This is a genomic window from Undibacterium umbellatum, from assembly GCF_014284125.1.
Taxonomy (GTDB): domain Bacteria; phylum Pseudomonadota; class Gammaproteobacteria; order Burkholderiales; family Burkholderiaceae_D; genus Undibacterium; species Undibacterium umbellatum.
Map to the genome: position 1 here is coordinate 1 of NZ_JACOFX010000011.1, position 57,671 is coordinate 57,671.

Annotated in this window: 55 protein-coding genes and 1 pseudogene (1 of these 56 running past the window's edge); 30 read left to right on the forward strand and 26 right to left on the reverse strand. The window is 51.9% G+C overall.

Annotated features, from left to right (window positions below; genetic code table 11):
* The 5 genes and pseudogenes from H8L47_RS18545 to H8L47_RS18565 form a co-directional block, all read right to left on the reverse strand.
* Positions 1-319, reverse strand: a pseudogene (locus tag H8L47_RS18545) (transposase); the annotation flags it as partial.
* 47 nt (positions 320-366) lie between these two features.
* Positions 367-504, reverse strand: a complete 138-nt coding sequence (locus tag H8L47_RS18550; RefSeq protein WP_186955094.1) for a hypothetical protein — start codon at positions 502-504, stop codon at positions 367-369.
* Positions 505-507: 3 nt separating this feature from the next.
* Positions 508-3,240: a sensor domain-containing diguanylate cyclase gene (locus H8L47_RS18555; RefSeq protein ID WP_186955095.1), complete on the reverse strand. Its 2,733-nt coding sequence runs from the start codon at positions 3,238-3,240 to the stop codon at positions 508-510.
* A gap of 141 nt (positions 3,241-3,381) precedes the next feature.
* The gene (locus tag H8L47_RS18560) at positions 3,382-4,230 is read right to left on the reverse strand and encodes a hypothetical protein (protein ID WP_186955096.1); all 849 of its coding nucleotides are present in this window, start codon (positions 4,228-4,230) and stop codon (positions 3,382-3,384) included.
* Positions 4,223-5,164 (reverse strand): glycosyltransferase, encoded by a 942-nt coding sequence (locus H8L47_RS18565; protein WP_186955097.1) that lies wholly within the window; start codon positions 5,162-5,164, stop codon positions 4,223-4,225. Before H8L47_RS18565 ends, H8L47_RS18560 begins: the two co-directional genes overlap by 8 nt.
* Before the next feature lie 127 nt (positions 5,165-5,291).
* On the opposite strand from H8L47_RS18565, the gene H8L47_RS18570 reads away from it, so the two are divergent.
* From H8L47_RS18570 to H8L47_RS18580, 3 genes are all read left to right on the forward strand, one after another.
* On the forward strand, positions 5,292-6,155 hold the full coding sequence (locus tag H8L47_RS18570) for an arginase family protein (RefSeq protein ID WP_186955098.1): 864 nt from the start codon (positions 5,292-5,294) through the stop codon (positions 6,153-6,155).
* Positions 6,156-6,227: 72 nt separating this feature from the next.
* Positions 6,228-7,007 (forward strand): metallophosphoesterase, encoded by a 780-nt coding sequence (locus H8L47_RS18575; protein ID WP_186955099.1) that lies wholly within the window; start codon positions 6,228-6,230, stop codon positions 7,005-7,007.
* 31 nt (positions 7,008-7,038) lie between these two features.
* Positions 7,039-7,311 carry a hypothetical protein gene (locus tag H8L47_RS18580; protein WP_186955100.1) on the forward strand — a complete coding sequence of 91 codons (273 nt, stop codon included), beginning with the start codon at positions 7,039-7,041 and terminating at the stop codon, positions 7,309-7,311.
* A 117-nt stretch (positions 7,312-7,428) separates the two neighbouring features.
* Here H8L47_RS18580 and H8L47_RS18585 read toward each other — a convergent pair whose 3' ends face one another.
* Positions 7,429-8,928 carry a DUF4214 domain-containing protein gene (locus H8L47_RS18585; RefSeq protein WP_186955101.1) on the reverse strand — a complete coding sequence of 500 codons (1,500 nt, stop codon included), beginning with the start codon at positions 8,926-8,928 and terminating at the stop codon, positions 7,429-7,431.
* 335 nt (positions 8,929-9,263) lie between these two features.
* Here H8L47_RS18585 and H8L47_RS18590 point away from each other — a divergent pair, with 335 nt between their 5' ends.
* Entirely contained in the window at positions 9,264-9,572 is a 309-nt protein-coding gene (locus H8L47_RS18590) for a hypothetical protein (protein ID WP_186955102.1), read from the forward strand.
* 97 nt (positions 9,573-9,669) lie between these two features.
* Positions 9,670-10,176: an HAD family hydrolase gene (locus tag H8L47_RS18595; protein WP_186955103.1), complete on the forward strand. Its 507-nt coding sequence runs from the start codon at positions 9,670-9,672 to the stop codon at positions 10,174-10,176.
* Between the two features lie 48 nt (positions 10,177-10,224).
* On the opposite strand, the gene H8L47_RS18600 is transcribed toward H8L47_RS18595, so the two are convergent.
* Together H8L47_RS18600 and H8L47_RS18605 are read right to left on the reverse strand one after the other, a co-directional pair.
* Positions 10,225-11,013 carry a substrate-binding periplasmic protein gene (locus H8L47_RS18600; RefSeq protein ID WP_186955104.1) on the reverse strand — a complete coding sequence of 263 codons (789 nt, stop codon included), beginning with the start codon at positions 11,011-11,013 and terminating at the stop codon, positions 10,225-10,227.
* Positions 11,014-11,021: 8 nt separating this feature from the next.
* Positions 11,022-12,644 (reverse strand): methyl-accepting chemotaxis protein, encoded by a 1,623-nt coding sequence (locus H8L47_RS18605; protein WP_186955105.1) that lies wholly within the window; start codon positions 12,642-12,644, stop codon positions 11,022-11,024.
* A 297-nt stretch (positions 12,645-12,941) separates the two neighbouring features.
* Between H8L47_RS18605 and H8L47_RS18610 the strand changes: the two genes are divergently transcribed.
* The 3 genes from H8L47_RS18610 (at position 12,942) to H8L47_RS18620 (ending at position 14,749) form a co-directional block, all read left to right on the forward strand.
* Complete coding sequence (locus tag H8L47_RS18610; protein ID WP_186955106.1) at positions 12,942-13,457, forward strand: O-acetyl-ADP-ribose deacetylase; 516 nt, start codon at positions 12,942-12,944, stop codon at positions 13,455-13,457.
* 425 nt (positions 13,458-13,882) lie between these two features.
* On the forward strand, positions 13,883-14,266 hold the full coding sequence (locus H8L47_RS18615; RefSeq protein ID WP_186955107.1) for a lysozyme inhibitor LprI family protein: 384 nt from the start codon (positions 13,883-13,885) through the stop codon (positions 14,264-14,266).
* A 12-nt stretch (positions 14,267-14,278) separates the two neighbouring features.
* Positions 14,279-14,749 (forward strand): hypothetical protein, encoded by a 471-nt coding sequence (locus H8L47_RS18620; protein ID WP_186955108.1) that lies wholly within the window; start codon positions 14,279-14,281, stop codon positions 14,747-14,749.
* Here H8L47_RS18620 and H8L47_RS18625 read toward each other — a convergent pair.
* The 3 genes from H8L47_RS18625 to H8L47_RS18635 all read right to left on the reverse strand — a co-directional run bounded on the left by H8L47_RS18625 (position 14,679) and on the right by H8L47_RS18635 (position 20,413).
* Positions 14,679-17,123, reverse strand: a complete 2,445-nt coding sequence (locus H8L47_RS18625; protein ID WP_186955109.1) for an ATP-binding protein — start codon at positions 17,121-17,123, stop codon at positions 14,679-14,681. The genes H8L47_RS18620 and H8L47_RS18625 overlap by 71 nt on opposite strands.
* 12 nt (positions 17,124-17,135) lie before the next feature.
* Positions 17,136-18,131 carry a substrate-binding domain-containing protein gene (locus H8L47_RS18630; RefSeq protein WP_222616593.1) on the reverse strand — a complete coding sequence of 332 codons (996 nt, stop codon included), beginning with the start codon at positions 18,129-18,131 and terminating at the stop codon, positions 17,136-17,138.
* A gap of 311 nt (positions 18,132-18,442) precedes the next feature.
* The gene (locus tag H8L47_RS18635; RefSeq protein WP_186955110.1) at positions 18,443-20,413 is read right to left on the reverse strand and encodes a methyl-accepting chemotaxis protein; all 1,971 of its coding nucleotides are present in this window, start codon (positions 20,411-20,413) and stop codon (positions 18,443-18,445) included.
* 575 nt (positions 20,414-20,988) lie between these two features.
* Between H8L47_RS18635 and H8L47_RS18640 the strand changes: the two genes are divergently transcribed.
* On the forward strand, positions 20,989-21,609 hold the full coding sequence (locus tag H8L47_RS18640; protein WP_222616594.1) for an RDD family protein: 621 nt from the start codon (positions 20,989-20,991) through the stop codon (positions 21,607-21,609).
* 746 nt (positions 21,610-22,355) lie between these two features.
* On the opposite strand, the gene H8L47_RS18645 is transcribed toward H8L47_RS18640, so the two are convergent.
* Positions 22,356-24,104 (reverse strand): DUF4214 domain-containing protein, encoded by a 1,749-nt coding sequence (locus tag H8L47_RS18645; RefSeq protein WP_186955112.1) that lies wholly within the window; start codon positions 24,102-24,104, stop codon positions 22,356-22,358.
* On the opposite strand from H8L47_RS18645, the gene H8L47_RS18650 reads away from it, so the two are divergent.
* The 4 genes from H8L47_RS18650 to H8L47_RS18665 are packed head-to-tail and all read left to right on the forward strand — an operon-like array spanning position 24,076 to position 26,041.
* On the forward strand, positions 24,076-24,405 hold the full coding sequence (locus tag H8L47_RS18650) for a hypothetical protein (protein ID WP_222616595.1): 330 nt from the start codon (positions 24,076-24,078) through the stop codon (positions 24,403-24,405). The genes H8L47_RS18645 and H8L47_RS18650 overlap by 29 nt on opposite strands.
* Before the next feature lie 20 nt (positions 24,406-24,425).
* The gene (locus H8L47_RS18655) at positions 24,426-25,019 is read left to right on the forward strand and encodes a phosphorylase family protein (protein WP_186955114.1); all 594 of its coding nucleotides are present in this window, start codon (positions 24,426-24,428) and stop codon (positions 25,017-25,019) included.
* Positions 25,020-25,028: 9 nt separating this feature from the next.
* Positions 25,029-25,670, forward strand: a complete 642-nt coding sequence (locus H8L47_RS18660; protein WP_186955115.1) for a Vat family streptogramin A O-acetyltransferase — start codon at positions 25,029-25,031, stop codon at positions 25,668-25,670.
* A 41-nt stretch (positions 25,671-25,711) separates the two neighbouring features.
* Positions 25,712-26,041, forward strand: coding sequence for a DHCW motif cupin fold protein (locus tag H8L47_RS18665; protein WP_186955116.1), 330 nt, complete (start codon positions 25,712-25,714; stop codon positions 26,039-26,041).
* Between the two features lie 12 nt (positions 26,042-26,053).
* Here H8L47_RS18665 and H8L47_RS18670 read toward each other — a convergent pair whose 3' ends face one another.
* The gene (locus H8L47_RS18670; protein WP_186955117.1) at positions 26,054-27,436 is read right to left on the reverse strand and encodes a NarK family nitrate/nitrite MFS transporter; all 1,383 of its coding nucleotides are present in this window, start codon (positions 27,434-27,436) and stop codon (positions 26,054-26,056) included.
* Between the two features lie 59 nt (positions 27,437-27,495).
* Entirely contained in the window at positions 27,496-28,740 is a 1,245-nt protein-coding gene (locus tag H8L47_RS18675; protein WP_186955118.1) for an MFS transporter, read from the reverse strand.
* A 311-nt stretch (positions 28,741-29,051) separates the two neighbouring features.
* Here H8L47_RS18675 and H8L47_RS18680 point away from each other — a divergent pair, with 311 nt between their 5' ends.
* The 5 genes from H8L47_RS18680 to H8L47_RS18700 all read left to right on the forward strand — a co-directional run bounded on the left by H8L47_RS18680 (position 29,052) and on the right by H8L47_RS18700 (position 35,088).
* Complete coding sequence (locus H8L47_RS18680) at positions 29,052-30,287, forward strand: TolB-like translocation protein (RefSeq protein WP_186955119.1); 1,236 nt, start codon at positions 29,052-29,054, stop codon at positions 30,285-30,287.
* Positions 30,284-31,906, forward strand: a complete 1,623-nt coding sequence (locus H8L47_RS18685) for a hypothetical protein (protein ID WP_186955120.1) — start codon at positions 30,284-30,286, stop codon at positions 31,904-31,906. Before H8L47_RS18680 ends, H8L47_RS18685 begins: the two co-directional genes overlap by 4 nt.
* Positions 31,907-32,147: 241 nt before the next feature.
* Positions 32,148-33,455: a Xaa-Pro dipeptidase gene (locus H8L47_RS18690; RefSeq protein ID WP_186955121.1), complete on the forward strand. Its 1,308-nt coding sequence runs from the start codon at positions 32,148-32,150 to the stop codon at positions 33,453-33,455.
* Positions 33,456-33,574: 119 nt separating this feature from the next.
* A complete protein-coding gene (locus H8L47_RS18695) occupies positions 33,575-33,952 on the forward strand; it encodes a hypothetical protein (protein WP_186955122.1) in 378 nt (125 codons plus the stop codon).
* A gap of 194 nt (positions 33,953-34,146) precedes the next feature.
* Complete coding sequence (locus H8L47_RS18700; protein ID WP_186955123.1) at positions 34,147-35,088, forward strand: immunity 49 family protein; 942 nt, start codon at positions 34,147-34,149, stop codon at positions 35,086-35,088.
* Here H8L47_RS18700 and H8L47_RS18705 read toward each other — a convergent pair.
* The 5 genes from H8L47_RS18705 to H8L47_RS18725 form a co-directional block, all read right to left on the reverse strand.
* Positions 35,047-35,796 carry an alpha/beta hydrolase gene (locus tag H8L47_RS18705; RefSeq protein WP_186955124.1) on the reverse strand — a complete coding sequence of 250 codons (750 nt, stop codon included), beginning with the start codon at positions 35,794-35,796 and terminating at the stop codon, positions 35,047-35,049. The two genes, H8L47_RS18700 and H8L47_RS18705, sit on opposite strands and share 42 nt — an antisense overlap.
* A complete protein-coding gene (gene lnt, locus H8L47_RS18710; protein WP_230413816.1) occupies positions 35,793-37,343 on the reverse strand; it encodes an apolipoprotein N-acyltransferase in 1,551 nt (516 codons plus the stop codon). The genes H8L47_RS18705 and lnt overlap by 4 nt, the downstream gene beginning before the upstream one ends.
* Positions 37,344-37,356: 13 nt before the next feature.
* The gene (locus H8L47_RS18715; RefSeq protein WP_186955126.1) at positions 37,357-38,235 is read right to left on the reverse strand and encodes an HlyC/CorC family transporter; all 879 of its coding nucleotides are present in this window, start codon (positions 38,233-38,235) and stop codon (positions 37,357-37,359) included.
* Positions 38,236-38,488: 253 nt separating this feature from the next.
* Entirely contained in the window at positions 38,489-38,971 is a 483-nt protein-coding gene (locus H8L47_RS18720) for a cache domain-containing protein (RefSeq protein WP_186955127.1), read from the reverse strand.
* A gap of 170 nt (positions 38,972-39,141) precedes the next feature.
* Positions 39,142-39,972 carry a helix-turn-helix domain-containing protein gene (locus H8L47_RS18725; RefSeq protein WP_186955128.1) on the reverse strand — a complete coding sequence of 277 codons (831 nt, stop codon included), beginning with the start codon at positions 39,970-39,972 and terminating at the stop codon, positions 39,142-39,144.
* A gap of 164 nt (positions 39,973-40,136) precedes the next feature.
* Between H8L47_RS18725 and H8L47_RS18730 the strand changes: the two genes are divergently transcribed.
* The 5 genes from H8L47_RS18730 (at position 40,137) to H8L47_RS18750 (ending at position 45,825) form a co-directional block, all read left to right on the forward strand.
* Positions 40,137-41,189 carry a sensor histidine kinase gene (locus H8L47_RS18730; RefSeq protein ID WP_186955129.1) on the forward strand — a complete coding sequence of 351 codons (1,053 nt, stop codon included), beginning with the start codon at positions 40,137-40,139 and terminating at the stop codon, positions 41,187-41,189.
* Positions 41,186-41,827 (forward strand): response regulator, encoded by a 642-nt coding sequence (locus tag H8L47_RS18735; protein WP_186955130.1) that lies wholly within the window; start codon positions 41,186-41,188, stop codon positions 41,825-41,827. The genes H8L47_RS18730 and H8L47_RS18735 overlap by 4 nt, the downstream gene beginning before the upstream one ends.
* An 85-nt stretch (positions 41,828-41,912) precedes the next feature.
* Positions 41,913-43,763, forward strand: a complete 1,851-nt coding sequence (locus tag H8L47_RS18740; RefSeq protein WP_186955131.1) for an ATP-binding protein — start codon at positions 41,913-41,915, stop codon at positions 43,761-43,763.
* A gap of 25 nt (positions 43,764-43,788) precedes the next feature.
* Positions 43,789-45,360 (forward strand): MFS transporter, encoded by a 1,572-nt coding sequence (locus tag H8L47_RS18745; RefSeq protein WP_186955132.1) that lies wholly within the window; start codon positions 43,789-43,791, stop codon positions 45,358-45,360.
* 117 nt (positions 45,361-45,477) lie between these two features.
* Positions 45,478-45,825 carry a DUF1304 domain-containing protein gene (locus H8L47_RS18750; RefSeq protein WP_370868571.1) on the forward strand — a complete coding sequence of 116 codons (348 nt, stop codon included), beginning with the start codon at positions 45,478-45,480 and terminating at the stop codon, positions 45,823-45,825.
* Position 45,826: 1 nt separating this feature from the next.
* Here the strand turns inward: H8L47_RS18750 and H8L47_RS18755 are convergent, their stop codons facing one another.
* From H8L47_RS18755 to H8L47_RS18775, 5 genes are all read right to left on the reverse strand, one after another.
* Entirely contained in the window at positions 45,827-46,723 is an 897-nt protein-coding gene (locus H8L47_RS18755; RefSeq protein WP_186955134.1) for an ion channel, read from the reverse strand.
* Positions 46,724-46,787: 64 nt separating this feature from the next.
* Positions 46,788-47,282, reverse strand: coding sequence for an rRNA maturation RNase YbeY (gene ybeY / locus H8L47_RS18760; RefSeq protein WP_186955135.1), 495 nt, complete (start codon positions 47,280-47,282; stop codon positions 46,788-46,790).
* On the reverse strand, positions 47,266-48,372 hold the full coding sequence (locus H8L47_RS18765; RefSeq protein ID WP_408057720.1) for a PhoH family protein: 1,107 nt from the start codon (positions 48,370-48,372) through the stop codon (positions 47,266-47,268). Before H8L47_RS18765 ends, ybeY begins: the two co-directional genes overlap by 17 nt.
* On the reverse strand, positions 48,369-49,709 hold the full coding sequence (gene miaB, locus H8L47_RS18770; RefSeq protein WP_186955137.1) for a tRNA (N6-isopentenyl adenosine(37)-C2)-methylthiotransferase MiaB: 1,341 nt from the start codon (positions 49,707-49,709) through the stop codon (positions 48,369-48,371). The genes H8L47_RS18765 and miaB overlap by 4 nt, the downstream gene beginning before the upstream one ends.
* Before the next feature lie 62 nt (positions 49,710-49,771).
* A complete protein-coding gene (locus tag H8L47_RS18775) occupies positions 49,772-50,161 on the reverse strand; it encodes a hypothetical protein (RefSeq protein WP_186955138.1) in 390 nt (129 codons plus the stop codon).
* 194 nt (positions 50,162-50,355) lie between these two features.
* Here H8L47_RS18775 and H8L47_RS18780 point away from each other — a divergent pair, with 194 nt between their 5' ends.
* From H8L47_RS18780 to H8L47_RS18805, 6 genes are all read left to right on the forward strand, one after another.
* Positions 50,356-50,871, forward strand: coding sequence for a flavin reductase family protein (locus tag H8L47_RS18780; protein ID WP_186955139.1), 516 nt, complete (start codon positions 50,356-50,358; stop codon positions 50,869-50,871).
* Between the two features lie 351 nt (positions 50,872-51,222).
* Positions 51,223-51,420: a SemiSWEET transporter gene (locus H8L47_RS18785; RefSeq protein ID WP_329605472.1), complete on the forward strand. Its 198-nt coding sequence runs from the start codon at positions 51,223-51,225 to the stop codon at positions 51,418-51,420.
* A 54-nt stretch (positions 51,421-51,474) separates the two neighbouring features.
* Positions 51,475-51,858 carry a nuclear transport factor 2 family protein gene (locus tag H8L47_RS18790; protein WP_186955140.1) on the forward strand — a complete coding sequence of 128 codons (384 nt, stop codon included), beginning with the start codon at positions 51,475-51,477 and terminating at the stop codon, positions 51,856-51,858.
* A 101-nt stretch (positions 51,859-51,959) separates the two neighbouring features.
* The gene (locus H8L47_RS18795; protein ID WP_222616596.1) at positions 51,960-52,361 is read left to right on the forward strand and encodes a DUF4124 domain-containing protein; all 402 of its coding nucleotides are present in this window, start codon (positions 51,960-51,962) and stop codon (positions 52,359-52,361) included.
* Positions 52,362-52,364: 3 nt separating this feature from the next.
* Positions 52,365-52,694: a DUF1493 family protein gene (locus H8L47_RS18800; RefSeq protein WP_186955142.1), complete on the forward strand. Its 330-nt coding sequence runs from the start codon at positions 52,365-52,367 to the stop codon at positions 52,692-52,694.
* Positions 52,695-52,866: 172 nt separating this feature from the next.
* Positions 52,867-56,139: a tetratricopeptide repeat protein gene (locus H8L47_RS18805; RefSeq protein ID WP_186955143.1), complete on the forward strand. Its 3,273-nt coding sequence runs from the start codon at positions 52,867-52,869 to the stop codon at positions 56,137-56,139.
* On the opposite strand, the gene H8L47_RS18810 is transcribed toward H8L47_RS18805, so the two are convergent.
* The gene (locus H8L47_RS18810; RefSeq protein WP_329605469.1) at positions 56,136-56,402 is read right to left on the reverse strand and encodes a hypothetical protein; all 267 of its coding nucleotides are present in this window, start codon (positions 56,400-56,402) and stop codon (positions 56,136-56,138) included. The two genes, H8L47_RS18805 and H8L47_RS18810, sit on opposite strands and share 4 nt — an antisense overlap.
* Positions 56,392-57,012, reverse strand: coding sequence for a hypothetical protein (locus H8L47_RS18815; RefSeq protein WP_186955144.1), 621 nt, complete (start codon positions 57,010-57,012; stop codon positions 56,392-56,394). The genes H8L47_RS18810 and H8L47_RS18815 overlap by 11 nt, the downstream gene beginning before the upstream one ends.
* Positions 57,013-57,206: 194 nt before the next feature.
* Between H8L47_RS18815 and H8L47_RS18820 the strand changes: the two genes are divergently transcribed.
* A protein-coding gene (locus H8L47_RS18820; RefSeq protein ID WP_186955145.1) for an AraC family transcriptional regulator crosses the window boundary here: on the forward strand, positions 57,207-57,671 show its 5' portion. The gene runs 345 nt beyond the window's last position; only the first 465 of its 810 coding nucleotides appear in the window; its start codon is at positions 57,207-57,209; the stop codon falls past the right edge of the window.

Consider the following 57,671-nt stretch of genomic DNA (forward strand, 5'->3'; position numbering starts at 1 on the left):
ATGGTCTTCATGAACGCGTATTTGGCAGCGACTCCTGCGCAAAGTACGCTGCCGCCTTTTTTACGATATCGCGCTCCATCTTTGCCTGGGCCAGCTCCTTGCGCAGTTTGGCGACTTCCGCTTCGAGTTCCGGCACCGTGCGACTTCCTGGGGCTGTCTTCTGTGTCTGTCCACTCTTGGCCGCATTCACCCAACCAACCAAAGTCCCTTTCGGAATGGCGATACGAGATGCCGCTTCCTCTAGTGTCAATCCTTGTGCCAACACAAGTTTCACTGCTTCTTCCCGCAATTCCGGTGTATATCTCTTTTTCTGTTTCATTATTTCTCCTGATCGTTTATTTTAACAAACAGGAATGTCCTAAAAAATCAGGATACCTCAACCATCAATGCGGCGGAGCGGGTGGTGTCGCTGGCGGACGGGGCTGTGGTAGAGGTGCGGGCTGCTGTTGCGAAGGAAGAGGTGGGGTTAAAGCTGGCTTGAGCAAGCACATTGATTGATAGCAATATCTAGTCCAGCTGCAGCACCTTGAAATTATTGCGCCCTGCGTTCTTGGCCATGTACAGGGCTTCATCTGCCTTCTTCAGCAGTTCATTGGCGCCAGCGTTTTTTTCTGACGAAATTGCCACGCCTATGCTGGCGGTGACCATGAGAGAATTTGTTTCTATATTGAAAGGCGTAGTCATGGCCTGCACGATTTTGCCTGCCACCATGTCGGCTTCGCTATGCATATTGAGACCTTCCAGCACAATGACGAATTCATCCCCTGCCAGGCGGCCTGCCAGGTCGGTCTGGCGTATGCAATGCCTGAGGCGATTGGCAAATTCTTGCAAAACCAGATCACCGGCATGATGACCCAGGCTGTCATTGATGCGCTTGAACTTGTCCACATCCAAAAACATGACAGCCATCAGCCTGCCGTTGCGCTGTGAGCGGGCACTGGCCTGTTCCATTCTTTCATTGATCTGGTTGCGGTTGGGCAGGCCGGTCAACGTATCGAACCTGGCCAGTGCCAGCAATTGTTTTTCTACTGCCTTGGCGTCACTGATGTCGTTGATCAGCGTATTAACCCCCACCACTTTACCGCTTTCATCATATTGCGGTACATAGGTGGCGTGATAATAGCCAGTCTGGCCAGCGATACTGATCTCGGTTTCAAATTCTGTTTTTTCACCTGCCATGGCCAGTTTGTAATGGGTTTGATGCTCTTGCAGCATGGTGCCACTGAGCAATGAAGAAACGGGCTGGCAGCGTATCTGTGGCAACGGCAAATCAAACCAGGTCTCATAGGGCCGGTTGATGAATTGATAGCGATTTTCTGTATCGATCAGGCTGACAAAGGCCGGGATATTGTCGGCAATGGTGCGCAGCAAGCCTTCGCTGGCAGCCAGCTTCAACTCAGCTTCCTTGCGGGCGGTGATGTCGATGACCATAGAGTAATAACCCAGGGTTTCACCCTTTTCATTGATATCTGGCACATACTCGTATTGCAGGAAGCGTTTGATATTGCGCTCAGGTGCATAGCGTTCAAAGGACACTTTTTCGCCGTGGAGGGCTTGTTGTATTTTGCTTTTTAACTCAATGTAGGTTTGTTCGCCAAATACTTCTGCAATTGTTTTTCCTAGCAAATTGCCAGGTTCCAGACCAGGTATCTGACCGTAGTTACGGTTGCAGAACTGGTAGCGTTCATTGGCATCAATATAGGCGATCATGGCGGGTACATTATCAGTGATGGTGCGCACCCGTTCTTCACTGCGCATCAGTTCATCCTGCACCCGCTTGAATTCGGTGATGTCTTCCACCAGCACAAAGAAACCATCGACGTGGCCAGACTTATTGAAATCGGGCGCATACGTAACCCTGTCCCATTCCCAGTGGCCATAACGCTGTATGCGGCGTTCATAGCGTGTCCATTCGCCATTAAGTACCTTGACAACATGCGGCCTGACTATCCTGTCATAGATTTCGGGTGTCGCCACCTCGCGCATGCTTTTGCCGATGACTTCGGCAGGTTCCATGTGCGACAAATGGGATATGCGTTTATTGGCAAAGGTGTATTTCTCTTCATGATCGATATAGCCGATGAAGGCCGACATATTATCGGCAATCAGGCGCAACTTGTTTTCACTGGCGCTCAAGGCTGCCTCTGCAGCACGGCGCTTGGCCATGGCATCATCGAATGCCTTGGCGAGGTCACCTATTTCATCTTTGGGATAGATCTTTTCCTGCAGTGTATCCATCCAGTCAGGCACGGCGTTATTGACCTTGTTACGCAGATGCTGCAGTGGTTTCAATTGCCAGTACATGAACCACCATCCCAGCAGTAACAAGATCATTAGCAAGCCGGAACTGGCAAGGGTGATTTTTTTCCTGACGTCGGCGATGATCACAAAGGCTTCATTGGAAGGATAGGCAGCAGCGATTATCCAGTCCACCGACTTGAGCCTGCGATAAGATAAAATTGCTTCATCATTTTTGCTGTCGCGCGAAATCAGGCTGCCCTCCAGCGCGACATAAGCAGCCTTTGGCAATGGATGTTTATCTGGCCGCACGTGACTATCGGCTAGTATGCGGCTGCTTTCTGGATGGGCCACAAAAATACCCTGTTGCGTGGTCACATAAAAATAGCCATTACCACCAATTTTTGTGCTCGTCAGATCGGCCAGGAAACTGTCCTGCTCCAGCTCGATAATACCCGCCAGCACGTAGCGCAACTGGCTATTGCCATCAAAAACAGGAACACACATGACGATCAGCGGGCGGCTGGAACTTGTGCCTTTTTGTGGTGGGGAGATAAACAGTTTTTTGTGCTTGAGCACTTCCTGGAAATAATCCCTGCCAGCCAGGTTGATTTTGCCGCGATCATCTGCACCATGCAATACTGCCGCCAGTTCCCCCTGCAAGTCTATCACCGCCAGATTATCAAACAAACCGCCAAGGCTTTTTTGGTGTGACATGAATTCTTGCAATTGCTCCTTGCCAGCGTCGTCAGTTGGCAGGTCTGTCGCCAGCAGTATCAGGGCATTTTTCCTGAGCTCGACCTTTTGGTCAACTTCGTTGGCCATAGCCAGAATCACGCTGTTCTGCCTGGCCACGATGAGTTTTTCCAGGGCTTGCTCGGAAACCGAGGTTGCCAGCCAGGACAGCAAGGCCAGGGAAATGACAAAGAACACCGCCACCGCCATGGTCAGGCGGGTTTTCAAACTGATGTCGCGAAATCGAGAAAACCGGCTGGACGACATGGCATTCTGAATTGAGAATTGGTCTTGAACCCGATATTAGCATTCGTGACCATGGTGACAATCAAAATTTCATTTTATGCCTGGCAATTCCAGGGCAACGTGGTAAATCCACCCTCACTTTTGCAAAATTTGCACGGCAGTCTATGAATAGGCACCCAGCCTGTCATCAGCATGGCAAGCCAGTGTGTCCCTGGCATCGTGGTGCTGCCCCTGCTCTGGCGGGCAAAGATCTGAAGCAGCGTGCTCCTCCGTCTTGTGCTGTGATGCTGGCACAGCAGCAGTAGGGGCTGCCGCATGGCTGAAATTAAGCCCTATATCATGACTGTAGTAGAGCCAGGGATATGCCGCATTATCATAGCCTTGCTGGTGTGTGCTGATGTTATCCTGGCGTGTGTCGTTTGCTGGCACGCCAGCTTGCTGTGCAGCGATCTGGCGCGCCCGCTCTGCCATTTGGCGGATATAGGCTTGCACATCGGCTGGGATGGGGTGCCCGCTAGATTGATAGCTTGCCAGCATTTGTATGGCGGCCTGGGTTTCATAGTGCAGCTTTTCCAGCTTTTGCTTTTCTTCAGTAGCGCTGGATATCTTCTCATCAGCACTGTGTATCTCTGCCCCCTTTTGCTGATCCAGAAAAAAAGCCAGGCGCACCTGCAAACTTGTCAGCGCAACGGCTGCGCCTGGCTGTGCAAACAGGCCAAGTAGCTTGCGGTTCTCCCTGAACACCGCCCGCACCACATCATCCACAAAACCGGGGCAGGCCAGCACCAGGGCGTCCAGCACTGATGCGGAAAACCCAGGTAGCAGGCCCGCCACCTGGGTTTCCAGCCATTGCCGCTTTTGCTGCTGCAAGTGCTCCAGAAACCTGCTCTGCCTGGCAATTTCATCCTGCATGACGAGCAAGGCATGTTGCATGCCTTGGATCGCCAATTGCATGTCCGGCAAGCTTGTATCCAGTGCAGGTGGGGTAGTGCTGGCATGTGCGTCAAGCATGAGTGGCCTTTTCCTGAATTTCGCCATCTTCACGGCGGGATAGAAAATAATCGACAAAATACTGCCGCAAAGCGGGTTTGTGCATATCAGCATGCCACTCCAGCGCCTGGCCAGCACGTATGCTCAAATCTGTCCACGGATTGAAGCCCAAGTCAGTGATCTCATGCATACGTAGAAAATAACGCCTGTGCCGGGCCTCACCATGCCACAGATGACGGATTTCTCCCTCCACCAGGCCAAGCCTGCCCTGCACCTGCTGATAAAACCGCTGGCCCCAGGCTTGCAAATGGGCAATCTGGGCATGATCATGCTTCAGGGCATTTTGTATGCAAAAATTATAGTCGCCATAAATGGCGTGCGCCATGAAATGATCGGCACTACCTGATATTGCCGCCTCATACAGCCCAATGCTGTCAAACAGGCTGCGCCGCATGGCCCAGCCATAGCCAGTATGCCCATGCGTATCATAGCGCCCTGCATGCAGGCTGCCGGGCTGCTCTTGCATCATGGCGGCAAATGAAGTGACACGGTCAGGTTGCGCGCCCTCTTGACCATCTTGTTGCAGGCGCAGGCAACTCTGCCATACCTGTGCCACAGGATATTGCTGCAAGACAGCGACCAGTTCCCTGACCCAGTTTTTGTTATCAAACAAAATATCGCAATCCAGCCATGCCACATAACGACAACTGGCAGGCAGCCATGAGGTGGCCAGGTTCAGCAAGCGCTCTTTTTGCCAAAGCAAAGTCGCTGAGCGCAACTGCAAAACATCGACAGCCGCAGGCAATTCAAAAGCTGCATCACCAAATGCACACTCCACCGTAATACAAGTCACCCCTACCGAGCGCATGCCCTGCATGAACACATCATAATTCTGCCTGCGCGAGACATACCGGCAGGGGTTGAAATAAGTGGTGAGGACGACGAGTTCAGACATTGTAGACGTGCCGTTCTTTGTACATGCTGGATAATAGCAAGTATTCATCTCTAGTACACTGATGCTACACTCCAGGACCCGAATACTGATTTCACCACTAACCTGGTGCCAACAATGAGCACGCTCTATGAAGCAGATCCCTGTATTTTATAATCCTGCCATGGTTGTGGAGATCGATCTTGAATCACCATCACCAAAGAAACCAAGGGAGGTCGTCGCTGAATGGCAGCAACGCTATCCGGTAGAAGTCATTGATTTTGCACCTCTGTGCAAGGAAGACTTCTGCCTCGCTCATAGAGCGGAACATGTGGATGGCATCATCAGCCTGCAAATTGCCAATGGCATGGATACCCGGCATCAGGAAGTTGTCGATTCTCTGTACTGGACGACTGCGTCTTTTTACGCGGCAGCAGAGCATGCCTTACACCATCGCGTTGCCGTATCCCCGACGTCAGGTTTTCATCATGCTGGCCATGATTTTTCATGGGGCTTCTGCACCTTTAATGGCTTGCTGATTGCCGCCCTCAAGCTGCTCAATAATGGCGCGGTCACGCTGATAGGCATCCTGGATTTTGATTACCATCAGGGTGATGGATCGCAAGATATCATCGATAAACTGGTGCTGAGCGACCGCGTTTTGCACCGCACGGGAAAGATTCATTACACCCGCAAAAAGCAGGCTTTCTTTCAAGAGCTACCTGGCTTGCTGGAATCATTGAAGGGCGTAGATATTCTGTTTTACCAGGCCGGCGCTGACCAGCATGAGAATGACCCGCTAGGTGGCTTCCTCAACAATTCAGAAATGCGGGAGCGTGACCTGCAAGTATTTCGCTTTGCCAAAGCGCATGATATTCCCATCGTCTGGAATCTGGCTGGTGGCTACCAGGAGGAACGCACTGAGCAAGGCCGCTGCATACAAAAAGTGCTGGATATCCACAATTCCACGATGGAATCCTGCATGGATGTGTACCTGGATGCGCAGCCAGCTTAAGCCCCCCTGCCATGCAATTTTTTTACGCCAGCTTTGTTGCTAAAATCAAGCACCTCTTCAGACTCCGTACTCATGCGCATACAAATCCTGTCCGACCTGCATCTTGAAGCCTGGGGTGATACTGCGCCCTTTGGCAACCCTGCCATCAGCCAGCCTGATGTCGTGGTGCTTGCCGGTGATATTCATGCGGGCAACCAGGCAGTGAGCTGGGCGGCGCAGCACTTTGCCGGCATCCCGGTCTTGTATGTACACGGCAATCATGAAGCCTACGGCAAGAACCTGGAAGACATGCAAGTTGATATTGCCCGGGCTTGCGAAGCCACGGAGAACGTGCATTTTCTTAATGCCAGTGAATATCAGATGGGAGATATACGCTTTTTGGGTGCGACGCTATGGACGGATTTTTGTCTGTTTGGAGAAGAGCAACGTTACTTCGCCATGACAGAAGCGACAGACTTGATGCCAGACTATCAGCGCATCACTCTGGCTGCACAAGGCTATCGCAAACTCGTCGCTGATGACACTGCGCTTATCCACGCCAGGCACAAATCCTGGCTCAAAAAAAGACTCGATGCCTCTTTTGATGGTCGCACCGTCGTTGTCAGCCACATGGCCCCTTCATCGCAATCCGTCTCACCCCACTATGCCGACGATTTGCTCTCCGCCGCCTTTGCTTCGCAACTTGATGATCTGCTCCAAAAGGCAGATTTATGGATACACGGCCACATGCATGAAAGCTTTGATTACCAGTTGGGAAAATGCCGTGTCATCTGCAACCCATGTGGCTATCCGCTGCACAGTGGCAGGATGGAGAATGCAGATTTTGATCCGGATTTGATCGTGAATCTATAGAACTCATTTCAGAAATAGGATGAGTGCGAACATGAAAAAACTGAAGATCCCTATTGCAGCCTTACTGCTTTATATGCTTGCCACATGCTGCTTCGTGCTACCCCTGATCTTCACCTCATTGCAATTTGATGGTGGCGCAGGATACGCTATCACAATGTACTGGGCAGGTGGTTTCATTTCTGTCCTGATGGGCATGCTCTTTCATTTATGGGACAGGTCGCGTCATGCGCCAGGACAAAAGATCTTTGCAGCAGGCGTGGACAAGGATGTCGTTCCGCACAGGCTGGGAGAAACTGAAGAATGAGAAGGGGGAAGCGTTACTCCCAATTCTGGTAGCGTCCCCACATAAGACAAACTCAGCCTGCCTTGCTCTCATTAGAATTGCGAAGCAGGCCGAGAATGATTGGCTACTCTGGCAAACTCACCCCAGCCACAATTTAAATTCAATACCATTCTGGATGCTGCCTATCACCTGCGCCTGGTTTTCTGCGCTTTCGCAGAAGCTGGCGAGTGCACCCGCCGCCGTGATCTGGCCTTTGCTGAGTTGATTATTCCAATAATCAAAACCCGCCTGGTCTGGCGCACGGTGCAAGACGTTTTGATAGAAGTTGGTGATCAGGGTGGTCGTGGATGGATTGGCACCATAGAGCTTCTGGAATTCTGCTGACTGGAAGAAACCAGCAGCCACCGTTGTCAGGCTGGAGCCCTTGTCCATGTCCTTGATCCAGTAGCCCAGGCCTTCAAGGTCAGGTTTGCGGTCAAATGCTGCCTGGTAGATGCGATAAGCCTGGCCTGCATTGCCATTGATATCCAGCGCAAGACTCTTGTCGCCAAATTGCAGTCGCTCGACATTAACCAGATTATCCACATCACCATTGGATTTGACACGCATCTGGTAACCTGCGCCCACCGTGGTGACAGTATAATTGCTGGCAAATCCGGCCATGATGACTGTATCCATGCCAGTGCCACCATCGATATTGTGATTACCCGTTAAAACATTGATGGCATCATTGCCGCTACCGGCATTCACATGCAGGCGTCCGCCACCGCCATTGATGGTGATCAGGTCGCCACCCGCGCCAGAGGCAATCAGGTAGTCGGAATAAACTGTTGCTGGCAAATCCACACTGATAGTGTCGGCACCGCTGAACAGCGACTCATCTGCCAGCATTTTTTCATCAATTTGCTGGTTGGCAGCGACATTCACGGCAACACCCGTGACGCGGTTATAGCTGCCGTCGCGGTACTCAGTGACGGAAGATGTCATCACTCCACTCACGCTGGACTTGCTCAAGCCCTGTGCCACGCTGATGGAATTGGATGACAGATTAAAATTGCCATCTATATTGGCCGACACAATGAATTTGTCGGCAGTTGCTGTCACCCGGCTGATGGTACCAACGTTATTGCCGCTCATATCACCCTTGATCGAACCCTTGACCGTGATGCTGACATTGCCTGTTACCGCATCATAGTTCGGACTATAGCTGGGAAGTAACGTGGCAAATGTCAGATCTGTCAGCACTACGCTGGTCGGCGTAATGGATACAGAATTCGCACCATTGACCGTGGTATTGGCGTAGTCGAAATTAAACTTGCCGTTTTGAACAATCGACATCAGGCCACTGCTATACAAGCTCAACTTGGTAGCCGAAGCCTTGCCCTGCAAGGCATAAGGGTCTTCCAGCACCACTCCTGTATAGGTAGTACTAGCGCCGTCAGGAAAACCTATGCGTACCTGGCTGCCACTGAAATCGAATGAGGAATAATAAGCATGATCCCTGGCCCAGAGCGCGCCCAATTTGGGAAAAATATCAAACAAAGTTCCAAGACTACCGTTGGTTGGTGGAGCTTTGATGAGTTGCTGATAATTTGCGGTAACGACTGTTTGTGACAGTTTGATGTTGATATTTGCCATGAATAGCTATTAAGAATCTTAAAAAATGAGGAAGCGGATAATTCCGCCAAACTTGCTCGAATAGCGTTTTAAACGAGCATTAAGCCCGGCGAATGCTACAGAATTATTTTTCACGCCGCAATGAAAATGGCATTTTTTATTGAAAAATTATTAATATGAAAAGCAGGTTTTAATTTCCCAAAGACATTCTTGATGCTCATCAAAGGTTAAATTATTTAACAAATCTAATTGCCAATTGAATAATATTGGTTTATATTTTCATAATTATAAATTCATTCACTTGTCAGCAGGCATAGATCACTATCACCCAAGACATCATGACCCAGGGAGTACGCATGAAGCACATTCGCCTCTTGATTGCCAGTACGCTATTTTTTGCCTTGTCAGCTTGCGACGGCGGTTGGTCAGGCTCTCGTTACCAGCTTGTGACTTCATCCGATGGCAAGGTCTACAGACTGGATTCACAGAGCGGCACCGTGCATTATGTCACCCCAGAAAAAATGCTGGCGCTGAATGATGAACTGCCCACCTTGCACATAGGTGAGTATTATCAGATGGCCGATGCCTCAGGCAATGTCAAGTATCTCAAGTATGTAGGTAATGCCCAGTTTGAAAAGAGCCCGGCGTCTAGCCAGGTGAAGTGATCCGATACAACTTACAATCTCAAGCGGATATGAACTGCCTGCTTGGCAGTTCAAACCAGCCACATGCAGTGCTGGTCGATTGAGTCACGGATATATGATGGCAGTAAAGAAAAGAAAATTAATCGTTTTCGATCTTGATGAAACGTTGGTTCATGCAAGCAAGACAGAGTTGGGCCATCCCGCCGCTTTTGCATTTCCACCCTACTTTGTCTATCAGCGTCCCTTTCTGGCAGAAATGCTGACAACAATCGCAGCAGAATATGATTTGGCAGTGTGGTCATCTTCATCAAGGGAATATGTAGATGCGGTAGTTACGCACGTCTTTGGCGCGCGTTACCCGCTGCAGTTTGCCTGGTCGGTAGAGCGCTGTGTACAGAAAGTGGATGTCAGGAGTAACGGCTACGTATACATCAAGGACCTCAGAAAAATCCAGGGACAAGGCTATAAGCTTGAACAGATAATGATGGTGGATGATTCACCTGAGAAAATTGCCAGGCAGCCCAAAAACCATGTGGCAATTGCAGCCTACACAGGCCATCAGGATGATCGGGCATTACTGGATTTGCTGCAACGCTTGAAATCCAAAAATACAGCGGCAGCGTAAATCCCAGCCATGGAGCGTGTGACCCTATGATGGCTCTTCGGGCCGGGCTCACTCCTGATAGCGTTCAAATATGCGCCTCAATTCCCCATTTTCCTCAAGCAAAACCAAAACGGCAGCTATCTTCCTGACCAGTTCAGGAGACATGGTCTTTGCCATGCCCAAGTAGAATTTTTCTGTCAGTTGTGGCTTGCTCAATAAGCGTATCTTGTCTTCCAGGCCGGCCTGCCTGATTGCCAGGCCTATGCCGGGCTTGCGGTGGCAATAGAAACGGCCGCGTCCTGCCAGCAACTTTTTCAAGTTAGAGATGGAGGAGGTTGCCGTGTCATCTATCTTCAGGCCACCCATCTGCGTAAGAATATCAACAATACCAAAGCCGCGCAGGGCCAGGATGATGCCTTCATTACCGAGCTTGCGTATGTCATCCCAATCTCCGACTGAGACAGTATCATCTGCCCGCACGGCCAGCAGGTAATTGACAGTAAACAGTGGCGTTGGCGCGAACTGGTATTGTGAGGTATTGCGGGCTATGCGTTGCACGCCGCAGATGACATCAATATTTCCAGCATTGAGTGCAGCATCGATACGGGCGCGCGGTTGCCAGATCTGATCACCAACAAATCGCAGCTCAGAATCAGCTCTTTCCATCGCACGCATGATATCCACACACATGCCGCCTACGGCAAGCTTGCCTTGCGGATTAAGGATCGCAATATACTTTGGTTCGGATGCTTCCTGAGCGGCAGTGCGTATTTCAGCAACAGCACAAGCGGGCAGCATGAGCGTCAGGAGCAACAATTTCAATAGGCCTTGCAATGCCCATAAAGGACGAAATTGCATGAACCTCATTACCTATATGCCAGCCACTTGTCTGATTTCACAGCCTGACCTGATGTAGGCGCATAACTGCCAGAACTTGCATGCGTGAACTGCTGCAACTTGAAAATACTGACCACATTCGACAAATTGCCCGCCTGATCCTGCAAGCTCTTGGCCGCCGCAGCAGCTTCTTCAACCAGGGCGGCGTTTTGCTGGGTCACGCCATCCATTTGGATGATGGCAGTGTTGATCTGGTCTATGCCGGCAGACTGTTCTTTGCTGGCATCATTGATCTCATTCATGATACTCGTTACTTTTGCCACACTATCGACGATCTCGGACATGGTCGCCCCGGCCTGATCGACCAGGCGAGACCCCTCACCCACTTTATCGACCGAATCAGAAATAAGAGACTTGATTTCTTTCGCAGCGCTGGCTGATCTTTGCGCCAGATTGCGTACTTCAGAAGCCACTACGGCAAAGCCCCTGCCCTGCTCACCGGCACGGGCGGCCTCAACTGCGGCATTCAGCGCCAGGATATTGGTTTGAAATGCAATGCCATCAATAACAGCAATAATATCGACGATTTTTTTCGATGAATCACTGATCGCACCCATGGTCGCAACGACTTGCGATACCACGGTGCCTCCCTTGACAGCAGCGTCAGACGCCGCATGCGCCAGTTGATTGGCATCGCGTGCATTTTGTGAGTTCTGCTTCATGGTGCTGGTCAACTCCTCCATAGACGAAGCCGTTTCTTCCAGCGAACCAGCCTGGCTCTCGGTGCGGGCTGAGAGATCCATATTGCCATTGGCAATATCGGTCGATGCGCCAACGATGGTATCGGTACTGGTGCGCACCTCACTGACAATATTCACCAATCCATTATTCATGTCCTTCAAGGCCTGCATGAGCTGGCCGGTTTCATCGCTGGATTTCACTTCGATATTTGTCGTCAGGTCACCGTCTGCCACACTGCGAGCCATTTTCAATGCATGATGCATGGGCCTGGTAATGCCTACGGTCAAAAACCAGGCGCAGGCACTACCAAAAATAATAAAAACGATGATCATTGCGCTGATCAGCATGAAGCTGTTTTTGGCGATGGCATCGACTTCCTTGCTAAGATCATCCACATCTTTTTTTTGAAACTCAAGGAAATCAAGTTCGCTCTTTTGGTATGCATCCGACACCGGCATAAATTGATCAAACAACTTTGCGGCGGCTTCCGCCTGACCGTCTTTTTTTAACTTACTAAGCTGGTCACGCATTGCAATGTATTGCTTGCGCACAGCAATGATGTTGTCGAGCAGTTTTTTCTCTTCTGGAGAGCTGATATGCTCTTCCATGTATTTTTGTATTTCATTATTCCGTGCAGTAGATGCCTTGGCATCACTGGCAAAATATTCTGCCAGCGACTCATCACTACTCTTCACTATCGCCAAAGTACGTTTGAGCCCGGCTACAGTAATCCGGTACCATTCCTCGGTCATGCGCTCTTTTTTGAGCGGTTCCTGCATCATGGAACGAGTACTGTCAGCAACCTCATTCAAGCGCCACAAACCTATCCCGGAAGAAATCGTCGCCAACAACATGACGAGGCCAAAGCCCAGGGCGAGACGTATCCCTATGTTCAGATTTTGAATTTTCATTGCCTGTCTCCTGGACATTTTTGTAGCAAGGCACTGCAGAGCTGGAGTTGCCCCCGGGATATCCTCATGGGCCAAACCCGATCTTGCCTTTCACCTTTCTTTACTAGCTCTGGCGAGGCAAGAGTTCATTGTTTTATTTCTTTCAAGCATATCGGGCTATTGCTAATCTGCAAGTCAACGATTGCAAAATGCCGTTAAAACAATATAATACAAGCCTCTCACTTAAGGGAAAACAGTTGAGACTAGCGAAATTTTTCCATGCTTTCTTGAAGCTTATTTATTTCTTCTGTCTCAACCATGCCACAACTCCATGCTATCCGCGCCGACATCACCAAACTCCAGGTCGATGCCATCGTCAATGCTGCCAACTCTTCCCTCCTGGGCGGTGGCGGCGTTGATGGCGCCATCCACCGCGCAGCCGGGCCAGACCTGGTCCACGAATGCCGTCTGCTTGGTGGTTGCAAGACAGGACAAGCCAAAATCACCAAGGGCTATCGCTTGCCCGCTTCTTGCATAATCCATACCGTAGGCCCGGTCTGGCGTGGTGGCTTGCAAGGCGAACCTGACTTGCTGGCTTCTTGCTATCGCAACAGCCTGGAACTGGCGGCCTCAAAACAATTGCACAGCCTCGCCTTCCCCAGCATCAGCACGGGTATTTATGGCTATCCGGTAGAACTGGCAGCGCGTGTTGCGGTCAATACCGTCAGGGCTGTAGCGGCAGAACATCCCGTCGTAGAAGAAGTCATCTTTTGCTGCTTTTCAAATGCTGATCTTGCGGTCTATGAGACGGTGATACGAGAACTCCACCCGTGAAGAATTGATTCTGGATCACGCAAGGTGTGTAGCTTGCGCTTTACTGCGGTTTTGAATTTGGGGTTACTGTTGGGTTTGACGTTGGGGTTGCAGTTGTTTTTGAGGTTGGCAGTTCCCATGTGTAGGCTTCTTTTGCTTCCTTTTCTTGGCGAGACAAGAAAAGGGCGTAGCTGCCGGTCTACCACCTGCCTGCGCTCACAAATGACGCATGGCCCCATCTAATTTCGCAGCATCGAAAACATGACGAATCTGACATAAATTCACCAAATAGCTTACCACTAAGGCCTCTAGATTCCAGCTAAGCCCACGCAGGAATGACACTTAAGAGAGTTTCGGTGATTAGACATTACTTAGCCTGGTGATATATATTTTCAGACTATAATCCAGACATTGAAGCACCTAACTTCAAACTTGACGAGCCCATCATGCGCCATCTCATTCTCCTTTTCACTCTCGCCTGCACCACCAGCTTCGCACATGCCATCGACTGCAATAAAGCCTCCAACACTATGGAAATCAATGAATGCGCTTCCATCGAACAACAAAAGGTCGAAGCCAAACTGAACCAGGTGTATCAGCGCGTGCTGAAAGGCTTGGAAAAAGACCATGCCTCTGACCGAAAATTCGCTGAAATGAAAAAGGCTTTCGTCGATGCCCAGCTTGCCTGGATCAAGTTTCGTAAAGCAGAATGCGATGCCGTCTATCACAACAATATAGGCGGCACCACACGCAATGTCATGTACATCAGTTGCATGCAGGTGCGAGCAAAACAACGTATCGCAGAGCTGGAAGAATTTGAGAAAAATTAAACTGCTTCAGCAATGAAGAACGTCTATACAGTTAATGACATAGCGCGCCTGAAAAAGAAAAGCCAGCTGAATGTCCAGGAGCAAAATGCCTTAACTGAACACGCGCAAAGAAGTGAAACCTACTACTGGCGCGTCCATGCCATCCCCAGTGCTTTGCGCAATGTGGGACTAGCTCGCGGGATAGATTGGGATCGCAGTATCATCGTCGATCTCCATATTGATTATCCAGGTGTGTCAAATTTGTATGGCATGCTGCTATCTCAAGATGAGAGATTCATCCGCTTTGACATTGATGCAGATGAAAAACATGAAACCATACTGACTGTTTATGAATGGTCGGACTGTACTGCTGAACAAAACCTGAATGCCCATAATCGAGGAACAGGTATGGGCAAAGGTGCATTGGCCTTGCTCATACGTCATGAGATTCTTGGGCCCCCTCCCCCTGCAACACCGGCGCACACAAAGGCAGGATCAGGATAAAACTGCTGCCCTCGCCCACCCTGGACTGCAAACTGATGGCCCCACCCAGTATGCTGGTGACGATATTGTAGGCAATGCTCATCCCCAGACCAGAGCCACCCTTGCCAAGCTTGGTGGTAAAGAAGGGATCAAACACACGGGAATGATGTTCATCGGATATGCCTGTGCCATTGTCGCTGAAAATAATTTCCACCTGTTCTGGATTAAGCATTCTCGCTTTCAGTGTCATCATGCCATTGCTGCGGCCTTCAAACGCATGTGACAAGGCGTTGGTGACAAAATTGGTGATGACCTGCCCCAAGGGGCCGGGATAACTGTCCATCATGACACCACTGACCAGTTCACAATGCATGTTGTGTCCGGATTTTTTGTACATAGGTACAAGGGTGGCAACGATTTCTTCCAGTGTTTCCTTGAGCATGAAGGGACGGCGCTGGTTACTGGACTGATCTACGGTCACTTGCTTGAAGCTGCTGATCAGTTCATGTGCATTGCCAAGATTGCGCATCAACAACTCTGCCCCTGTGGTGATGGTGGCCAAATAATTGTCGATGGAGCTTCGGCGCAGCTTGCCGGATTCGAGAGTGGCCCTGAGTATGGCAGACTCGTCCTGCAAGGTACTGGCGACGGTCACGCTATTGCCTATCGGGGTATTGAGTTCGTGGGCGATGCCAGCCACCAGAGAACCCAGTGCGGCCAGCTTTTCTGAGCGCACAAGTTCATCCTTGGTACGATTCAGGGTGTTCATCGCTGCGGCAAGTTCCCGGTTGGTTTGTTCCAGTACCATGGTGCGCGAATGAACTCTGGATTCAAGCTGCTGGTTGATTTCCAGTATTTGCTGCTCCGCTTCGCGCTGGCGGGTAATGTCGACACAGCAAAAAATGTACAGCTTTTCATGCTGAAATTCTATCGGGCGACCAAATAATTCGCAAATCAGGATACGCCCATCCTTACGCCTTTGTTGCACTTCAAAGCGATCCAGGTTATTCGCTGTTTGCAAGGTAGTCACCATGTTTTCGCGCTGCTTCAAATCAACCCAGAGCCCAAAGTCACGCGAGCGTTTGCCAACCACATCTTCACGCTGGAAACCAAATTGCATCAACCAGAAATTATTCACGTCGACAAACTCGCCATTTTCTATGCGTATCAGTGCTAGCGCCATGGGCGATAGCTGGAAGATAGCAGAAAATTTATATTCACTCTGTGTCAGTTCCTGCTCATGACGCTGGCGCATTTGCAAGGTTTCGAGAAAGGCATTGAACCAGGCCACCAGCTCGGTAATTTCATCCTGACCTGTGGGGAGCGGCAAGGGTCTGCTGATATCGAATTTATTCTCTTGCAGTAGTCGAAAGCCATCAGAAATCGCCTTCACGGGTTCCACCATCTTGCGTTTGAAATGACGTCCGGCCAGGGCAATGACGCCGAAACACATGAGCATGACAATCGTCGCCAGCAAGGCGATGCGGTTCATTGGTGCAAGCAGGGTCTGTTTCGGGATGACACCAAACACGCACCATAAACCATCTGCCGTGCAGGAATAATTCACCAGCGCCTTATGCGGGCCGAGCTGGCGCTCGGTGCTACTAGCTTGTCCAACAGGGACACTCCTCCGCAATGCTTCAATCTCGCCAGGTGCAGCCTGGCCGATATTGCCGGGCTCTGGTGCATACACCAATCGTCCCTGAGCATCTGTGACCAACAGATAGGCTTCCCGGCCCAGGTCCAGCCGGGAAAAATTCTCGGCCAGATACTCCGTGGAATAATTGATGAGCAACATGCCCACCGCCTCTGAGTCGCGCTTTTCTTCCGAGTAGCGGCGTATCACTTTGACGGCGGTCAAGACCTTCCGGGCTGGTGACGCGGTGTTCAAATTGTCTTCCACCCCTAACCAGATCAGAGATTGTGATGACTTGACGGCGGCCTCATAAATTCGCTGACGCTGAGCATCGTTGACGGCGGGCACGGCCAATGTATCCCCCACATAGAAGCGATTGCCTTTCGCAGTGAACAAGTCTATGGACACCAGTCCTTTCAGATTGCTATAAGCATTAAGGCTTTGCCGTATGCCGACCTGGGTGGACAACTCATCAAAAGAATTGCGCTCCTTGCTGCTGGAGGCATCGGTATTGGCAATTGCCAGGCCTATCTCTTCTATGCTGGCAATACGCGCGGCCAGACTTTCTATCTGAGCAGTTTGCAAGAGGAGGTAATCACGCTGGTTACTGATCAATTGTGCGCTGTAACTGTCAGCCAGATCAATCACGGTGCGTTTGACCATGTCAAACGAAACGATGGCATAAGCCAGCAAGGGCAACACGCTGACGACAAGCAGATAAGCGATCAGCCTGATTGTGATATTCGTCTTGAAGTTCAAGGGCTCGTCCGCTTATTTTAAATTGTTTGCAGTGACCAGTCGGGTGTTGAGAACTGTGACAGGAGGCACCTGATCACCCTTGAGCCCGCGAAATGCCAGCATCACGCCGACATATCCCTGCTCGGCGGCGTTCTGATCCACAGTAGCCAGCAAACGCCCTTGCCGGATGGCAGCAACGGCCTCTTCCAGTGCATCATAGCCGATGACTGCAACATTGGTCTTGCCACTATCCTGCAAAAATTTAATCGCCCCCAAGGCCATCATATCGTTGGCGCAGAACAAAAGACGTATCTCAGGGTGTTCGCCCAACAGACGGCTGGTCAGATCGCGTGCCTCGTCGATTTTCCAATTGGCCGATTCCCTGGCGACGACTTTAATCAGCTTGCTGCTGGCAAAAGCCTGCTCTGCCCCCTGCACCCGCAAGCGTGAGTTTTCTGTGCTGCGTATACCTTCGAGAATGGCGGCAGCGGTCGGCTTGCTGATTTGATCAACGGCATACTTGACCGCCTCAAAGCTGGCTTTTTCATTGTCCACACCGACAAAGGGTATGGCTTGCATACCCTGGCTTTGCATGGTTGCCGCATCGAGCCGGTTATCCAGTCCGACGATGACGATGCCCTTGTCCTGTGCTTTCTTCAGCACTGCCACCAGCCGTTTGGAATCTCCTGGTGCAATCACAATGGCCGCGATCTTGTGCTGGATCAGCTCATCCACAATTTGTATTTGTTGCTCTATCGAAGTCTCTTGCGCACCAGTCTTGACAACGAGATCAATACCATATTCCTTGCTGGCACGTCTCGCCCCCTGCTCCATTTGAATGTAGTAAGGATTGGTCAGCGTCTTCATCACCAGGGCAACGCTGGGGCCAGCCCTGGGTTTGGCAGCCTCGGCAGGTGCCTGTGTAGCCACCGCACGGGCCTTGCCATTACCTGCCTCGCCCTGGCAACCAAGCATCGTTAAAGCGAAGAAGCCGACCGCAATGGTCGTTAGCGATTGACACAGTTTCATGATTTCTCCCGTCTGCAGGCAAGTCCCCAGCTTATGCTAACACCAAGCAGACTGCGTGGGGGGCAGTCTGCATTTGTGAAATTTTGTCAATCATGAACAGGCCGGGACATGACATTGCACAGCATTGCTGGCTTTGGGCTTGGGTGGCAAGTGAACACGAAAGACCTCTTATAAAAAAAGCAGCCCGAAGGCTGCCTAAGAACATGGGCATGCATATTATGCATAGGGCGCACAATACTTACACCGAGGAGGAGTATGTTCAGACAAGAGCATATCAATGCGCTGTGACGGCAACATGACAGCCAACTGCATCAAAACTCCTCCCAGTCCTCCGCTGAATTTTGCGCTTTGCCGCCAGCCCGCGCTGGCGCCGCCTGGCTGGCTTTTGGTGCTGCCGCAATTTTCGGTGCAGCAGATGTCGCAGGTTTTGCTCTCTGTACAGATGTAGGGACGCTGGCGACTGCTGCCACTTGCCTGCCATCATCAAGCTTGAACATGCTGATGATTCTCGACAAATGCTCTGCCTGTTCTTGCAGGCTTTCGGCAGCAGCGGCGGCTTCTTCCACCAGGGCGGCATTTTGCTGTGTCATTTCATCCATCTGGGTGACGGCGCGGTTGACCTCTTCTATGCCTGAGCTTTGTTCCTGGCTGGCAGCAGTGATTTCGCTCATGATGTCAGCCACCTGCTTGACCGAGGTGACGATCTCGCCCATGGTCTGGCCTGCTTCATCCACCAGGCGCGCACCGGAATCGACCTTGCCTACCGAGTCATCAATGAGGGACTTGATTTCCTTGGCAGCCGTGGCAGAGCGTTGTGCCAGGTTGCGCACCTCGGATGCCACAACAGCAAAACCGCGCCCTTGCTCACCGGCACGGGCAGCTTCCACTGCAGCATTCAGCGCCAGGATATTGGTCTGGAAGGCAATGCCGTCAATCACGCTGATGATATCGACGATCTTTCTGGAACTGTCCTTGATCGACACCATGGTGTTGACTACTTGCGACACCACCTCGCCACCCTTGCCTGCCACAGTAGCGGCAGAAGCCGCCAACTGGTTGGCCTGGCGCGCATTGTCGGCATTTTGCCTGACGGTGGAAGTCAATTCTTCCATCGACGAGGCGGTTTCTTCCAGTGAGCTGGCCTGGCTTTCGGTACGCGCAGACAAGTCAGCATTGCCTGATGCAATCTCGCCGGAGGCGAGCCGGACTGAACCACTGGTGGCGCGTATGTCGATGAGCACCGCCGCGATCTTGTCGACAAAGCGGTTGAACGCTTCGCTGATTTGCGCCAGTTCATCACGGCCATCGGCAGCCAGGCGACGGGTCAGGTCGCCTTCGCCTGTCGCGATATCGGCCATGGCATCTCGTACCAGTTCAAGACGCTTGAGGGCTCGTGCAACCAGAGTGGTCAACAGAAGTGCAGCAAGCGCCACGACGATGATGGCGGTGACAGCCGATGTCGTCAGCATGGCGGACAATGCCTGCGTGGCCTCGGCACGGTCAAGCACGGTCGCCAGCAGCCAGTCAGTGCCAGCGATTCTGGTGACATACAGCATGCCATCGCGGCCATTCAAATGAATGATGCTACTGGTCTTTGATGCCTCGGTAGCCGTCAATACTTCCGTCGTCAGCTTGGCATCCAGTTCACTGAGTGGTTTGAGTGTCAGTTTTTCATTGGGATGGGCGATGATCTTGCCACTACCATCGAGCAGAAAGGCATAACTGGCAGGGGTAGGTTTGATGGAGGCGACATTGCTGGTCACAGCATCAAGCATGACATCGGCTGCCGCCACTGCCTTGATACCGCCCTTGGGGCCGATGGGGTCGGCAAAGGTAACCACCAGTTTGCCAGTGCTGGCACCGATATAGGGCGTGGTAATAATGGGGCCGCCTGCTTCGCTGGCCTTGATATACCAGGGCCGTGCAGTAGGATCATAATCGGCAGCCCGTTTGCGCTCTTGCGAAAACACCGCGCGCTTGTCAGCAAAACCTATATAGGCCATGTCAAACACACCAGCCTGTTCGCCCGCCTTGAGTGCGCCCAAAGGTTCTGGCAATTCCGCCGCCAGCTTCAGCGAAGCAACTGCGGCCTGCTTGGACTTGACCCACTCGGTAATGGCGCTCGCGTGGCTTTCAGACAATTGCAATAACTGGCTATTGAGCGCATCCATGGTGCGCGAGCGCGTGGTAAAGAAATTCGCTACTACCATGGATAACATGGCTATCACTACTATGGTCACACAAATGCTGATGAGCTTTCTACGCAGTGACGAGAAAAACATACCAGTTCTCCAATACTTTAAAAAGTCGGGCAGGATAGTTTACAACGCGAACTTTTGCAGAATAGCATTCATTTCATGATGCGGTAAATACAGTAGCGCTACAAATAAGCTGACCGTATTTTCAGTTGTTTCTTATATGGGCATGAACATCCTTTGCATTGTCCCTGTTTCGGCACAGTTGCAATTTTGCGACGTTGCCACATACCAATAGTGTTGATATCGACAGTCTGGATCCTGGTCCCATCTCGCTCTTCAGCGGAGGATATTCTGTCATTTTTCTTAACATCCTGCCGCACTGCGGCAAATGCGAGTGTGGTTGCAATTGTTAATTTTCTTTATGAACCAGTTTGTATTTGGCCTGGCCTTTGATTTCCTGCTAAAGCACTGCTATCTTTAGTCGCACACGAGTGCGCATTCACTTCAGACCTTGCCAGCAGATAAGCAATCATCCAATACCAGCGCCACTGCCTACGCAGACCAGGCAAGCCTGATTTTCATGCTGCACCTGAACAAAATACGGACCGTGTAATATCTTGCAACAATTTTACCGTATGCAGCCCGATGCATGAACTATCATGGATCGGATTCCTTTCAATTTGACTTTACAAGCAAAGATGGATGCACTACGCGCACAATTGCATGACACTTACACGTCAAAAGAGACGGGGGACTTACTCGCGCTGGGCGTCAGGCCAGGCTTGCACGAGCATGAGTATGCCACGATAGAATCGGTACTGTCAGTGCGTGGCGTCGATATTTCAGCAGTACAGGAACAGCGCCGCCAGCGTGTGAGAACGACAGAAGTGGCCGATACCAAGGATGAAAAACTGGCTGGCGTATCCAAGCGTGTGATAGCTCAGTTCATCGATACGGTAGGTGTGGCGCTGTTGCTGGCGCTACTGGGTTTGCTGATCACGGTGACCATGCCCAATCTGTTCAAACAAACCAACCGGGTGATCTTGATCTTGTGGTTGCTGTACCTGTTGTTCAAGGACGGCTTTGATGGACAGAGCCTGGGCAAGCGCGTCATGAAAATACGTGTGGTGCATGCTGACACTGAGCATCCCTGTAGTTTGCAGCAATCCTTGTTGCGTAATCTGGCTGTGTTGACGGTGGTAGATTGGGCTTTTGCACTGGGGCGCAAACAGTTGCGGCTGGGGGATATGCTGGCGAGGACCAAGGTGGTGAGGGAGTAGTGGGTGGAACTTATGCTTATTGCATAGTTTCGACACAACTTCACCAGACTCATCGCCCTGCAATGATAGTGAATCGTATTTAAGTCATTCCTGCGTGTTTTTGGCAGGAATTCACAGGACTAGCACTCCAGCGACGTTTGCAGCAAACTATTCGCTGCACGAACTTCATGCCTTGAGGAATTTTACGATTTAGGTATTTCAAATACCAGCACACGCCTTTTAAGACGTGCAGGCTGGGGGTAGCCCGGCAGCTAAATTCAATGCAATTTGAATCTCCGTTACATTGACGTTGCTTTTGACTTTGGGATTGCCTTTGATCTTTGCCGTTCCGATGTGTCGATGCCTTTGCTGCGAGGCAGAAAATGGAAAAAGAAATGACCGTTGTTTGAGCGAAGCGAGTTTCGGGCATTTCCCATTTTTTGACTTGCAGCAAAGGGGACCCCGCAGGGGCAGCGACGCCTCGGTCGCCTTTTTTCGCTTACTTTTTTGGCGAAGCAAAAAAGGTGAGTAGCTGCAGGGCTACCCCCGGCCTGCAATCATAGATTACGTGTGCAGGTATTTGAAAATCTAACTCGTAGAGTCTGCAATTTTGAATTTATTGCATTGCGCGGCATGCAACGAACGCCGCTGGAGCGCCAGCCCGGTGGAGCGCCAGCCCGGTGGAATGACATCACTATTATCATGGCATCTTGAAGATGAGCACACCTGGTGACAGTAGCAAGATGCCTGTCATCGCAAAGCCATCATCACAAGAAATTCGTTACATCAAAACCCACCAGGCTCAGGTTATTGATATTCTTCAAGGTGCCTACCAGCACGATTTCATCCGGTGTGATGTTGTTGACATCCAGTTGATTGATTACATACCAGATGCTGGCGTCGCCAATGATGTCAGCGGTGATCAGCACCATCTTGCTGGCGACGGTGGGGCCGGTGAAGGCTTTACCAGTGCCAAACAGGGCGGCAAGTTTTGACGAATCAAGGGCATTGCCCTGTACGGTCAACACATCGCCATTGGCCCATGCCTTGGGTGTCGTGGCGGCGGCATTCACGGCGGCGATCTTGGTAGTTCCTGTCTTGTTCAGAAAGGCAGAGAAATTCAATACGTCGCCACCCTTGCCTATCGTGAAATTGGTGATGGTATCAACACCATTGGCAACCGGGGTGATGCCAAATACATAGGTGTCAACCGCGATGCCACCCTGCATGGTGTCATGGCCACCGCCACCAGTGAAAAAATTGGCGTAGCTGGAGCCCTGCAGCAGATTATTGGCTTCATCCCCTTTGATGGTGGTAGTCACGGTTACCTTGGTGCCCGAGGTACCTGTGCTTGTTCCGGTGCTGGTGGTGGCCGGTGCAATCTGGCTCAGATCAACATAATCCACCTGCCTGATGTCGCCACTCAGCAGGGCCAGTGGCTTGCTGTCGAGGGTCAGGGTGTCCAGATTCAAATCGATCACCAGAGGGGTAGTCAATGCGCCTTTGCCGCTCAATAGATGATTGGTTTCATTGAGTGGAATATCAAGGTAGTTGACCTGCAAATCAGTCTTGACTGCATTCAGGATATTGGCGACCTTGCCGCCGATGAAAGCAGCGTTATCCAGTGTAACCGTCAGGTTAGCGACGTTATTGATACTGGCATGCGCAGTCGCCTTGCCGCTCAGCGTCAGCGTCGCCGTGGTATCCGTGGTCTTGACCAGAGTGCCAGTCAGGCCCGCAGGCACATTGGTGAGCTTGCCCAGGGCGGCGCCGATATTACCCTTGAAAGTGTCGCCAGTCAGGGTCAGGATGATACTGCTGGTCATGCTGCCATCATTGAGCTGTTGCTCGACAAATGCCGGTGCTGAATAACTGATACTACCTATGGTAGGTGTTACTTCCGATGCCTGCGCCACTTTCAGGACCAGTTGTTCTACATTGGTGGGGGCAGCCGCGGCTTCGGCAGCCGTGGGCATGCGCCCTATCAATGTCGTGTACACCACGCTGGCATATACCTTGGTTGAGGTAGAAATCTTGAATTCTTGCGACTGCGCAAACTGGTTTAGTATCTCACCACGCGCCATGCCGTTATTCATCTGCTCTACCCAGTAACTACGCCCGGCAGCATCGGCTGCACGTCCCAGCACATTTTGGTAAATCAGATCCAGATACTGCGAATTCGACAATTTTGCCCCGTATTTGGCGACAAACTCTTCAGAATGTGCAAACACGTCGGCAATCTGGCTATTGCTGCCACCATTCCTGTGAACCCCCATCCAGAACACAAAGCCATCAGTATCAGGAATGCGGTTAAACGCGGCAAGATACAGGCGCACGATCTGCTCGGCAGCAGGGCTGTATTCCGGAGCAATCAAAAAACTGTATTCCACCCCGGCACGGGTAAGCAAGCCAGAATCCAGACGCGAGGCATACAAATCTACCGTCTGTTGATCGGGTTGTCTGTCCCACAGTATCTGGAACAAGCCTGTGATAAATTCTTTATTGGTTTTGGCCATCATTGCACCCGCAATATTTGCAGCAAATGTTGAAATCGAAAAAAACGAGCATTCCTTGGTTTACGGCAAACTTTTTCAAAATTCCAGTGTCTCATGGCATGACGAAAAAATTCTCCTTCGGGAAACCGGGCAAATGTCTGGCTTGTCACACGGCAAAACCCTGATTGAAGCAGTAGATTTAAGGAGTATATGCCAAAAAATTTCAGCGCGATTCCTACAACAGCAGTTGAAAAGCCAGCCAATTCGATTTTGTTATCGCTGCATACTTGATAAAATATACATCATCCGCTCGTTGCCCTGACCAGCAGAAAGTACCACATCATGAAAATCGTCATTCTATTCCCTACCCAGACTGAAGCCAGCCTGTTCCAGCGCGAAGGCATCATCTCCATCGTCTCTGGCGTGGGCCTCACTGCCACGGCCCATGCAACCCTCAGGGCCATTTATGAATATGAGCCTGACATGCTCATCATGGCTGGCATTGCTGGGGCTTATCCGCATTCCAGCTTCAAGGTGGGGGATGTGGCGCTGGTAGAAAGTGAAGTCGAAGGCGACCTGGGCTTCTTTACTCCCGATGGTTTCACCCATCTGGCACACCTGCCCATCGATATGGAATTTGAGCGCCGCCACACCCTGAACTGCCCTTATCTGCCAGCAGGCACAGAGTTTTTGCGGGCGCGCAGCATGTCACTCAATGCTGCCATGGCCCACTATGTTGACACCGAATTCGTTGACCTGGAAAATATGGAAGGTGCCGCTTTCTTCTACACCTGCCTGCAAGAAGATCAGCCCTTCCTGGAATTGCGTGCCGTCTCCAACTTTGTCAATGTCGATAACGATGAATGGGATATGCAGGGTTCCATCAAGGCCATGACCAAGGCGCTGCATCAGCTACTCGATAACATACAACACTGATTTTTACTTATGCACGGACCAGACCCTTACAACAAACACCCCATGCAGGGTTTTCCCCAGGTTTGCTATATCAAGAATACCGTCAGCAACCCCAATATACTGATAGGTGACTACACCTATTACGACGACCCTGCAGATTCAGAAAATTTTGAGCGCAATGTGCTCTATCATTTTCCTTTCATCGGCGACAAACTCATCATCGGCAAATTTTGTGCCATTGCCCGTGGTGTCAAGTTCATCATGAATGGTGCCAACCATAATATGGCAGGGGTATCGACCTATCCCTTCCAGATATTTGGCAATGGCTGGGAAAAAACACCCATGGACCTGGAAGCCTTGCCCTACAAGGGCGACACCGTCATCGGCAATGATGTCTGGATAGGGTATGAAGCCCTCATCATGCCGGGCGTGAAGATAGGAAATGGGGCCATCATCTCTTCCCGCTCGGTCGTTGTCAGCGATGTTCCCGCCTACACCATCGTCGGCGGCAATCCAGCCAAGCCGCTACGCCAACGCTTTACACCGGATGTCATCGAGACACTGGAGCAAATTGCCTGGTGGGACTGGCCTGGAGAAAAAATCAGCCGCCATATCAGTGTCATCACAACTGCCGACATTGGTGCCTTGAAGGCCTGTGCGCAGGCTGAGTAATGTAACCGCAGCTGCTTCGTTTTATTCTTGCAAAGTTCACCATGAAAATTTCAGATATTCCCTTTGGTACCACAGACTGGTCTGCCATAGAAAAAACCGAACATCCCGGCATCACAGGCAAAGCCTTTTGGCGCACATGCAAGTTTGGTGATATCCGCGTGCGTATGGTCGAATACACCCCTGGCTACCTGGCAGACCACTGGTGCAGCAAAGGGCATATCCTGCTTTGTCTGCAAGGCGAAATGCAAACCGAACTCGACGATGGCCGCGTGCTGACTTTAACCGCAGGCATGAGCTACCAGGTGGCGGATGGAGCGGAGGCACACCGCTCATCCACCAGCACCGGGGCCAGTCTGTTCATTGTCGACTAAAGCAATGTTTCCTCAGCAAGGCATTTCTGCACCTTTGCGTGAGTAATACCACCAGGTAATCGCCATGCAGGAAATATAAAACGCGATAAACACATACAAGGCGGTGTCTGGTGCGCCTGTCATCTTGATGGAAGTACCAAAAGTTTGTGGGATAAAGAAGCCGCCATAGGCACCAATCGCCCCCGAGAAACCCAGCACAGCCGCTGACTCTTTGGCGGCTTCCACACGTGCCTGGCGCAAGGCGGCTTCGCCTTTGCCGAGCACGGCGCGTTCTCTCTCGGTCATGAAGATCACCGGTATCATGGCAAAGGTGGAGCCATTACCCAGGCCAGTCAAAACAAACATACAGATAAAAGACAGCAAGAACATCATGAACTGGTGTTCATGCAAACCTGGCAAAATACCCAGCAAGATCACCGCCACCATCGCCACAAACACCCAGAAGGTCAGGCGGGCACCGCCCAGTTTGTCTGCCAGTATGCCGCCAATGGGACGGGCCAGCGCACCAGCCAGGGGGCCAAGGAAAGCAAATTTGGCGACTTCCACTTCAGGAAACTGGGCCTTGATCAGCATCGCAAAGCCAGCAGAAAAACCGATGAAAGAACCGAAAGTACCAACATACAACCAGCACATCAGCCAGTTATGTTTGCGTTTGAAAATCACCGCCTGGTCTGCAAAAGAAGCCTTGGCAGAAGCGATATCATTCATGCCAAACCAGGCCACCACCGTAGCCACGACGATAAAAGGCACCCAGATAAACCCGGCATTGGCCAGCCAGAACATTTGATCCGTATTCGTTTTGGCCTGATGGAACAGGTAACCATCACCAGACACTGCTGCCCCAAACATCGCCGAAGAAATGACAAACGGTGTCAAAAACTGCACCACGGACACGCCAAGGTTACCAATGCCGGCGTTCATGCCTGTTGCATAACCCTTGCGTGCCTTAGGGAAAAAGAAACTGATATTGGCCATGCTGGAACTGAAATTACCACCACCAAAACCGCACAGCAATGCCAGCACCAGCAAGGTTGAATAACTGGTGGTGGGGTCTTTCAGCGCAAAGCCCATACCAACCGCCGGGATCAGCAGACTGGCGGTGGATATGGCAGTCCATCTGCGGCCACCAAAGACCGGCACCAGGAAAGAATAAAATATGCGCAGGGTTGCGCCCGACAAGGCGGGCAAGGCGGTCAGGAAAAATAGCTGGTCTTTGCTAAAGTGAAAACCTGCCTTATCCAGATTGGCAGCCACCACACTCCATAACATCCAGACAGAAAACGCCAGCATCAGACAGGGAATCGAAATCCACAAATTGCGGCTGGCGATACCGCTACCCTCTTTCCGCCAGAATTCAGAATTCTCTGGTTCCCAATGACTTAATACATGACTCATGTCGTACTCCTTTTATATCGTTTTGCTACGGATACTCAATAATCTGACTGCTTTATTGCTCAGGCTGGCAAGGCTGCTTGCGCTGCCATCATGCCCTCGCGGCGGAACTGGAAGTGCATCCACACCAACGACACGCAGACCGTGCCATACAAGAGCATGAAACAAGAACTGCGTACGCCGGTGATATCCACAATTGCACCAAACAGGATAGGCAAGACAAAGCCACCCAGACCACCCGCCAGCCCGACAATGCCGGACACTGCGCCAATATTGCTGCTGTAATCGTCAGAGATGAATTTGAATACCGATGCCTTGCCAACTGCCATGGCAATGCCAACCACGAACAGCAATATCGTGAACAGCAAAGGGGTCAGGCTAATGTGAAAACTTTGTGGCCCGCGTACAGTCTGGATAGTGAAATCAGTTTGTGGATAAGACAGCAAGAAGAAAGCCACCCAGCAAACCCACATCACCCACCAGGTCACTTTGTAAGCGCCATATTTATCTGACAGCCAGCCACCAAATGCACGCAAAACACCGCCGGGCAAAGAGAAACAGGCTGCCAGCAGCGCGGCTTCTTTCATGCCAAAGCCATACTCAGTGACATAGTATTTGGTCATCCACAAACTCAAGCCGACATAGCCGCCAAACACTACCGAGTAGTACTGGCAATAGCGCCACACCTTGGGGTCTTTCAGCATGGACAACTGGGTCATGAAGCTGACATTTGATTTCACGTTGTGAGCAGGATCAGTGGCGGAAAACACCCAGAAGATCAGGGCCGCAGCCGCCATCATCACGGCATAGACCTTTGGCACCAGGGTCCAGCCCGCCGCTGCAATCAGCGCAGGCGCAATAAACTTGTTGACGGCAGCACCAGAATTGCCAGCCCCGAAGATACCCATGGCCAAACCCTGACGGTCTTTCTTGAACCAGCGGGCAACATAAGGTGTGCCTACCGAAAACGAGCCACCGGCCAGGCCAACGAACAAACCCAACACCAGGAAATGCCAGTAAGCCGTGGCATAACTGATCAGATAGATCGGGATTACGGTGAACAGCATCAGCAAAAAGAAGACGATGCGGCCACCAAACCGGTCAGTCCAGATACCCAAAGGCACCCGTATCAAGGACCCGGTCAGGACTGGCATGGCCGTCAGCAAACCGAATTCTGTCTCGTTCAAATTGAGACTGGCCTTGATGGGGATACCAATCACCCCGAACATCATCCAGATCGTGAAACAAACGGTGAATGCCAGCGTACTGGACCCTAACACCGCATTAGCTTTGCCTTCCCTGGCCATGATTAACTCCCTATGCTTTTATCAGTACTGACAGCATAGGGACGCAGGCACAGGAAAGAAATTCGCCGTTAGGTTGTCAGGGTGCAGGCAAAAGGAGGGCTTGCTAGTCCGGAAGAACTAGCTGGTAAGAACTAGCTGATAAGGACTAGTGAAGTGTCACAAACATTAACTACAGTCTTTGAACGGCGAGCAAATTCACGCTACACCCCGGCAGTTTTTGGTCAGCATTGCAAGCATCAAAATGTTTTGTGCTATCATCGTCTTAAACTTTACATTACTGACGCCCGAGAGGCCTCAGCACAGAGAGCACAATGCAGACCAAACTACTTTTGTCAGGCTTACTTTTATCTGCATTTTCTTCGGTGCTTGCCCTGTCTGGTTGCAAGGACAAGCCTGCCGCTCCTTCTGTCAGCACGGCAGTCAGTGCTGATGATTCCTATAAAGTCAGTCCCAGCCCCTTTGCTCGAGCTGCCTATTCCTGGTGTGATGCCACGCATCTGGCCATCACCGTCAAATCCAGCGACGAAACACAAGCACTGCGCAACTTGTACCTTGATCTTGCCCATCCTGACCAGGCGCAGCCTATAGAATTCAGCGACGAACAGGGCAAGAAGCCGCGTTTTTCCGTCGCTGATTGCCGCGACAACAAACTGCTGATCGCTGCTGAGAGCACAGGCAAATATCCAGGACCTCATTACCAGGATGACTTGTACCTGATGCCTCTGGGTAAGCCCGCGCAGTTGCTGATGGTGGCAAAAGACAGCCCGGCTACCCGCGTCAGCCTGTCCGGTAAGTATCTGCTGGCCAGCATGCCGCGCACTCTGGATGGAAATGGCTACAAGCTGGACCCACAATGTACAAGATTTGCCAGCACAGAATTCAAGACCCTGTGCTGGGACGTGAAAGACAACGATATCCTGGCGCTGTCGCGCTTCGTCATCCAAAAATACCTGTGGCAGGACAGGGTGTCGGTACGTGTACCCGGTGCCGGTTTCAAGGACGTGCCCAATACCAAACCCGCCATGCAGGCTGAGGCTGGCAAGCCAGCGATAGAAAATGCCATCCTGCTCAAGGACCTGAACAATAAACTCATCGCCCGGCTTGATGATGACCCACAGTTCGAGACTTACTGGATGACTTCGTATACCACCAATCCTGATGAAAGCATGTTGTATGCAGCCTGCAAGCGCAAGGGCAAGTCAGCTTTCACCACGGATTTCGACAAGGTTTGCCGCTATCGCCTGGACGGTGCGGTCCATGCCTGGGAAGAAGTATTCAGCTTCCCGCTGTCCGACCAGATTAAAAAAGGCATACAGGAAATCAGCATCGATGCAGGCGGCAACGTTTACTTCTCCATGCCAGGCAGCAGCGGCAAAGAGGGGGGTATCTGGAAGTTTGATGTCGCCAAAAGCAGGGTAATTCAGATCGTGCCAGGTGAAGCCAATCAATCCGATGGCAAGCCCAGTATCTCTGCCGATGGCAAGACACTGGTTTTTGAACGTGAAGGTGCTCTGCACTTCGCCTATCAGCAAGGGGAAGCAAAATGAATGGTTTTGTCGGCAAGGAAGTCGCCCGCCAGGTTTCAGAAAATGTCTACCAGGGCACGTCTGGCGCTCAACTGCCGGCGGGGTATCAGATCGATAAGAGTTTTGCCAACAAAGGCGAATTCAAGGGCGATAACGGCGTGTACATGTATGCCTTGATGCCCACTGCAGACAATACCAGCGTACCCCCCAACACCCGCATACTGGGTATGCGCGGGACAGAAGGAAAAGCCACCGACGTCTATGCCGACATCGCCGATGTAGGGCATGGTCAGTTTGGTGCGGCGAAGCCTGCTGTCAATGCCTGGCTGGCCAATAACATCAAGGCTGGCAACAATATAGAAGTCACCGGCCACAGCCTTGGCGGTGCACTCGTGCAATGGACTGTCAATGACAAGAACCTGCAGGCGATAGCCGACATACCCATGCCGCCTTCAAAGCAGGGGCTGCCCATGGCAGATATACAGTCGCACTTGCATTTCACGACCTTCAATGCGCCTGGCATATCCAAGGTACCGGGGACTACGCCGCAAGACCGTACCAGCGGCATCAGTGGTGAACACCATGTCATTGCCTTTGAAAAAAAGCCCGGCGCCATACTGTACTCCGGCGATCCTGTACATTTGCTTGGCGGTGAGCATGTTGGCGGTGCCATGGTGGCGCACAGCCCCAATTATGCGGGTCAGAGCTTTATTGAAGAACATGTAGCCCATTCCATCGTTAATAAATCAGGTAACTGGAATGCCCCGGTGCTGCCAAATTACAAGGCCCCGGCGATTGATGCCAGTGAATACCAGGCCTATGTCAAGACCATGATGGGCGCACTGGGCCAGGACGGCCAGCCCAAAAGCGAGTCACAGGCTGCTGCCAAAGCGGCATTGGCAATCTATCTGGCAGGCGGCAAGCTCGGCTATGAAACCATCAAATCGGGCGTCAATACAGTAGTTGATTACAGCGACAAAGCCATCAACTACGCCAGCCAGACCGTCAAGCTTGGTGTCAATACCGTGGCCGATGCCGGTGGCAAAGCATATGAAGCAAGCGCCCATGCCGTCAAGAGCGGCGTCAATACTGTCGTCGATTACAGTCAAAAAGCCGCCAGTGCTACTGTTCAGACCGTCAAGCTCGGTGTCAACACCGTGGCCGATGCCGGTGGCAAAGCATATGAAGCAAGCGCCCATGCCGTCAAGAGCGGTGCCCATGCCTTGGTAGATTATGGCAGCAAAGCCGTCAATGCCACCACGCAGACCATCAAATACGGTGGCCATGTCGTGGCAGATACCGGGGCCAAGGCATACCACGCCATGGCTGAAGGCGGAGTCAAGGCATACAAGGTCCTGGAAGATACTGCAAAGTCTGGCGCACATGCTGCGGTTGATTATGGCAGCAAGGCGGTCAATGCGACTGCTCATGCAGTCAAAGCCGGCACCAACATCGTGCTCGATGCCGGCAGTGCCAGCCTGGATAAGATGGCAAAACTAGGCATGGAGGGGCGCGCCATGCTCAGCAGGTCAGCGATGGATCTGGGCTTGCTGTCTGCGCCATCGACACCGTCAAGCCGCATGGTGGAACGCGCCAGCCCACCGCCTTCAGAGGCCGCCAATCACAGGGTCAAGCCTTAGCACCTGTTGGCGATCTAATGGAGAATGGGCAGAGTTTTAAGCCACCACAACTTCACATGAAACAAGCCAGGCATCGCCTGGCTTTTTGCGTTGGCAAATCAGTTTCTTGCAAAAGAATAAGGCTGGCATCAACCAAAACCAGCATACCCAATGAGAATGGTGCTGTGCTATATTCCTTGTGAACAATAAAGCATGATTTCAATCATCTTTGCACTCACTACCCATCCTCCAGGAAAACGGCATGTATAAAAATAAAGCGCCCAACTTCGTTCGCACTATCCTGATATCCAGCCTTTGCCTGAGTAGCAATTTCTTGCATGCGGCAGACGCCCCTGTCCTTCCGGAAACCATGGCCATCAAGGCCGGTCGCGTGCTGGATGTGGAAACCGGCAAGGTCTTGCGCGACCAGTTGATCGTCATTGAAGGCGAACGCATTACCGCCATCTCCCCGGTGGCCACCACCGCCATCCCCAGCCATGTCAAAGTGATCGACCTCTCCAGATCAACAGTCTTGCCCGGCCTGATCGATGCCCATACCCACCTGACCAGTAATCCGCACCAGCATGGTTATAGTTCACTGGGCACATCTGGCGTGCGCGCCGCCCTGTATGGTGTCCGGGCCGCCCGTGACACCCTGAATGCCGGCTTTACTACCGTTCGCGATGTTGGTTCTGAAAGCTTTGCCGATGTCGCCCTGCGCGATGCCATCAACGATGGCGATTTCCCCGGCCCGCGTATACTGGCATCTGGCTATGCGCTGGGGATCAAGGGTGGCCATTGCGACAATAATTTGCTGCCAGCCGAATACAATGAAGTCGCCAAAGGCGTGGCCGACGGCCCCTGGGCCGCCCGCAGCAAAGTGCGTGAAATGGCCAAGTACGGTGCCGATGTCATCAAGATTTGCGCGACCGGTGGCGTATTATCCAAGGGCAATTCCCCAGGGGCGCAACAGTACACCCTGGAAGAAATGCAAGCCATTGTGCAAGAAGCACACAAACTGGGCCGCAAGGTGGCTGCCCACGCCCACGGTGCCAGCGGCATCAGCGATGCCATCCGCGCAGGCGTCGATTCTGTCGAACACAGCAGCCTGATTGACGAAGAAGGCATCAAATTGGCCAAACAACATGGCACATGGCTGGTCATGGACATCTATAATGACGACTATATTCTCAGCGAAGGTGAAAAAGCCGGTTTCTTGCCAGAATCACTTGCCAAGGAGAAAGAAATAGGCCAGAAGCAGCGCGATAATTTCCGCGCTGCCCTGAAAGGCGGTGCACGCATGGCGTTTGGTTCAGACGCTGGCGTCTATCCGCATGGTGATAATGGCAAGCAGTTTTATTACATGGTCAAGTATGGCATGACACCCATGCAGGCCATACAGGCAGCCACCATCAATGCGGCAGATTTGCTGGGGCTGAAAGACAAGCTCGGCAGTATCAAGGTCGGCAAACTGGCAGACATCATTGCTGTTGATGCAGACCCGCTGGTGGATGTGACCAGCCTGACCAAGGTGAGTTTCGTCATGAAGAATGGCAAGGTGTATAAGTAAATTTTCAACATCAAGACCTCTCACCACAGAGGCACAGAGTCACAGAGAAGGTCAGAAGAAAACCAATAGATTATGGTTATTTGATTTTGATTTCTCGTTTTCCATTTTAGAAAGTAGCAATGAATCAAAAACTCAGCATAGATGAATACGACGCACTGGAGCAATTAAGCAAGCTGCCGCGCAATACCAAACCGAATGCCTGTATCAGCCGCAATGCCAAGCGCCTGTGCGGCATCAAGTTCATGACCTACCGCAAGGACGGCACACTGGAACTGACCGATGCAGGCAGGCAAACCCTGTTCATCAAACAATGCATCGATGGTTTGCGTGCGATTGCCAATGACCCGGACGCCATCCTCCCCGGCCCGGTAGCCACCTTCCTGGGCAAAAAAGCCCACGTCGAAGTCAATGCAGAAACAGGCAAGATGACAATTACCCAGCGAGGTCTGGAATGCCTGGCGGATATTGATGCGCAGATGGCGCAGGGGAATAAGTAAGCGGCGAAGCGGGCGTCAGGCTGTGCAACGTATTTTAGGCAGATGCACTGGCGTGTCTTGCAAAAAGCTTGCATGACAAATAGGAGGCATCAATATTGTATGCTTAAATTTTGTTCGGCAGATAAATAAGAAGCGTGAAAGTACAAAAACTCCCGACAAAACAAAGAGTCTCACATTAAAAATAGAGTGATTGAATGTTTATACCAATGCACGAAGTCGATGACGAATTTATGTCTGCAATGCCACAGCGAGTTAAGTTGTCGACGATTGGTTTACCCCGGCTTTTAGAAGAAACAAAAACGAACATCGCGAGTTTAAACATCTTATCAACTGTCGCAATTTGTACCGCTGAATTTAACTATTTAGTCGATGCAAAATCTCCCGCCGTTTTACAATCACTGGAAATTTCCAGACAGGCATTAAACGCTCTGTTTGCGTGTGCGACAAGCATAACATCTGCAACCGTAGTTCAACTTGGGAATGGTGAGCCTGTCACATTAATGGGTAAACCGGACGAGAGTTCAATAGATGTCGCGGACTGGCAAGAAGCCTTTAATCTGAACCTGATATTCAGGGACTGGAATGAGATTCACAAACTTTGCAATGTCCCCACAGAACTTCTGCGTGCCTCCTCTACAGGATCCGCTGATCATCACTATCTCTACAAAGACGCACTTTGTGCATACATAAAGGGTGAGCCAAATGTCATTGACCTAATCCATGCAGCATTAGAGGCAACAGATCCCACCAGACCAGATGTTGATAATGTCAGCTACACATTGACAAATTCGGTGCCAAATATTGCCTTGCTAATGTATGTTGTAAGCAAGGATGTGAGATTTGAAGAAGGGATGCAAAATGCTCTTCAGAAGCATCGCCAATATCTCGGTGAATCGAAAGAAAATGCCCATAATTTTGGAGGATTTATAGCAACTGACTTATTGGCACTAGCGGTATTGGGGATGAATGCAGGCCTCCGTTTTGAAGTTGAATCACCGTATTTGCCGATGTATCTCATAAAAAACGAGCCCGTAAACACAGCCAGTCCCAACGCAGTCATGCGCATGCTGCACGCGCTTAAGGCCTACTGCCATTCAATATTTACACGCATCAGTCAAGCCACTCAAGGCCGCTGACACTGTTGACCAGGCGCTGCTTTGCGGATCAATCACAGCAAAATGCCCGGCATCGGGCAGCAATACCAATTGCGTTTTGGGAAAAGCCTGACAGTAAGCTTCAGGCACAACTGGTGGCACAACTTTATCGAGGCTGCCTTGCAACACCGTCACTGGCACTGCTGGTGCGGGTAACTGCATGGGGTCGGCGTCAGGGCGTTCAGCCGGATTTTTTCCTAGAAACTTCAACACTGCGCCATCACCCAGATTCAACTCATGCGCCATGCGCAGATCAGCAGCAGGTGCCAGGGCAAGCACACCTGCCAGCATTGGTGTCGCACATTTGACTGCAGCCCACAGTACCAGATGCCCACCGGCAGAGTGCCCGATCAATATGATCTTGCCATTGTGTTGCGCCACTTGGTGTGGCAACATTTCTATCGCGCTGGCGATATCTTCCAGGCTGGCGTCAGGCTTGCCGGGGATGCGGCGATATTCTGGCGTGATAACCGTCCAGCCTTCTGCGGCCAGCGCGCTGGACATGGCCTCGGTATGCTGCCTGTCATATTCTGGTTTCCAGAAGCCGCCGTGTATCAACATCAGCAGTGGGCGCTGTGCGCCATCCTTGCCAAAGCGTATGTCGGCTACCTGGTCTGCATGACTTCCATAGACCAGGCTGTGGTCAGGCGGGTTGCCCTTGCGGGTCAGGATGGAAAGGTCTTCTGTCATTTTTTTACTCTGCGCCCCAACAAAAACGCTACAAAAATCCCTAGCGCTGATAAACCTAGTGCACCGAGGTTGCCGATGAGGATGTAGGGTGTGATGCCGGTATAGCCCTGCACATTCGCTGCCAGCACGGCGCGGGTATTCTCAGGCAATAATTGCTCTACCGCGCCACCTGGGACTATGACAGCAGTAGCACCGGTATTGGTCGCCCGCAGCATGGGGCGGCCAGTTTCGAGGACGCGCATCTGCGAAATCTGCAAATGCTGGGGGATGGCGAAAGAATTACCGTACCAGGCAAGATTGGAGGCATTCAGCAAGATACTGGCGACAGGCTGGCCTGCGGCATGTTGGGAGGATAATTGCGCGGCGATTTCTTCACCGAACAAATCTTCATAGCAGATGTTGGGCAACACCCACTGGCCAGATACTTTCATGGCTGGCTGTATCGGGCCAGAGGTAGAAAACTCGCCCATGGGGATGGACATCATTTTCACGAACCAGCGAAAACCTGGCGGGATAAATTCACCAAAAGGCACCAGATGATGCTTGTCGTAACGGTAAGGCTGGGCATACTGGCGCGACATGCCAAGCACGCTGTTCGAGTATTGTTCACCACCATCATGCACGCCCACACCAAGGATGACGGTACTGGCCGTATCTTGCGCAAAGGTGTTCAACAAGGGCAGATAATCGGGCGGCAGTTGCGAAGTCAGCATCGGCAACGCGGTCTCTGGCGTGACGATGAGGTCAGCCGGAGTTTGCGTGATCATGTCGTGATACAGGGCCAGCGAGTCGTTCAGATGTTCCTGGCTAAACTTCATGTCCTGTGCGACATTGCCCTGCAACAGGCGCACCTGTATGGACTGGCCTTGTGGACTGGTCCAGCTGATTTTCTGCAAGCCAAAGCCAGCACTAAATACGGCAATCACCAAAGCAGGCAGTGCCAATTTTTCCCTGCGGCTACAATCCGTCACCAGCAACAGGGCCAATGCTGCAGCCAGCAATGCATTCAGCCAGCACAGCCCCAGCACACCGATGACAGGAGCGAAACCGGCCAGCGGGCTATGGGTATGGGCATAGCCAGAGATAGTCCAGGGAAAGCCGGTTAAAAAGCAGATGCGCAGCCATTCAGCCACAGTAAACAAACCGGGCAAGATCAGCAAGCCAGCGACGGTGGAAGAAATTTTCCAGCGCTGTTGCAGCCAGCGCGTGCCCCAGGCGGCTGCAGCCAGATAGATGGACAAGGCCCCGGTCAGGAACATCAGGGCCAGCAGTGACAATACACCGGGCAAACCACCAAAGACGGTCATGGCGTACACCAGCCAACTGGTGCAGGCTGTCAGCCAGCCCAGGCCATACCCCCAGGCCAGCCAGCCTGCGCGTTTGCGGCTGATGGCGTGATCGCCTTCACGCAAGACCTGGCTGAACAACAGCGCCAGGCTGATGATCTGTACTGGCCAGAAATGGAAAGGTGCAAACGACAATACGTTCAATCCCCCTGCCACCAGCATCAGCAGGAAGGATGAACGTACAGAAAGTGACGATAACAAAGACCTTGCAGCCTTAATCATCGGACCGCACGGCAGATCTTTGTTCCACCAGCAGCATTTGTACTTCACGCGCATCGGCGCGCAAGACTTCAAAGTACAGGTTGCCTATCGAGAATTCATCGCCCATATGCGGCACCTCGCCCATATAGTCAGCCACATAGGCACCGATGGTTTCAGCATGGTCAGACCCCAGCGTCGTGCCCAGGGTGTTGTTGAATTGCTCAAGATCGGTCCAGCCCTTCATGCGCCAGCGTTTGCCATTACCCTTGCCTTCCAGCGCCAGGATATTGTCTTCTTCTTCCTCGAAGTCGTATTCATCTTCGATATCGCCGACGATTTGTTCCAGCACGTCTTCAATCGTGATGAGACCAGAGACACCGCCGTATTCATCCACCACCATGGCAATATGATTGCGGTTGGCGCGGAAGTCACGCAGCAGGATATTGAGGCGCTTGGATTCAGGGATATAAATGACAGGGCGCAACATGTCGCGCACATCAAATGCATCCGAGGCGTAATAGCGCAGCAAGTCCTTGGCGAGCAAAATACCGACGACCTTGTCACGATCACCATCAACAGCCGGGAAGCGGGAATGCGCTGTCTCCAGCACTTCGGGCATCCATTCTTGTATGGGATTGGAAATATCGATGACATCCATCTGCGCGCGCGGCACCATGATATCGCGTGCGCATAGGTCAGATACCTGGAACACCCCTTCTATCATTGCCAGTGCATCGGCATCGATGAGGTTGCGTTCTTGCGCGTCGTGCAACACTTCCAGCAGCTCGGCGCGGTTTTCAGGTTCAGGAGAAATCAGGGCGGTCAATCGTTCAAACAATGACCTATGGGGTTTAAGGTCAGATGGTCTGACCTTACTAGAGTGCTCTTGCATAATAGGCTTAACGCCGTTGTTTCAATCCTACAGAATACAACAAATGTAGGGAGTTTCCCAAATTTTGCAGTACTTAGTTGCAAAAAATATAGTGTTTTCATGCCGAAATCGAGAAATTTCGCTAAAAACAGACAAGCGCTCAAAAAAGCATCACAGCGTCATGAAGCTGTCATCATTGTCGCCTGAAAGACGTGAAAACCAGCTGACAAGGGCAAAATTGCCTCTGCCAACTGGTGAAAATGAGATCGGACACTTATTTGGTTTTCAAGAAATGATACCCGCAGGCAATCAGCAAATCATCGACTTTCTCTACATAAGTGAGCTTGGGTTCCAGTTGCTGGGTCGCCGGGTTGATGAAGGTGTACTCCGCACTCCAGCCAGAATTACCCTTTTCTACTGCCTTGTAAAAACTCTTGATGATTTCGACACCATTCTGGTCTTTCAAATCCATGATGTTGACGCCTATCATTTTTTTCAGAGCAGTATGCGCCACAGCCGTGCCCTTGGGATCGAGTACGATCAGGAATAATTCCCTGTCCCTGAATTGTCCAGCCTGGTCACTAAATGCTGCTAGCGACTTTTCGCGGCCATTGGCCTTATAAAAAGCCACCGCTTTTTTCACCATCGCCACCGCCTCTTCCTTGGTGGCCCTCTCTGCTGCCTGCGCCATGCCTGACCATGCCAGCACGCTGACTGCCATCATTACGGAAAAAAACCACTTTTGCAGTTGTTTCATTTTCATTCCTTTCAAGTGCAGATGAATTAAGCCAGCCTGGCACAGTAAAACAGGCAAGCCGCTGAACACAAACGAGACGACGGTTTTATCTTATGCAACTTTGCAGGCAGTCAATAAATAGTGTGATTGATTTCACGATGTTTTTTACTTGAGGCGGAACTGATTTCAAGTTAGTTGGCAATTTTCCCATGGCGCCAGGGCACGGTTTCTGATTCAACTTCCGGCTCGTCCTGTTCAAGCACACAGTCCAGACTGTAATTTGCCACTTGCAAAGGCAGGCTGGTCTGCACTGTCAGTTGTTCCAGCTCATCTTTTTGCACACCCAGCACCAGCAGATTTTTTTTCACGTCACCGAGCAAACCTTGCAAAAACCTTGGCAAGTTGTCTGCATGACCAGCTGAGGGCAGGCATAACCAGCGCAAGCTTCCCCGTCCATTCATGGCAGAAATGATTTCACCCGCTTGATTACCCAGTGTAGGCGGTATTTTTCGACTCAACCAGCAAAGCTCAGGTAGAGGCTGTGCCTGTTGCTTTTTTGAGCGAAATTCTTGTATTTTTTTCCTTGCCTGATCTGCATTTTGCAATTGCCGGCTGGCGTAGCCCCAGCGCTCCATGTAATGACTGACCGTACGCAATGGCAACCTGATCCCCGTTTGTTGCTGCACCAGCATGGCCATGGCATCCCGCCCCCACAAGTGATATGCCAACCCATAGGCCGATGGCGCAGCACTTTCTATCATGCCTCTCAGGAGTTGCTCCTGTACCGCAGTCAGCAAGCGTTGCTGGCCATTTTTACGGCCGCGCGCAGCGGGCTGCGGGACGACATTGCCAGCCTGCTCGTAGAGCTTGATGATTTTAACGACACCGCTATAACTCATATTGAGTTTGCTGGCGATACGCGCCCTGCCCTCTCCCGTCAAATGCAGGGCGACAACTTGTTTCCTGATGTCGTAAAGAGTATCGTCACTAAGACTGCGGATATCTGTTTTTTCTGCGTTCAAGATAATAAACCCGGCTGGACAAAGATGCGGAGCTTAGTGCACACAGGGTGGCGAGCGCATGTGCAGGAAGTCATATGACTTTTCACACATGCAATGTTTGGGTAAGACCAGTACAGTGCGGATTTTTCGCCAGGTACGCAAAGAAGAATGCAGCGAGGGTCAACATGGAAAGCAAGGAAACCAGCAATGCCAGCCAGGATGTGGCCGCACTGGCCCTGTTCGTCATCGACAACTCGCCTGCCATGATGGCTTACTGGAATGCGGATTTGATTTGCCAGTTCTCCAACGATGCGTATGCTGACTGGTTTGGCAAGTCACGTGCAGAAATGAAAGGCATTGCCATGCGCGATGCCCTGGGTGAAATCTTTACGATGAATCGCAAGGAAATTCAGGGTGCACTGGCGGGCGCAAAACAGGTGTTCGAGCGTGCCGTCCTGGTCGCCGATGGCAGCCTGAGACATAGCCTGATGACTTATACTCCCCGCTTCAAGAGTGGGAAGGTACATGGCTTTTTTGTCCATGTGGCCGATGTCACGCCACTCAAACTGGCCGAAGTTGAACTCAAGTCCGCCTATGCCGAATTAAAAGCTACCCAGATACTCTTGAGTGATGCGGTACGTGAAAATGAAAGAGTGCGCATCGCCCGCGACTTGCATGATGTCCTTGGTCACCACCTGACAGCGCTGAATCTGCATCTTGATCTGGCGCTCAGGCAAGCTTTGGAACAAGACCAGCATGCAGCAAGCAGCAAATCACTGGCCATTTCACGCGATCTGGCGCAAAACCTGTTGAATCAGGTACGCACCGTGGTTGCCATGGAACGCAGCAATCATGTCAGCGATGTGCGCCAGGCCTTGCAGTCACTGTGCAGCGCCATACCTGAGCCTGTGGTCACACTGGAATTTGCCAGCAATGTCGAACTGCAATGCCCGGTGATGGCACATACGATTTTTAGTTGCGTGCAGGAAGCCATTACCAATTGCATACGCCATGCCAGGGCGAAAAAACTGCATATCCACCTTGCCCGCCAGCAAGATGGTATTGTTTTACTGATGATGGATGATGGTAAGGGCATCAGCAAGGAAGAACAAGGCCATGGCTTGGCCGGCATGCACGAACGTGTCGCCGAGCTGGCTGGACGCATGCACATCAGCAGCCAGGCGGATGAAGGTTTTCACATCCACATCTGGTTGCCACAAAAAGAAGGGCAACCATGATACGCGTCATCCTGGTCGACGATCAAAACCTCATCAGAACCGGCATCGCCGGCTTGCTGGCCATGCTGCCGGATATACTGGTCGTAGCAGAGGCCGCCAACGGCGAAACCGCCATTGAACTGATAGAGCAATTGCAGCCAGACGTGGTTTTGCTTGATGTCAGGATGCCAAAAATGTCAGGCATAGAAGTCTTGCAAGAATTAAATGCGCGCCAGCACTTGCCAGCTACCATATTACTGACTACCTTTGATGATGACGAAGCGCTGTTTCATGGCATGCGCGCTGGCGCCAAGGGGTTTTTGCTCAAGGATATCTGCCTGGAGAGGCTGAGTGCCGCGATCCGTAGCGTGGCCCGGGGCGAATCCCTGTTCCGGCCTGCCATTACCGAACGTGTCTTGCATGGCCTGCAAGAACTGGCACCTGCCTATGTGGCAGAACAATTGCACGACCCCCTGACGCAACGCGAAATCGAGATCCTGGCTCTGATGGCGGGAGGTTTCAACAATCGTGAAATTGCCGACGCACAAGGCACCAGTGAAGGCACAGTGAAAAACCAAGTATCGAGTATATTGTCTAAACTGGCTGTGCGTGACCGGGTGCGGGCAGTTTTGCGCGGACTTCAACTAGGGATCATTTAAATTTCCCTAAATTACACTATTCACTGCCACATTTTTTTTCAATTACCATTGAGCATCAATCACCGCTGAAGTAAGGCGTGTTGACATGTCTGCCAGACAAAAGATAAGTCAATACGCCCAGGCATCAAATACTTGGGATAGAGCAATCACGGATGATGAGTTGATGAAAAAAAGTGGCGACAAAGCCCACCCCCCTCCCATAGAAAATGCGGCCATCGCACTCAAGGTCATCGACCACCTGAGTGCCATGACCGGCTATTGGAATACCGATCTGATTTGCCAGTTTTCCAACAGCGCCTACTCGCACTGGTTTGGCAAATCAAAGGAGCAGATGCGCGGTATCTACATGCGAGATGCGCTGGGGCCTATCTTTGAAAAAAACCTGGCCAATATACAAGCCGTCTTGCGCGGCGAATTACAAATTTTCGAACGCGAAGTCGTTATCCCTGATGGCAGCATACGCCATAGCCTGATGACTTACACACCCGACATCGTCGATGGCAAGGTTTGCGGTTTTTTTGTCCATGTGGCCGATGTCACCCCCTTGAAAAAAGTCGAATTCGAGCTGGCTGCCGCCAAGGAAGCCGCCGCTGTCGTGGCCGAACAAGAACTCACTACCCTCAAGCAAACCAACGCCACACTGGAACGCCTGGGTGCCATAGGCCAGGACATCACGGCCCACTTGGAAACCAGCGTGGTCTGCCGCAGCCTCTACCGCCATGTGGCAGGTTTGCTGGAAACCAGCAGCTTCAGTGTCTTGCTGGTGGATGACAGCAGCCTCAGCCTGCATCCAGCCCTGCATATGGAGTCAGGACAGGAGCGCGAACACAAAAACATCGAACTGACTGACCCCCTGCACCCCTATAGTACCTGCGTGCGTGAACTCAGGGATATCTGCATGGATATCCCGCCCGACCATGCCAGCGATTTCAGCCCTGCTGCCGATGCCGATACCTGCACCAACCGCACAACCCTGACTGACCGTGATGATGTACATAGCCTCTTGTGCTCCCCCCTGCGCGTGGCAGAACGTACCATAGGAGTGATGGCCTTGCAGGCACAACGTGCGCAAGCCTATGGCGAACGCGAGCGTCTGATCTTCAAGACCCTGTGCGCCTATGGCGCGATTGCACTGGAAAACGCCTTTGCCTACCAACGCCTGCAAAACGCTCAGGAACAACTGGTGGCGCAAGAAAAAATGGCGGCGCTTGGTTCTCTGGTCGCAGGAGTGGCGCATGAGCTCAACACGCCTATAGGCAACAGCGTACTCACCGCCTCAACCTTGAGTGAAAAAACTGCTGTCATGGCTGAACAACTCAAGAACCAGTCACTGCGCCGCTCTGACCTGGAAATTTTCATCAAACAGGTTCAGCAAGCCAGCAATCTTCTGATTCATTCACTCGACAGCGCCGCCGACCTGGTCATGAGTTTCAAACAAATCGCCGTCGACAGAACCACCGCACAAAGGCGCGAATTTGATTTACGCAAGACCTGCCATGAGCTATGCGCCACCATCGTCAACCAGATCAACGCCCGCCAGCATCAACTGATCCTTGACATACCAGATGGCATCCTGCTTGACGGCTATCCCGGCCCTTTGGGCCAGGTCATCATGAACCTCATCAACAACGCCTTGCTGCATGGCTTTGAACATGTATCAAGTGGAAAAATTATCATTTCAGCTATCGCCATAAACAAAGACAAGGTACAGATCCGGCTGGAAGACAATGGCTGCGGCATGAATGAACATGTGCTGGGGCACATCTTTGATCCCTTTTTCACAACAAAAATGGGGCGCGGAGGGACTGGTTTGGGCCTGTCCATCAGTTATAACATCGTCACATCCATACTTGGGGGTAAGATAAAGGCGTATAGCCAACCAGGCATGGGCAGCAGTTTTACACTGGATTTGCCACGCCATGCGCCTTTGCAATGATTTGGGACCGGAGCAAAACAACACTATGGCGACAGTCAACGCACAAGAACAGCGAAAGGTGATTTTTGGTTCTTCCCTGGGTACCGCTTTTGAATGGTACGACTTCTTTGTGTTTGGCACTCTGGCTGCCATCCTTGGCCCGCTGTTCTATTCAAAAGAGCTGGGTGAAACCGGCGCCTTCCTGGCAGGCCTGGCCACCTATGGTGCCGGCCTGGTCCTGCGCCCTTTTGGCTCGCTGATTTTTGGCCGCATGGGTGATGTGGTCGGCCGCAAGACGACCTTCATGATGACCATGACCTTGATGGGTGTTTCCACCGCCGGAGTAGGCTTGTTGCCGACTTATGAAACGGCAGGCATCCTGGCCCCCATCTTGCTGGTCATCCTGCGCTGTCTTCAGGGACTGGCGCTCGGAGGCGAATACGGCGGTGCCGCCACCTACGTGGCAGAACATGCCCTGCCGGGCAAGCGCGGCTATGCCACTGGCTGGATACAGATTTGTGCCAGCCTGGGGTTTTTCATGTCCCTGGTCGTGGTGCTGGCTTGCCAGTCCATCATGGGTGAGGCTACCTTCAAAAGCTGGGGCTGGCGCATCCCCTTCCTGATCTCGGTATTACTGTTTGGCGTCTCGCTTTATATACGTTCAAAACTCAATGAATCCCCGGTGTTTGCCGCTCTCAAAGCCAGCGGCAACTTGTCAACTGCCCCGGTGCGTGACAGCTTCGCCAACTGGAGTAATATGAAATACGTCTTGCTTTCCCTGTTCGGCGCGGTCGCCGGGGTGGGCATAGTCTGGTACACCGGGCAATTCTATGCCCTGATCTTCCTGCAAAAATCCCTCAAGGTAGATTTTTCCACTGCCTATATCCTGATGTCGGTCGCGCTGGCACTGGCGATACCGTTTTATGTTGTGTTTGGCACTCTTTCCGACAAATTTGGCCGCAAGCGCCTGATGATGCTGAGTTTTGTGCTGGCCAGCGTCAGCTACATCCCCTTGTTCCAGGCCCTCACCCATTTTGCCAACCCGGCGCTGGAACAGGCCATGGCCCGTACACCAGTCCGCATGCAATCGAATGAATGCAGTGTGCGCCTGTTCGCTGGCCCCGCCAGTGATTGCGATAAAGTGAAAGAATTCCTCAACACATCAGGCGTCGCCCACAGCCTGCAAACCAGCAACCAGGCTGGTGTCACCACTAGCATAGGCTCAGCCAGCATTAATGGTTTTGACACCAGGGCCATCAAAGCCGCGCTGGAGCAAGCTGGCTATCCGGCCAAGGCTGATCCTGCCGCCATCAACAAGCCCATGGTCGTGCTGATCCTGTTCATGCTGGTGTTTTATGTCTGCATGGCTTACGGCCCCATTGCCGCCTACCTGGTTGAGCTCTTCCCTACCCGCATACGCTACTCCAGCATCTCCCTGCCCTACCATATAGGCACGGGTTACTTCGGCGGCTTCATGCTGTATTTCGCCACCCTGATCGCCACCAGCACGGGCGATATCTATTCCGGCCTGTATTACTCGATCGCCGTGGCGCTGATGTCTTTGCTGATAGGCGGATTGTTTTTGCCAGAGACCAAAGACTGGGATATCAGTCGATAATTTGAGCTGGCGTGCCAGACCCGCCAGTTATGGCAGTTTCAACACTGTTTAAAAGCGGGAGGATCAACTATGATCAATACGGTCATAAAAATCTAACCAGGAGAAACCGTGTACCTCATCGCCAACGTACTGACCGGCATCGTCGCCGCCCTGCATATCTATTTCCTGGTACTGGAAATGTTCTTGTGGGACAAACCCATGGGTTTGCGCACCTTTCGCAATACACCAGAAAAAGCAGAAACCACCAAGGTACTGGCAGCCAACCAGGGTTTATACAATGGTTTTTTGGCGGCTGGCCTGATCTGGGGTTTGCTCATGGGTGGACCCGAAGGCTTTCATGTGAAGATTTTCTTCCTCACCTGCGTCATCATTGCCGGTGCCTATGGTGCCTATTCAGTCAGCCGCCGTATTTTGTACATACAGGCAGCTCCGGCTTTGCTCGCTTTAGTGTTGTTGCATTTTTAAATCAGTTTTCCGGCGCGTCGACGATCTCTTCTGAATCATGGAAGCGGGTATAGTGGATGTGCTGGACACTGTTTGCATCGCGGTTGCTTTCAAACACATCCACATAGCGATGGTTCCAGTGGATCTGGCTGCAAGGGTAATAGTGGCGAGCCCTTTGCGGCTGGTTGGTGGTGTCATCCACCCCTTCTATACTCAGTATCAGCGAAGCATTCAACTTGTGCAGCCCATCTGCGTCAAGGCCAAACAGCGGGCTGCTCTCATCAATGACGTGGATGACAGTCCAGCCCAGAATAAAGATAGGATGCTGCTCGCGCTCCAGCTTCATATCCGTGATTTTACGAAAACTGCCCATGGCGGCGGTGCTTTCATCACGCATCAGTCGCAGTTTGGCCGTCGCCTCGCTGATGATATTCATGCGTGAATTTGCCAGGCGTATCAACAACACCCGTTTGCCATCCATCACGTGGCTGACGGGGTGTTCAGCGAAAATAATACTGGAACGCGGGCGCGAGAAACGCGCAAACATGACGCCGGTAATCAGTGCCACACAGGCCATGCCAACAAAAATCTCCAGCGTGGCGATGGCATGCCCATACACGGTTTGCGGATGCATGTCACCATAACCAACCGTCGCCAGTGTTTCCACACTAAAGAAAAACGCTCCAAGAAAGTTATTCGGATACAGATTGCCAATGGGATTGTCGCCTAGCATGAACAGCGCGGCAAAGCACAAATTCAAGACCAGGAACACCACACCTACGCCTGCGAAAAACACAGGCCAGCTGGAAGTCATCGCATAGTAATAAATGTCTTGCCAGAAGTGTGTGTGCAAACCATGGGCAACGACAGAGCGGCCACCCATGCTAATGCGGCGGCCATGTGAATTATCTTGGGTCATGTTGGGGGCTTTCTGATGGAATCCCCTGCCCCTGCAAGGGGAAGGAACTTAAAACGAAACAAGCTTACTGATATGGATTCTCCAAGCCCATCCCTGCCAGTATCTCTATCTCCAGCGCCTCCATCTCTTCAGCCTCATCTTCCTCTTCATGATCATAACCCTGGGCATGCAGGACGCCGTGGACGATCAGATGTTGGGCATGTTCGAGTACGGTTTTCTTTTGCTCCGCAGCTTCCTTCTCCAGAACATCAGTGCAAAGGATAATGTCAGCCTGGGTCACCTCGGCATCTTCATCCTCGGTATAGGCAAAGGTCAGCACATTGGTGGCGTAGTCCTTGCCGCGATAGTCATGGTTGAGCACCCTGCCTTCTTCAGCATCAACAAAACGCAAGGTGATTTCTGCCGGAAAAAACAGCGCCGCCTGCACGGTCTTGCGTATCAGCGGGCGAGTCAGAATATCTTGCAGGCGCTTGTCGGCATATTGCACCGACAATGTCAGTTTATGCTTGGTGACAGCCTTGGATTCAGCTTTAGATGCAGTTTTACTTTTTGCGACCATGATGGGCAGAGCTTAAGGGGGTTGCGGGTTTCAGCAAGCCGATGGCGGCGCTGTTGGCGGTGGCGCTGGCATTCGCGCTTTCATAGGCATCGACGATGCGGGCCACCAGTGGGTGGCGTACCACATCCACGCTGCCAAAATGGGTAAAGGCGATACCTCGTACACCATCAAGCACCTGGCAGGCATCGATGAGGCCGCTCTTCACGTTGCGCTGCAAGTCTACCTGAGTAGGGTCGCCGGTAATCACTGCCTTGCTGCCAAAGCCTATGCGCGTCAAAAACATCTTCATCTGTTCCGGCGTGGTGTTTTGCGCTTCATCGAGGATGACAAAAGCATGGTTCAAAGTGCGGCCACGCATGTATGCCAGCGGGGCTATCTCAATGACCTGCTTTTCAAACATTTTTTGTGTGCGGTCAAAGCCCAGCAAATCATACAGGGCGTCATACAGCGGGCGCAGATAAGGGTCTACTTTTTGCGCCAGGTCACCCGGCAAGAAACCCAGGCGTTCGCCTGCTTCCACTGCCGGGCGGGTCAGCACGATACGCTTGACAGCATCGCGCTCCAGCGCATCCACGGCGCAGGCTACTGCCAGATAGGTTTTACCTGTGCCAGCCGGGCCTATGCCAAAGCTGATATCGTGTTCAAGTATGGCCTTGATGTATTGATTCTGATGCGGCGTGCGCCCGCGCAAATCGCTGCGGCGGGTTTTCAGTATCGGGCTTTCTATGTCTTCATCTTCCGCCAGCGGTGTATCCACATCCACGGCGTCCGCAGGGATATCATCTTCTTTGTCAGCCTTGCCTTTTTTCAGGCTCTTGCTGGCGCGTTGCTCTACCAGTGCCAGTTGCACTTCATCGATGGTGATGATTTTTTTTGCCAGACCATAGAAATGCTCAAGTATCTCTATCGCTTTTTCGGCATTGTGGCCGCTGACGATAAATTTTTCACCACGGCGAAAGATCGTCACATCCAGTGCCGATGATATCTGCCGCAAGTTCTCGTCCAATGGCCCGCACAGATGTGCCAGGCGGGTATTGTCCAGTGGTTGAGGGATGAAGTGCGCTACCGGCACGGGTGTTTTTGCCATTATGCTGTCACAGCCTCTTCGACTAATTCGCCGCGTAAGGAATAATTATAGGATTCGGTAATGCGGGTATTCACCAGCGTACCGACCAGGTCTTTGGAACCCGCGAAATTGACGACGCGGTTATTCTCGGTACGGCCTTGCAATTCATTCGGGTCTTTGACCGACGGGCCTTCTACCAGAATACGTTGCACCGTCCCTATCATGGCATTGCTGTATTTCTTGGTGTTGGCATCAATCACAGACTGCAAATGCTGCAGGCGGCGCAACTTCAACTCTGCCGGGGTATCGTCAGCCAGATTTGCCGCTGGAGTACCAGGGCGCGGGCTAAAAATAAAGCTGAAGCTGTTATCAAAACCGATGTCATTGATAAGCTTCATCAGCGCATCAAAATCTTCGTCCGTCTCACCAGGGAAGCCGACGATAAAATCAGACGACACTGAAATATCCGGGCGCACCAGCCGCAAACGACGCAAGACGGATTTGTATTCGATGGCGGTGTAGCCGCGCTTCATCGCCGACAAGATGCGGTCGGAACCATGCTGGGCAGGCAGGTACAAATGATTGACCAGCTTGGGCACCTTGGCATAACAGTCTATCAGGCGCTGGGTAAATTCTTTGGGGTGGCTGGTGACAAAGCGTATGCGCTCTATCTGCGGGAACTCGGCAATGTATTCGATCAACAGCGCAAAGTCGGCAATCTCGCCATCTTCCATGATGCCACGGTAGGCATTCACGTTTTGCCCCAGCAGGGAAATCTCTTTGACACCTTGTTCAGCCAGGCCAGCTACTTCTGCCAGCACATCATCAAAAGGGCGCGAGACTTCTTCACCACGGGTATAAGGCACCACGCAATAACTGCAATACTTGCTGCAACCTTCCATGATGGACACATAGGCACTCGCACCCTCAACACGGGCTGGTGGCATATGGTCAAACTTTTCGATTTCAGGGAAACTGATATCGACTTGCGAGCGGCCAGAACTGCGGCGTGCATCTATCATCTGCGGCAGGCGGTGCAGGGTTTGCGGGCCAAATACCACGTCCACGTAAGGCGCACGCTTGATGATGGCATCGCCTTCTTGTGATGCCACGCAACCGCCGACACCAATCAGCAGCTCAGGTTTTTTACGCTTGAGTTCACGCAAACGGCCCAGGTCTGAAAACACTTTCTCGGATGCCTTTTCGCGCACGCTGCAGGTGTTGAGCAAGATGACGTCGGCATCGTCGGGATTATCGGTTTTCACCATGCCGTCGTTGGCATTGAGGATGTCTGCCATTTTGTCCGAGTCGTACTCGTTCATCTGGCAACCGAAGGTTTTGATAAATACTTTTTTTTGCATAATTTTTTACTTACAGTAGAGGTAGCTGCACAGCGCAAGGCAGACTTACCCCTGGGCACAACTTAAAAATTCTTATTCTTGAAAATCTGTGGTTTCCATTCCTGCACCGGAGGCAAAGTCAGCTTGCGCTCAGCCTCGGTCAAGACCCAAATTTTGGTGACATCGCCAAAATTATCTTGTACATAATTGATAATGATGTAGTTACCAGTCATTTGCGAAGGTGAAACAAACAGGTTTGCATCATCAAAAATACGCAAACCTGGGGCCGTATTGACGGCTTTTCCATTGATCAGCACGTCTGGATAGCCCGACATATTCAAAACCCCGCGCTTGGTATTTTCGGGGAAATTACGCACATCCGGTATTTGCGCAAAAGCTGGCAAACTTGCTGCTGTCAGCACAGCCAGCATGAAGAACAGTATTCCACGGCGTAAAGCCAGCAGGATAGGCATACCTCAGCACCTCTTTGGTGAATTAAATTCAAGGAAATCAACTACTTAGGCCAAAATACGGCAAACTGGCAAGCCAGCAAGTTTAACACAGTCAGCGCCACACTTCCTATTGCAGGATAGCAGGCAAACATGTCGCAAGAATCCAGAAAGCCTGAAAATCTGGGATAATGGCAAAAAAAGAATGATGGAACCCCATGCACACCCGCTCACCCCGCTCTGAAAAGCGTGAATTTGATACCCGCCACTTCCGGGATGCCCTGTCGCAATTTGCCACTGGCGTCACCGTCATCACCACCCGGCTGGCAGATGGTCAGTTTTTGGGCCTGACGGCTTCCTCCTTCAATTCTGTTTCACTCGATCCGCCCCTGATACTCTGGAGCCTGGGCACGATCGCCAACAGCCTGCCTGTATTCACTGGCAACTCACACTACGTTGTCAATATACTATCGAGTGAGCAAGCCTGGCTGGCCGAGCAATTTGCCAGCCGCAAGACCGACCGCTTTGCCGGCGTTGAATACACCCTGTCGCGCACTGGTCATCCTATCCTGACAGGTGCCTCGGCCTGGTTTGAATGCCATAACCGCAGCCGCTACCCTGAAGGCGACCATGTCATCTTTGTCGGTGAAGTTGAGCATTGTGAGTTCACCAGACAGGCGCCACTGGTGTTCCATTCTGGCCAGTTTTTGCGCCCTCCCATCGATATCAAATAAGCTCTGCATGAGTATCCCTTTTTCTGCCGACCTGGTCGGCTATCTCGCTGCCTGCCTGACTAGGGCGTGTTGACATACCTTTTAGGCAAAGCGTTCTCACCATATCGCGGGCTGGCAAGGCGTGCGGTGCAGTCAGGGCTGGTGCCCCTGACAAGACGCAGAATCTTGCAAACCCTGCAGTCCAGCCCTCGACATGGGGTGAACCCGGAGGGAATGGGCCAGAAACCTCGCCTGGCGTTGTTGTGCGTCGCTCACTTGGCTCGCCAAGCAGCGCTCCGCACGCCTAGCCAGACAAGGTTTCTCACCCATTCGCTTGCCTAAAAGATATGTCAACACGCCCTGACTGCCTTTATCCCGCAAGCATGGCTGACCTGGCGTTGCAAACGTGCCGAAGGCGTATCTCTGGGCATGTACCTGATACTCGTCAGTGGCGTGCTCATGTGGCTGTTGTACGGCCTCATGCTTGGTGCCCTGCCCGTCATCATTGCCAATATCGTGACCCTGATACTGGCCAGTTTTATCCTGGTTATGAAATTGCTATACAAATAAGCAATATCAACTAATCAGACATATAATCATTACTCCCTTAACAAAAAAAGCGTAATGATGGACGAATTAAAGAAAAGCACGATACTGGCCTATCTGCAAGCCTATAACAGCTTTGACATCGACGGTATGATCAAGCTGCTGCATGCAGATATCATATTCAAGAATATCGTCGGTGGCGAAATCAATAGCCAGACCACGGGCCGCGAAGAGTTTCGTCAACTCGCAGAACAGTCCAAAGGTTTTTTTACCTCCCGTCAGCAAGAACCCAGCAATTTCAGTTTCTCTGGCGACCATGCCAGCATTGATATCGCCTATCAAGGCGTGCTGGCCATCGATCTGCCAAATGGACTGAAAGCAGGAGAAACTCTCAAGCTGAACGGACGGTCAGAATTTGCCTTCAAGGATGGTTTGTTGATTGCCATCAGCGACTATAGCTGACAGCCTTCAATTTCTGGCCACATTTCTTGAATTTTTGCTACGTTTATGAGAAGCTTGCCACCACCCCGGCATTGCGCTGACTTGCCTTCACTTGGAAACTCATGATGAAACCCTTGCATCTGTACACCACTGCACTACTGCTCTGCATTACAGGAGTAACATCTGCCCAAGTACATAGATGTGTGGACAACGATGGGCGGGTGACATTCACCGACAATCTTTGCCCCAAATCCACTGCCAAGGGTAATGTCGTCAAAGCCAATCAGAAATATGTAGGTTCAGAAGCTAGCACTGACACCAATTGGGCGGCCAAGAACGAAGCATTCAATCAGCGCCAGGCTAGCCGGGACCGGAATGACATGCTCGATAACACCCGCCGCAGCAATGAACGCGCGCTGAAAGACTTCATGAGCACTCCCATGCCCGAAGGCGTCAGATCACGCAGCCTGACAACTTATTCAGACAAGCCGCACAAGCTGGAAAACAAGAAGTACGGCGAGTGAAGAATGGATGAATCCAGCATCGCCGATGAAGTAAAGCAATGCATCGCGGGCTTTACCGGTATATCCACAGAAATTCTCAAGGACGAGACCAGCCTGTTTCATGACCTGGGCATGGATGGCGATGATGCGCATGACTTCATGCAAGAGTTTGCCAGCCGCTTTCAAGTCGACCTGACGCATTTTGTATTCAGCGATTATTTCGGTGCAGAAACTGCCATTCATCCGCTAACTCTACTCACTGGCGTACTGGGCCTGAGCGCAGCTCAGCAATTCAAACGCCTGGAAATAAAATGCTTGATAAAGGCCGCCATGCAAGGCCATTTCCTGCGATAAAGAGCCAGACCAGACAATCACATTCGCTTACATTTTTGTGATACGGCCGATCCGACTTCAGGCGTAAAATTTCCAGCTTTCCTGCCGCTCAGGCCATAGCCACTGAGGGTGGTGCCAGCTATTTGTTTTCCCCACAGTTTTACGATCAACTTTTTATCATTCATAGTTCAAGATGAATTATCAAGCCACGCCAAAGCTCGCTGATTGCAGCATCCTCAGTATTGAAGAAGCCCTGGAACGCTATCCGGCATTTCCCGATGCCATGGGAGACTACCTGGATATAGAAGATTTAGAAGACGATGCCCTGGTCCTGGTTGCCGAAGGTGATTTTATCCTGAATCATGAATGGGATGATTTGCTGGAAGAAGCAGAAGCCTGTTATTTGCTGATAGATGGCAATGTACAACTGGATGATTTCCCCAGCCACATCTGCACCTGGGTCAGTGGCGACTTGCAGGCAGAATCACTGAACCTGGTACCGCGTGAACAATGCATCCTGGGACAAATAACGGCATCCCATTATGTGTCCCTGCAGGCCGATGACGATGGCATCACCCGCGAATCGCCAATGGGCCGCATACACACACCCTATCTGTTTGTCTGGTTTTACCGCATAGACCGCCTGCAACTCAATCCCGACTGCATGATTTTCACACTCACGCACTGGCAGCAGTGTCAAAGCCTGCAGGCGCAATTACCCAATCCTGTCTTCATCTGGCACGAGGGCCGCTACGTCTTGCGTGATGACATGCAAAGCTACGTCGAAAGTGAAGACTATGATGGCATGGTCTGGAGTCTGTGGAATATCAGGAAAGCACTGCAGGCTGGCCAGCCCATCCTGCGTGATGGCTTTGACCCAGCCGTCATCAACATCATGCAAGAAGCAGAAGACGCCAAACGCAGTGACAATGACTGCCTGGCCTGGCTGCAATATCGCCGGGCGACCCAAGTCTGCCCCACGTATTATCCAGCCTGGTATCAACAAGGCTGGCTACTTTTCAAAAAGAGCGCCTTTGAACAAGCCCTGCCACTGTTGCAGCATGCCGCGCAATTGTATCCAAAGTCACAGCGCAGCCTTGTGAATGACGCGGCTTTTTATGCCTGCCTGTCGGCATTGCAGTTAGGCCAAACGGCACTGGCACTCGATATCATCAACCAGGCCATGCAAAGTAATACCCATACAGACTTGCACCGCGCCCGTGCAGAAGTCTTCATGCTGATGGGTGACAAGGCAGCGGCCCGCGCTGATCTTGAGCATGTGCTGGCAGACGCACCGGACGCAGCCACGGCCAACTGGCTCATGGGTGTATTACACCACCTCGATGGTGCACCTGCCAAAGCCGAAAAACATCGAAAAATTGCCATTGCAGCCGCAGCCAAATTTGATGTCAGCTATGAGGATTACCACGACACCTCCTTCATGCGCGGCACCGCCATCTGCCTGGACTGGGACCAGAAAAAACTGCAAGATGTCATACCTGTCCGCGACCAGGCATGGTGGCGGCAACAGCTATTGGCAGACCCCACACAAATCAAGCGAATGCCCGCAGAATGGCGCAACTCCAGCTTGCTGGCCGAACTGATCACGCAACACCCAGGCCAAGCCAAAGACTATATAACTGCGTTTACCGAAGAAGCAATCACACCTGATCTGGCGAGGCAACTGGTGGCGACCGATGCTTCCCTGCTTGCACTATTGCCTCAGCACCTGATCGACAAGTCAGTCTGCCTGGCCGCCTCCAAGACCAAGGGGCTATACCCCATTACCGCCATTCCAGCTCATGTGCTGGATCATGACATTTGCATGCACGCCGCGCAGTGCAATGCCAGAATGTCAGAGATACCCGAAGCCTATTTGACCAGGGAGGTATGCAAGCTAGCCATCGCGCAAAATGCCTTTGATATCAAGCATACCCCGGCAGTATTGCTGGATGAAGAAATGTGGCTGTTTGCCATTGCCCATGGTCATGCTTACTTCCAGGAAAACGCCGTACCCAAACGCTATAAAACCAACGATATCTACAAACGCGCACTGAGCATGAACCAGCAAATGGGGAGCAAGTACCTGCTCAATGAATTACCTGGCCAGTACTTCAATGCCGAGCTGTATGCCCATGCACAGTCCCTGTATGGTGATGACCCTGAATGGCCAGCCATCGTCACTCAGCATCAGGCAAAAAACTGCCTGGATTCCAGCACTGACTATGCAGAAAAATGCTGGCTGGTGTTTTGGGACGAAGCTTCGATGCTGCATAAGATCAGGCAGGGCAGTAGCGGTTATAGCCTGTCGCCGTATGAAATACCTGCCTCGATGTACACCCAGGCCATCGCCGATGCCTGTTACCAGAGCAGCCTGACACATTTGCGTTTCATTCCTGCGCAATTCATCAACGATGCCATGTGCAAGAGATTCATCGAGCACAATGCCGATGAACTCAGCCACATCCCCATCGCCAGACGCAGCATGGAAATTTGTGCCTATGCCATCCTGAGCAAGCCTGAACAAGCGTCCCAGATACCTGCTGACATCCATGCCCAGGTCTATGACGCCCTGCTGAGGCACTACCCTGAGCATCCAGAAAAAACCCGCTGGCATCTGGAAAGAGGTCGCGGCTATCTGATGCTAAGCCCGGCCCAGCCTGACATGGCACTGACAGATTTTGAGCACCTCATCATGCAAGCCGACTCTGTACCTGCCATGAGCGACACTGCTGCCTACCTGAAAGCATATTGCCTCTACCTGCAAGGACAAGAACAGCAGGCCCAGGCTTGCCTGGAGTTGCATGGTTTGAGCGATCAAGTTGCTTTTGCAGAATTCCAGCCACAGCAAGACAAACCCATTACAGACTTTGACCAGCTTAATTTTGACGAAACCATGTATGACTATGAACGTTTTGCGCAAAATAGCAAAACCCATCATGAAGCATGGCAAAGCATCTTGCTGGCCGAGCAATTGCTGATACAGAGTGGCAATACCAGCCCGGTATTGTGGGCCCATGTGCTCGACAAAAAACGCTGGATCACTTATGAACTGGAGATGTGGGAAGAGAACCTGGCCGCCTGCCGGCTTTGCGTGCAGCGCCTGCAAAACTGCGTCTTGTGGGAGTACATTGCCAGTGACAATGTCATCCGTGCCGCCTTGCGCGCCGCCTGGCACAGGCTGGGCAGCCTGCCACTCAATGAAGAAAATGCCAGCCAGGATGCACTGGAACAAGGGCTGGAGTTACTGAAAAAAACCCTGTCCCTGCGCAGCGCCAGCGAAGATGAATCAGTGCTCGACCATTTTTATGACACGCACCTGCGCCTGCTACTCGCCCTGTCTGCCTTCCAAACCAAGTATGCGGCAGCATTTGCGCTACAGTGCAAAAAAGTCCGAGGCATGAAGTGGCGCTCTTTTATTCATACTGAAACACTGATAGACAAGCTGGAGGAACCAGAGGCCTAGGGCTTTTGGTCGTTTTTTGAAGGCAACCTGACCACCGCCTCTACCCCACGCTCACCATGCATGTCGGTATCTTGCATGCCCGCCTGCAAATCACGCAAAGCCTGCTTCATGATCTTGCGCGGCTTGCCAGGGCTTCCTGCTGTCTCATCACGCTCATGCGGCAACTTCACTTCGCCACCCTGCGAAGTGAGATCTACCGAAGGTGCGGGTGTGGCCGCCAGCTTTACCGGCTTTGCGCTGGCGTCTGCTGGTTTATAGTTCACGGCCTGTCACCCCTTGTTCTGCTGCCTGTTGTTCAACAGTGGCTGGCGATGTGGTCCCGACCAATATCGGTGGCGTGCGCGGATCAAAGTCTTTCCAGTCGCCATTGCTGATATTCCCTTCACCAAGCTCGATCTGGTCGGCGCCCAGGTTTTTCAGGATATTGATGACCGCCTCTTCACTCTCAGGCTTGCCGACACTGACCGCCACTATCATGCCTGAGTGCCGGACCGCTGCCGCGTTTTCGGCATCATCCTCAGCATCGCCCTTTTCCTTCATTTGCGACAAGCTGCCTATCAGCGACCCCACATGCGCACCCACCAGCGCCCCCAAAGCAGTACTCACCGGCCCGGTGACCGGCGCACCTATCATACCCACCGCAGCACCAATCACGCCGCCAGTAGCCGCACCACCGACGGCCCCACTGCCCGCTTCCTTGGCGCCAGGCGACTCATCGCGGTCACCGCCCAGCTTATACATATCATGCTGCCCCGGTGGATTAAGATAAAAAGAACTGATCTGGTTTTCTGCAAAACCTATCGCCATCAACTGATGGATAGCCTGTTGCACCTGGTCTTGTTGCTGTAATCGCCCGGCAATAATATGTGTCATGATGTACTCCATCCTGGTGGCAAAATCCTGCATAGACATCTGTCAATGAGAATGCTTGCTGCCAGAATAGGCGCAAACCTGTACTGTCTCTGTGCGTTGGCGCACCCAGGCAGCCAGCAGGCAGTATCAGGCTTCACGCTGCTGGCGTTTTGAATTTGATGTATGCTGACACAGCTACTCTCTACCTTTGATGCATGAAAGATCAGATACATTACCAACGTGTCGCCGAAGTACCTGGCCTGGTATTAAGTACTGGCCGCCTTTCAGAATTTCACTTTGACCGCCATTACCACCTCGACTACCACATAGGCCTGGTATCGGAAGGCGTGCAACGCCAGAAATTCCGGGGCGGTTCAGTGTTGCTCGGGCCGGGCAGCATCGTCCTGATGCCACCGGGTGAAATCCATGACGGCACAGGTGAAGGCTGCGATGCTTACACACTCAAGACATTCCGCGTGCCTGTAGAACTCTTCAACCAGGTCGCGGAAGAACTATCAGGCTCAAGCCGCGAACCGGCGCTGGTGGGGACGATGATAGAAGATTCTTTACGGGCAGCACATCTTGTGCATCTACATAATGCCATGCATGCGGGTGAACAGGCTTCACCTCTGGCGCTGCAGTCAGAATGGCTGTCGCTGCTTGAATTTGTATTCACACAA

Bases quoted from the DNA above. Each gene is read 5' to 3' on its own strand.
- H8L47_RS18555 (WP_186955095.1), bottom strand. From the start codon at position 3,240: ATGTCGTCCAGCCGGTTTTCTCGATTTCGCGACATCAGTTTGAAAACC.
- H8L47_RS18560 (WP_186955096.1), bottom strand. From the start codon at position 4,230: ATGCTTGACGCACATGCCAGCACTACCCCACCTGCACTGGATACAAGC.
- H8L47_RS18565 (WP_186955097.1), bottom strand. From the start codon at position 5,164: ATGTCTGAACTCGTCGTCCTCACCACTTATTTCAACCCCTGCCGGTAT.
- H8L47_RS18570 (WP_186955098.1), top strand. From the start codon at position 5,292: ATGAAGCAGATCCCTGTATTTTATAATCCTGCCATGGTTGTGGAGATC.
- H8L47_RS18575 (WP_186955099.1), top strand. From the start codon at position 6,228: ATGCGCATACAAATCCTGTCCGACCTGCATCTTGAAGCCTGGGGTGAT.
- H8L47_RS18580 (WP_186955100.1), top strand. From the start codon at position 7,039: ATGAAAAAACTGAAGATCCCTATTGCAGCCTTACTGCTTTATATGCTT.
- H8L47_RS18585 (WP_186955101.1), bottom strand. From the start codon at position 8,928: ATGGCAAATATCAACATCAAACTGTCACAAACAGTCGTTACCGCAAAT.
- H8L47_RS18590 (WP_186955102.1), top strand. From the start codon at position 9,264: ATGAAGCACATTCGCCTCTTGATTGCCAGTACGCTATTTTTTGCCTTG.
- H8L47_RS18595 (WP_186955103.1), top strand. From the start codon at position 9,670: ATGGCAGTAAAGAAAAGAAAATTAATCGTTTTCGATCTTGATGAAACG.
- H8L47_RS18600 (WP_186955104.1), bottom strand. From the start codon at position 11,013: ATGCAATTTCGTCCTTTATGGGCATTGCAAGGCCTATTGAAATTGTTG.
- H8L47_RS18605 (WP_186955105.1), bottom strand. From the start codon at position 12,644: ATGAAAATTCAAAATCTGAACATAGGGATACGTCTCGCCCTGGGCTTT.
- H8L47_RS18610 (WP_186955106.1), top strand. From the start codon at position 12,942: ATGCCACAACTCCATGCTATCCGCGCCGACATCACCAAACTCCAGGTC.
- H8L47_RS18615 (WP_186955107.1), top strand. From the start codon at position 13,883: ATGCGCCATCTCATTCTCCTTTTCACTCTCGCCTGCACCACCAGCTTC.
- H8L47_RS18620 (WP_186955108.1), top strand. From the start codon at position 14,279: ATGAAGAACGTCTATACAGTTAATGACATAGCGCGCCTGAAAAAGAAA.
- H8L47_RS18630 (WP_222616593.1), bottom strand. From the start codon at position 18,131: ATGAAACTGTGTCAATCGCTAACGACCATTGCGGTCGGCTTCTTCGCT.
- H8L47_RS18635 (WP_186955110.1), bottom strand. From the start codon at position 20,413: ATGTTTTTCTCGTCACTGCGTAGAAAGCTCATCAGCATTTGTGTGACC.
- H8L47_RS18640 (WP_222616594.1), top strand. From the start codon at position 20,989: ATGGATCGGATTCCTTTCAATTTGACTTTACAAGCAAAGATGGATGCA.
- H8L47_RS18645 (WP_186955112.1), bottom strand. From the start codon at position 24,104: ATGGCCAAAACCAATAAAGAATTTATCACAGGCTTGTTCCAGATACTG.
- H8L47_RS18655 (WP_186955114.1), top strand. From the start codon at position 24,426: ATGAAAATCGTCATTCTATTCCCTACCCAGACTGAAGCCAGCCTGTTC.
- H8L47_RS18660 (WP_186955115.1), top strand. From the start codon at position 25,029: ATGCACGGACCAGACCCTTACAACAAACACCCCATGCAGGGTTTTCCC.
- H8L47_RS18665 (WP_186955116.1), top strand. From the start codon at position 25,712: ATGAAAATTTCAGATATTCCCTTTGGTACCACAGACTGGTCTGCCATA.
- H8L47_RS18670 (WP_186955117.1), bottom strand. From the start codon at position 27,436: ATGAGTCATGTATTAAGTCATTGGGAACCAGAGAATTCTGAATTCTGG.
- H8L47_RS18675 (WP_186955118.1), bottom strand. From the start codon at position 28,740: ATGGCCAGGGAAGGCAAAGCTAATGCGGTGTTAGGGTCCAGTACGCTG.
- H8L47_RS18680 (WP_186955119.1), top strand. From the start codon at position 29,052: ATGCAGACCAAACTACTTTTGTCAGGCTTACTTTTATCTGCATTTTCT.
- H8L47_RS18685 (WP_186955120.1), top strand. From the start codon at position 30,284: ATGAATGGTTTTGTCGGCAAGGAAGTCGCCCGCCAGGTTTCAGAAAAT.
- H8L47_RS18690 (WP_186955121.1), top strand. From the start codon at position 32,148: ATGTATAAAAATAAAGCGCCCAACTTCGTTCGCACTATCCTGATATCC.
- H8L47_RS18695 (WP_186955122.1), top strand. From the start codon at position 33,575: ATGAATCAAAAACTCAGCATAGATGAATACGACGCACTGGAGCAATTA.
- H8L47_RS18700 (WP_186955123.1), top strand. From the start codon at position 34,147: ATGTTTATACCAATGCACGAAGTCGATGACGAATTTATGTCTGCAATG.
- H8L47_RS18705 (WP_186955124.1), bottom strand. From the start codon at position 35,796: ATGACAGAAGACCTTTCCATCCTGACCCGCAAGGGCAACCCGCCTGAC.
- H8L47_RS18715 (WP_186955126.1), bottom strand. From the start codon at position 38,235: ATGCAAGAGCACTCTAGTAAGGTCAGACCATCTGACCTTAAACCCCAT.
- H8L47_RS18720 (WP_186955127.1), bottom strand. From the start codon at position 38,971: ATGAAACAACTGCAAAAGTGGTTTTTTTCCGTAATGATGGCAGTCAGC.
- H8L47_RS18730 (WP_186955129.1), top strand. From the start codon at position 40,137: ATGGAAAGCAAGGAAACCAGCAATGCCAGCCAGGATGTGGCCGCACTG.
- H8L47_RS18735 (WP_186955130.1), top strand. From the start codon at position 41,186: ATGATACGCGTCATCCTGGTCGACGATCAAAACCTCATCAGAACCGGC.
- H8L47_RS18740 (WP_186955131.1), top strand. From the start codon at position 41,913: ATGTCTGCCAGACAAAAGATAAGTCAATACGCCCAGGCATCAAATACT.
- H8L47_RS18745 (WP_186955132.1), top strand. From the start codon at position 43,789: ATGGCGACAGTCAACGCACAAGAACAGCGAAAGGTGATTTTTGGTTCT.
- H8L47_RS18755 (WP_186955134.1), bottom strand. From the start codon at position 46,723: ATGACCCAAGATAATTCACATGGCCGCCGCATTAGCATGGGTGGCCGC.
- ybeY (WP_186955135.1), bottom strand. From the start codon at position 47,282: ATGGTCGCAAAAAGTAAAACTGCATCTAAAGCTGAATCCAAGGCTGTC.
- miaB (WP_186955137.1), bottom strand. From the start codon at position 49,709: ATGCAAAAAAAAGTATTTATCAAAACCTTCGGTTGCCAGATGAACGAG.
- H8L47_RS18775 (WP_186955138.1), bottom strand. From the start codon at position 50,161: ATGCCTATCCTGCTGGCTTTACGCCGTGGAATACTGTTCTTCATGCTG.
- H8L47_RS18780 (WP_186955139.1), top strand. From the start codon at position 50,356: ATGCACACCCGCTCACCCCGCTCTGAAAAGCGTGAATTTGATACCCGC.
- H8L47_RS18790 (WP_186955140.1), top strand. From the start codon at position 51,475: ATGATGGACGAATTAAAGAAAAGCACGATACTGGCCTATCTGCAAGCC.
- H8L47_RS18795 (WP_222616596.1), top strand. From the start codon at position 51,960: ATGATGAAACCCTTGCATCTGTACACCACTGCACTACTGCTCTGCATT.
- H8L47_RS18800 (WP_186955142.1), top strand. From the start codon at position 52,365: ATGGATGAATCCAGCATCGCCGATGAAGTAAAGCAATGCATCGCGGGC.
- H8L47_RS18805 (WP_186955143.1), top strand. From the start codon at position 52,867: ATGAATTATCAAGCCACGCCAAAGCTCGCTGATTGCAGCATCCTCAGT.
- H8L47_RS18815 (WP_186955144.1), bottom strand. From the start codon at position 57,012: ATGACACATATTATTGCCGGGCGATTACAGCAACAAGACCAGGTGCAA.